This is a genomic window from Salmonella sp. 741265116_PST, assembly GCF_046567715.1.
In the GTDB taxonomy this organism is placed as follows: Bacteria; Pseudomonadota; Gammaproteobacteria; order Enterobacterales; family Enterobacteriaceae; genus Salmonella; species Salmonella enterica.
The window spans coordinates 1-56,362 of the sequence record NZ_JBKFPH010000006.1; the positions used below are offsets into that span (position 1 = coordinate 1).

Here is a 56,362-nt window from a genome sequence, read left to right on the forward strand (position 1 = left end):
CGCTGCGTGGCGTACTGCAACAGGCCGGACGTAAGCAGGTGGCAGAGCATGAGCGGCTGACCAATAAATCATTAGGGCTAGCTGGCGCATCCCGTAACGGCACCAACCGGGCCATCACGCCGGAGCATTATCAGCAGGTACTGGAAACCGCCCGCGACAAAGACGCAGGGCTGGCGGCGACGCTGGAACTGGCGCGACTGATGGGGCTACGCTCACAGGAAGCGGTACAGTGCTGTCAGTCACTGAAAACGTGGAGGCAGGCGATGGAGCGCGGCGAAACCCGGTTGACCGTGATATTTGGCACCAAAGGCAAGCGTCCCCGAGAGACAGTGATACAGGACGCTGGCGCAGTCAAAAAAGCGCTGGATAATGCCTTATCTGTCGCAGAGCAACGTGACGGCAGGCTGATTGATCGGCCCAGCCTCCAGAAAGCGATGAATTACTGGCGCAAAGAAATTGCGCAGGCCGGGTTGACGGGGATTTATACCCCGCATTCACTTCGCTATGCGTGGGCGCAGGATGCGCTTCGCAACTATCTGGAGCAGGGGTTCAGTCACAGGGAAGCGCTGGCGCTGACCTCAATGGATTTGGGCCACGGCGACGGACGTGGACGGTATGTGGCGCAGGTCTACGGGCGACGGGAAGAGGGATAATTTCCTGCTCTGGTGCAATCATGAAAAGCAAAAGGCCAAAGGTAAAGGAGCGCTAAGGGTAACAGCGCCAGACCGGAAAGGGCCAAAGGGCTGAAAGGGCAGGAGCTGGCGCAGATCAATGGATTTGGGGCTGGTGCAAATAAAAAAGCAGATCCGCGAGATCTGCTTTCCGGCGTGGCGCGTTAACGGGCTCAGGCTACCTGAACCTGCCTGTCATACCGATATGGCGCAACAAACTTCAGTCGACAGGCGTCGAGATAGTCCGACCACCACTGCATCATCTGTGTGCGTTCGTCGAGGTGTTCCGCCTTGTGGATATACGCGGCGCGAACGTTGTTACGCTCCTGATGGCTCATTTGCCGCTCTACGGCGTCCTTCGACCAGCGCCCGGACTCGATCAGCGCGCTACAGGCCATTGTGCGGAAGCCGTGACCGCAGACGTCCACCTTTGTGTCATAACCCATTACCCGCAGCGCCTTGTTGATGGTGTTTTCGCTCATCGGCTTACGCGGATCGTGGTCGCCGGGAAACAGCAGTTCACTATTGCCGGATAGCAGCTTTAGCTGTTTCAGCACCGTCACCGCCTGTTTTGACAGCGGCACCAGATGCGGCGTTTTCATCTTCGCGCCGCGCTCTGAATAGCGCACACCCGGGATCGGCTCACGCTCGGCGGGGATAGTCCACATTGCGCCATCCAGATCGATCTCCGTCCAGCGGGCAAAGCGTAGCTCGCTGGAGCGAATAAAGATCAGCAGGTTAAGCTGCACCGCCAGACGGGTTAACAGCCTGCCGGAATAGCTCTCGAAGCGCTCCAGCAACTCCGGCATTTTCTCCAGCGGCAGGGCAGGGTAGTGATTCTTCGGCGGCGGTGCGATGGCACCGGTAAGATCGTTGGCCGGATTACTGGCGATCAGGCTCTCCTGCACCGCATAGCGCATAATGGCCGTGGTGCGTTGTTGGATCCGCGCGGCGGTCTCCAGATTGCCCTTTCTCTCTGCCACCCGCAGCGGAATCAGCAGATCGGCGGTTTTTAGGTCGGCAACGGGGATCCTGCCAATCAGCGGGAAAACGTGCAGCTCCAACGAGCGCAGGGCTTTGGCGGCGTGTGCCTCAGTCCAGCGGATATTGCCTGCCACCCATTTACGGGCGACCTCCTCAAAGGTATTACCGCTTTTCTTTGCCTGCTTCTCCTGCTGCTTTTTTACCCCCGGATCGTCACCTGCGCTGAGCACGGCGCGAGCCTCTTCACGTAGCTTACGGGCATTCGCCAGCGAAACGACAGGGTAAGCACCAAATGCCAGCTTTTTCTCTTTACCGCCGAAACGGTACTTGAGTTGCCAGAGTTTAGAGCCGTTGGGTTTAATCAACAGGTACAGGCCTTGAGCATCGGTAAGCTTGTAAGGTTTATCGAGAGGTTTTGCGTTGCGGATAGCGGTATCGGAGAGAGGCATGGTGGGGCTCCATAGTTTATCGAACCGACAGACCCCTAATTAAGCCCCCAAAAACTATGGATGTCAAAAGACCCGCTGGCATTCAATGATACCATCGGGTCTCTTTAACTTACTGATTTTTATATGTCCTCGGACTTACTGAGACATCCCAGGACAAAAATATGGTGCCCGGACTCGGAATCGAACCAAGGACACGGGGATTTTCAATCCCCTGCTCTACCGACTGAGCTATCCGGGCAACGGGGCGCATTAAACCGTAATCGCCTCGTTTCGTCAACGAAATTTCTTCAAATCAACGTAGACTGCACAATCTATCACCACTTTGTTGTTATTGCACGCAGAATCAGGCAAAAAACATCGCCCATGCGGCGGAAATCGGCATCGCCAGCAACAGCGCCGGGAGCATATTCACTACCGGAAACATTTTGATTCCACATACACGCAAGCCGGTCGCCACCAGCAGCAGTCCGCCTACAGCGCTAAAGTCGCCCATCATTGCCGGCGTGGTCAGCGGAAGAATGAGAGTGGCGCAGGCGGCAAGCGTTAACTGGATAATCAACATCGGCGCGCAAATCACCGAAACGGCGATGCCAAGCGAACAGGCGAAAATAATGGCAGTGAAAAAATCCAGAAAAGATTTAGCGATCAAAATGTTTGGATCGCCGGTCATCCCTTCATGCATCGCGCCGAAAATACCGGTACCGCTGGCGCAAAAAAGTACAATGATAGCGACGTAACTTTGAATAAATGACTCGTGTGTCGGCTTCTTACCCGATGCCATAAATAATTGTTGGATTTTCGCGACTGCGCCATTAATGCCTTTTTCCAGCAAACAAAACTCGCCGATAAGCGCGCCGACCAGCGTCGCCAGCACCATCACCGGAAGATTAGCGCATTTCATCACCAGCAGAATGCCAATTCCCAGAGAGCACAGACCAAAAATAGACGTCATTGAGACGCGAATCCGTTCTGGCAGACGCTGACTTAACAGCGCGCCAATAACGCCGCCGAATAAAATTGCGCCAGCGTTAATAAAAGGTCCAATTACCACAATGACTCCTGTTATTTGTCTTTCAAATTGCCTTATTATCACGCGATTAAGCTGTTAATAGCTTGATTATCTGTGACGTATAGAGCGCTGATTTTACCTTGCGCCGCCTGGTGAAAGGTGCCATGATTGCGCGAAATTTCTCCTGCCAGCATGGGGCTCGCTGGGATGAACATAGCGCCTTTATATTGTCTTCACTGTCGCCTGGCTGCGCGAGGTTTGCCCCTTTCTTTCCTTTTTTTTGTCGTCCCCGCTATGCGGTGAAGGCAGCGCACGCTCACTGCAGGACAACAGTAAAATCAGAAACAGTCTGTTTTTACTGATGTCTGGCGGTCGGAGCTGGTATCCAGTTTGACCCGGCATCTCGTTGGGCAAGGCATCGGCCTTGTCCGGGGTTACTCTACTCCCGAAACGGGTATTTGCGCTTATGAAATCAATGAATATTGCCGCCAGCGGTGAACTCATCCCCCGTCTCTCCACCCACCGAAACGTAGTGGCGCTGGACAGTACCGACTTTACCGATGTGGCCGCAGTCGTCATTACCACTGCCGACAGCCGTAGCGGTATTCTGGCGTTGCTTAAACGCACCGGTTTTCACTTGCCGGTGTTTATGCTTACGGATGAACCCGTCAGCGCGCCTGTCGGCGTTACGGCGGTAATAGGTGGGAGCGCGCAGGAATGGCTGGAGCTGGAAAACGCTGCCTGTCGCTACGAAGCGGAACTTCTGCCGCCCTTTTATGACACCCTGACCCAGTATGTCGACATGGGGAATAGTACCTTTGCTTGCCCGGGGCACCAGCATGGCGAGTTTTTTAGAAAACATCCCGCAGGCCGCCATTTTTATGACTTTTTTGGTGAAAACCTGTTTCGTGCGGATATGTGTAACGCCGATGTGAAACTTGGCGATCTGCTAATACATGAAGGTTCTGCCAAACACGCGCAGAAATTTGCGGCAAAAGTGTTTAATGCGGATAAAACCTACTTTGTGCTGAATGGAACTTCGGCGGCGAATAAAGTGGTCACCAACGCCCTGCTGACGCGCGGCGATCTGGTGCTGTTTGATCGTAATAATCACAAATCCAACCACCACGGCGCCCTGATTCAGGCCGGGGCGACGCCGGTCTATCTTGAAGCGGCGCGCAACCCGTTTGGTTTTATCGGTGGTATTGATGCGCACTGTTTTGATGAAACGTACCTGCGCGACCAGATTCGTGACGTGATGCCGGAAAGCGCCGAAGCATCGCGTCCGTTCCGCCTGGCGATCATTCAGCTTGGTACCTATGACGGCACTATTTACAACGCCCGTCAGGTGGTGGATAAAATCGGGCATCTTTGCGATTACATTCTGTTTGACTCCGCGTGGGTAGGCTATGAGCAGTTTATCAATATGATGGCGGATACCTCGCCGTTGCGGCTGGAGCTTAATGAAAACGCCCCAGGGATCTTTGTGACCCAATCGGTACATAAGCAACAGGCGGGGTTCTCACAAACCTCGCAGATCCACAAAAAAGATAACCATATTCGCGGCCAGGCGCGTTTTTGCCCGCACAAACGCCTTCATGTTGCACGCCTCGACCAGTCCGTTCTACCCGCTGTTTGCGGCGCTGGATATCAATGCCAAAATCCACGAAGGGGAGAGCGGTCGCCGCCTGTGGGCGGAGTGCGTTGCGCTGGGCATTGACGCGCGTAAAGCCATTCTCGCCCGTTGCAAACTGCTTCAGCCCTTTATTCCACTGGAGGTTGACGGCAAGCCGTGGCAGGCATATCCGACGGAGACCATTGCCAGCAATCGTCGTTTCTTCAGTTTTGAACCTGGGGCGAAATGGCATGGCTTTGAGGGTTATGCGGATGACCAGTATTTTGTCGACCCCTGTAAACTGTTACTGACCACGCCAGGTATTGATGCCGATAGTGGGCAGTACACCGAATTCGGCATCCCGGCGACCATTCTCGCCCACTATCTGCGTGAGAACGGTATTGTGCCTGAGAAGTGCGATCTCAACTCGATTCTATTCTTGCTGACACCCGCCGAGAGCGAAGAGAAACTGGCGCGGCTGGTCGCGATACTGGCGCAATTTGAACGACACATTGAAGACGATACGCCGCTTGCGGATGTATTGCCGACGGTTTTTCAGAAATACCCGGTGCGCTACCGCGATTACACCCTGCGTGAGCTATGTCAGGAGATGCACAACCTGTACGTTAGCTTTGACGTTAAGGATCTGCAAAAAGCGATGTTCCGCAAAGAAAGCCTGCCGCATGTGGCGATGAACCCACAGGACGCCAACAGCGCCTTTATTCGCGGCGATGTAGAGCTGGTGCGTATCAGCGAGGCGGGCGGGCGTATTGCTGCCGAGGGGGCATTGCCATACCCGCCGGGCGTACTGTGCGTGGTGCCGGGGGAGATTTGGGGCGGCGCGGCGCAGCGTTATTTTTTGGCGCTGGAAGAGGGCATCAATCTGTTGCCCGGTTTTTCGCCGGAATTGCAGGGGGTATATAGCGAGACCGATGCCGATGGAATTCAACGCTTGTACGGATATGTTTTAAAGTAACGTTGTCTGCAGGCCGGATAAGGCATTTACGCCTTATCCGGCCTGCGAAACAGGGCAAGAATTAATGTGCAACGGGTTGCGAACCTGCCGGAACGCGAACGTGTTTGTATTTGAACAAGGCTACGAACGCAAAGGCCAGCACCAGCGAGTAGCCTGCGAAGATGAGCCACACGGTCTGCCAGTCGGTAATGCCGTTTTGAGTGTAATACTCCACCACTTTACCGCTCACAATGCCGCCCAGGATACAGCCGAAGCCATTGGTCATCATCAGGAACATCCCCTGCGCGCTGGCGCGGATTTCCGGGCGTACTTCTTTTTCGACAAACACCGAGCCAGAAATGTTGAAGAAGTCGAAGGCGCAGCCGTACACAATCATCGACAGTACCAGCAGAACGGTACCGAACGGCGTCGGGTCGCCATAAGCGAACAGGCCGAAACGCAGCATCCACGCCACAATACTGATAAGCATAACGTTCTTAATACCATAACGGCTCAGGAAGAACGGAATGGTCAGGATGAATAACGTTTCAGAAATCTGCGAAATCGACATCATCACCGAGGCGTGCTGCACGATAAAGCTACTGGCGAATAGCGGATCTTTATCAAAGCTATGCAGGAAGGTGTTGCCAAACATGTTGGTGATCTGCAGTTCCGCGCCCAGCATCATGGAGAAGATGAAGAAAATCGCCATCCGCTTATTTTTAAACAGCGCAAAAGCGTCAAGGCCCAGCATTGATGTCCAGCTCTGGTTTTTCTGTTGGTTCGCCACTGGAATGTGCGGCAGGGTAAAGGTAAACAGTACCAGCAGAACGGAAAGCGTCGCGCCGATATAAAGCTGCATATGGCTCAGCTCGAAACCGGAGAAACTCACGCCCCACATCGCCAGAATAAAGCCAATGGTGCCCCAGATACGGATAGGCGGGAAGTCAGTCACAATATCCATGCCGGCAGACTGCAGGCGGTAATACGATATGGTATTGATCAAGCCCAACGTCGGCATATAGGCCAACGAGTTAAGTAGGATCACAAAGAACATCGCCCCAGGCGTAGTGACTTCCGCGGCCATGAATAGCGTGATGGCGCCGACGACATGACACAGGGCATAGACCCATTTCGCGCTCAGCCATTTGTCAGCCACAATGCCTAACAAGGTCGGCATAAAGACGGCGGCAATCCCCAGTGAACTATAAACTGCGCCAATAGATGCGCCGTCAAATTTTAAGGTGACGAACATATACGAGCCCAGGGTAGTGAGCCAGCTTCCCCACAGACAGAACTGCAGAAAAGAGAGTATTTTAAGCTGCAGCTTAAGATTCATGTTAATTTCCTCACACCTGAGAGCGGATGAATGTTTTAAAAGGCACATTTGCCGTTGTGATTTGGTGTGATTCTATCAATGAGAGGCGGGCTTTTTTTGTTACCTGTGACAAATATTTGCAAACAATTTCTGATTGCAAAGCAAAAGGGTGACGGAGTTAACACTTTTGTCTTTCCCGCCTCTGTCATTTGCCGGCCAGAGACGGGATGCGATGGTTTATCGGCGGCGATACGATCGCTGGGCGGAATTCACCTTATACAGATAGCGGCGCGACTCCGCAGATGGATGCCGGGTGGTTAATATCTGGTACACATCCCCCGGCGACATGCGGTTAATCATATTCGCGGCCTGAATCTTATCGTTCGAGAATACGCGTAATACGCTGCCTGCGCCGCCATTGTAGGCGGTAATGACCGCATAGCGCCGCGACGTCGGATTCTCAATACCGCTCAGATAGACATTATTTAACATCGCCAGATACGCTGTGCCGGTATCGATATTGCTGGCGGGGTCGAACAGGAAGTTACGACCTGGCGTGCCGGACTTACCCTGAGAACGGAAAACATCTTTCCCGGCGCTGTGTTGCACCACCTGCATCAGGCCCAGCGCATCCGCATGGCTGACCGCATACGGGTTAAACGAGGACTCCGTTTGCATAATCGCCAGAATCAGCGACTCGTCAACGCCGTATTTACGGGAGGCCTGGCGTACCATGCCAATGTATTTATGCGCGCGTTTATCAAGGTGGTTCGGCACCAGGTTAATGGTGACGCTGTAAATAATACGCAGGCCGTTACTGCGGCTTTTGAGCCGCGTTTTCAGCAAGTAATCCGCGAATGTCGTGGCGCGGCCTTCCCAGCGAATAGGCTGGCCGGTATTGTCGAGGACCTGACCATACAGGAAGGGTTCTTTAGAAATTTTTATGTCATCGACATCGGAGTAAAGATCGACGGAGGTTGGGTCGTCACCCATGAGCAACGTTTTAATAATGGCCCGGCGCAGATGTGCGGTAGGTTCCGTCCCGGCGATGGTTTCAACGGTAATGGTCCCATCATCAAAGTTGATGTGGCTGCGGGTCTGGAACTGATCGGTATATTTGACGTAGTCTTTCGGCCCGGCGATCAGGACTTCCTTATATCCCCACAGATTTTCAATATTGTTGGCAAATTGCCCCATCAAAATATCAAAGCCGTTGGTATCCTTGACCCAGGCTTCATTATACGTCTCGCCTTTTTTGGTCGAACTGGAGCAGGAGATGAGCAACGGCGCAATAACAGCAAGCGCGAGTAATTTTTTCATCATTCCGGGAGTGCATGTTGTGTTGTCGTTATGCCATGTTGCCGGGCAGCGGCGCTAAGAGCTTATCCGGCATAACTCACAGGCCGAATAAGCGCAGCCTCATTCAGCAACGGGCCTATTTTTTATCTTCCGGCGTATAACCTTCGATATGAACGTCTTTGCCTTCGAACAGGAAGCTCACCATCTCCTGTTCCAGCAGTTTACGGTGCTCGGCGTTCATCATGTTGAGCTTTTTCTCGTTAATCAACATGGTCTGCTTATGCTGCCACTGCGCCCACGCGTCCTTAGAGATCTCGTTATAGATACGTTTTCCCAGTTCGCCAGGGTAGAGCTGAAAATCTTGCCCTTCAGCGTCGCGTTGCAGGTAAGTACAAAAAATCGTTCTGCTCATAAGTCATCCTCTTCATCGACCGGGGTGTTAAACTGGCGCTCCGGTACGTAACTGCTGTAACAAGCGCTCCACGGGGGCCGCCAGTCCGACTGACGGCGGTTGCGCTAAGTTATACCAGAGCGCGCTGCCTTCATCCATGCAGGCGTCCAGTGACGACACGGGAAGCCACATAGGCACAATATCCAGGTGGAAATGGCTAAATGTGTGGCGAAACGCGTTAAGCTGGGTCAAATTATCAGCGTTAACATGCCGTTGCGCCAGCCATTCACGTAATTCATCTTCGCTGGCGAACTGCGGGAAGCAGTAGAGTCCGCCCCATAAACCGCTGGGAGGGCGCTGCGCCAGGAAAATCTCCTGATTATGCTGTAACAATAAAAAGTAACCCGTCCGCTCCGGCAACGTCTGTTTCGGTTTCTTACCCGGATAGCATGACCAGCTTTCATGCGCAGCGGCGATACAACCGTTTTGCAGCGGACACAGGGTGCACTTTGGCTTTGAACGCGTACAAACCATCGCGCCCAGATCCATCATCGCCTGATTAAAACGCTCCACGCCGTGTGCGGGCGTCACTTGCTCGCTCAGCGTCCACAGCGTATTCTCCACCTCTTTTTTTCCAGGCCAGCCGCTAACAGCATAACAGCGAGCCAGCACACGTTTAACGTTTCCATCAAGAATCGGATAATGTTTACCTAACGCGAGGGAGAGAATTGCGCCGGCGGTTGAACGCCCGACGCCGGGTAGCGCGGCGATTTCGGCAAAAGTTTGCGGGAATTCTCCACCGTGAAGCGTCGCCACCTGTTGCGCCGCTTTATGCAAATTACGTGCGCGGGCGTAATAGCCGAGCCCGGTCCATAAATGGAGTACTTCATCCAGCGGCGCATTCGCTAAATCCGTCACCGTGGGAAAGCGCGTCATAAATCGCTCAAAGTAAGGAATCACCGTCGTCACCTGCGTTTGTTGCAACATGACTTCCGAGAGCCATACTTTGTAAGGCGTCTTGTTAATTTGCCAGGGCAGCGTTTTCCGCCCGTATTTGTCGTACCAGTCCAGAACCTGGGCTGAAAATTGAGACGCTTGCATGGAAACTCATTCATTATTGCCGGGGGCAAGATTGCAGCACAGAGGCCGCAGGGTGTAAACCGGAACTTTCCGCAGTGCGCTTCATGCTTGCATCCGGCAACTAACTTTGGATAATGCCCGTTTTCAGAACTCAAACACAGCAGACTACACTTTTATGAAAAACGACGTCATTTCACCGGAATTTGATGAAAACGGTCGCCCGCTGCGCCGTATTCGTAGTTTTGTTCGTCGCCAGGGGCGACTGACAAAGGGGCAAGAGCACGCGCTGGAAAACTACTGGCCGGTGATGGGCGTCGAGTTCAGCGAAGCGCCGGTAGATTTCGCCACGTTGTTTGGTCGCGAAGCGCCGGTGACGCTGGAGATTGGTTTTGGCATGGGGGCGTCTCTCGTGGCGATGGCGAAAGCGCGCCCGGAGCAGAATTTCCTCGGCATTGAAGTGCATTCACCCGGTGTCGGCGCGTGTCTGGCGTCCGCTCATGAAGAGGGCGTTAAAAACCTGCGCGTCATGTGCCACGACGCGGTAGAAGTGTTGCATAAAATGATTCCTGACAATTCTTTATCGATGGTTCAGCTCTTTTTCCCTGACCCGTGGCATAAAGCGCGTCATAATAAACGCCGTATCGTTCAGGTGCCGTTTGCTGAACTGGTATTGAGCAAGCTGAAATTGGGCGGCGTTTTCCATATGGCGACCGACTGGGAAGCGTATGCGGAACACATGCTTGAAGTCATGTCTTCTATCGACGGGTACAAAAATCTGTCAGAGAGCAATGATTATGTACCGCGCCCGGAATCGCGCCCGGTAACGAAATTTGAACAACGTGGCCATCGTCTTGGTCATGGCGTATGGGACTTAATGTTCGAGAGGGTGAAATAATGGCAAAGAACCGTAGTCGTCGTCTGCGTAAAAAAATGCACATTGACGAATTCCAGGAATTAGGATTTTCGGTGGCATGGCGTTTTCCGGAAGGTACATCTGAAGAGCAGATCGATAAGACTGTCGATGACTTTATTAATGACGTTATTGAGCCTAATAAACTGGCGTTTGACGGCAGCGGCTACCTGGCCTGGGAAGGGCTGATTTGTATGCAGGAAATCGGTAAATGTACCGAAGAACATCAGGCGATTGTGCGTAAGTGGCTGGAAGCGCGCAACCTTGAAGAAGTCCGAACCAGCGAACTTTTCGACGTTTGGTGGGACTAATAAGTACAGGGTCGGCAAATGCCGGCCCGCTTTGTCTTGAGGGAAAGTTATGATGCGCAAAACGCTGCTGGCGGCAGTGCTAACGTTGACGGCGATGGCCGCTCATGCAGATTACAAATGCAGTGTCACGCCGCGTGACGATGTGATCCTGAGTCCACAAACGGTGCAGGTGAAAGGTGAAAACGGCAACCTGGTGATCACGCCGGACGGCAATGTGATGTACAACGGTAAGCAGTACACCCTTAGCGCCGCGCAGCGCGAGCAGGCGAAAGATTACCAGGCGGAGCTGCGAAGCGCGCTGCCGTGGATTGATGAGGGCGCCCGATCGCGCGTCGAAAAAGGCCGCGTGGCGCTGGATAAAATCATCGCTAAAGAGGTAGGCGAAAGCAGCAACATGCGTAGCCGTCTGACGAAGCTTGATGCGCAATTAAAAGCGCAAATGAACCGCATTATCGAACATCGTACGGACGGCCTGACGTTCCACTATAAGGCTATCGACCAGGTGCGTGCCGACGGTCAGCAGTTGGTGAATCAGGCGATGGGCGGTATTTTGCAGGACAGCATTAACGAAATGGGCGCCAAAGCGGTGCTTAAAGGCGGCGGCAATCCTTTACAGGGTGTGATGGGCAGCCTCGGTGGTTTGCAAACCGCTATCCAGAACGAATGGAAAAACCAGGAGAAAGATTTCCAGCAGTTTGGCAAAGATGTCTGTAGCCGCGTAGTGACCTTAGAAGATAGCCGCAAAGCGCTGGTTGGCAGCCTGAAGTAATCTTTCCTTTTTAAACAATGGCGTAGATCGTATCTGCGCCTTTTTATTCTGTTTTTTCCTGTATTTTGTTATCCATCTCTAAAAAATACTCTCTGTCGGATGTATATCTTTGGTTAATCGTATGGCGTCACATTATTCGTCTGCAATATAGGGATAATGCGACCAGTTGACATAACTGGAGATATAACATGGAGTTTTTCAGGAAAACGGCATTAGCTGCTCTGGTAATGGGTTTCAGCGGCGCAGCGTTCGCTTTACCGAATATCACCATCTTAGCGACCGGCGGAACGATCGCTGGCGGCGGTGATTCAGCAACAAAATCAAATTATACGGCAGGTAAAGTCGGCGTCGAAAATCTGGTGGATGCCGTTCCTCAATTGAAGGACATTGCGGTAGTGAAAGGCGAGCAGGTCGTTAACATTGGCTCGCAGGATATGAACGATGAAGTCTGGCTCACGCTGGCGAAAAAAATCAATACCGAGTGCGACAGCACCGACGGTTTCGTGATCACCCACGGTACTGATACGATGGAAGAGACCGCTTATTTCCTCGATCTGACTGTGAAATGCAATAAACCGGTGGTACTGGTCGGCGCGATGCGTCCTTCCACGTCAATGAGCGCAGATGGCCCGTTCAACCTCTATAATGCGGTAGTAACAGCGGCTGATAAACAGTCTGCCAATCGCGGCGTGCTGGTGGTAATGAATGATACCGTCATGGACGGACGCGACGTCACTAAGACCAATACGACTGACGTGGCGACGTTTAAAGCGGTTAACTACGGCCCGCTGGGTTATATCCACAACGGTAAAATTGACTACCAGCGTACGCCAGAGCGTAAACATACCACCTCCACCCCGTTCGACGTGTCGAAGCTGACCGCATTGCCGAAAGTCGGTATCGTTTATAACTATGCGAATGCGTCCGATCTGCCGGCAAAAGCGCTGGTAGACGCGGGTTATGACGGGATCGTGAGCGCAGGCGTGGGTAACGGCAACCTGTATAAAACGGTCTTTGATACCCTGGCGACCGCCGCGCACAACGGTACGGTAGTGGTGCGTTCTTCACGTGTGCCGACTGGCGCAACCACGCAGGATGCGGAAGTTGACGATGCAAAATACGGCTTTGTCGCCTCCGGCACGCTGAACCCGCAAAAAGCGCGTGTCTTACTGCAACTGGCGTTAACCCAGACTAAAGATCCAAAACAGATCCAGACGATGTTTAATCAGTATTAAAGATAATGCCCCGGTCGGAAGGCCGGGGCTATCTTTGGAAGACCTCTCGCACAACCAACACTATTACCTTGCTAATTATCATCCTGGTTATGATAATCGTGGGCGTCATGTTTCTGGACGGGAGGTCCACAAGTGGTTCGACAATGGATTGCTGGCGCAGCGCTGTTTGTCCTGATTTCAGGCTATAGTTGGGCAGAGGTTGCTCAACCCTCCGATAACATCTTAAAAGAACAGTTTAGTAAGCAGTACCACGGCATACTTAAACTGGATTCCATTACCTTAAAAAATCTTGATTCGACGGGCAATCAGGCCACCTGGTCTGCCGAAGGGGATATTTCTTCCCGTGAAGATATGTATACCGGCGTTGGTATGGCGGCGGATTATTATTTTGTTGAAAAAACCTGGACCAAAGATCGTCCCGTTAAATTTTCTGCCATGTTAACCAGCAAAGGGACGCCAGCCTCTGGCTGGACGGTGAGCTATTACTCATTACAAATGGCAGCCAGCGATCAGGGCCGGGCTATTGACGACATTAAAACGAATGATAAATACCTGATCGTCAACAGTGATGACTTTAACTATCGGTTTGGCAACATTGAAGCCTCCTGGCGTGCGCAGAAAGCGTCGATCCCCGGTCTTGAAGAACAACTCTCTGCCCTGGATAAGAAAATAGCGGCAGCTAAAAAAGAAGCGGACGCGTATTGGGGAAAAGGCGCTGATGGGAAACCGTTGACCCGCGCCGAGGCGTTTAAAAAGACGTTAAAAGAGCGCGATGATTATGTAAAAGCCAACGATAGCAGCGTATATGCCGAGAAATACGAAAAAGAGGTCTATCAACCGGCATTAGACGCGTGCCGTAAGCAGAGTGAGCCGTGCAATGAAGCGGCTATTCAGCAGAAAAGAGATTTAGACATACACGAGCAACGGCGGCAGGTATTTTTGAAATCAGAAGAGCTGCGTCGAAAAGCGCAGAATGACTGGATAACGTTAGAGAAAGGACAATATCCGCTGAATATAGCGGTACAGAAACTTCAGATGCAACAGAGTGATATCCGCATGAAAATCATGGATATTAATGACGGTTACGAGCGCTGGAAAAAAGATACGGACGATTTACGTCGTAAAGGGGTTATTAAATAATGTGCTTGCCGGCGGCGCATTAACCGCCACAGGTTGGTAAGCGTCGCGCCATCAGGTATTTTACCCGCTGGCGCGACAGGCTTATCCTTGTTATTCCGCGAGAAATAACTCAAGAAGAGAGTTTAAAAACAGTTTACCGTGCCGGGTAATCTGCCAGTATTGCTCGCATTCGGTCAGATAGCCCTGGGCAATAGCCTCGTCGATTGGCTGACGAATAACCGCTTCCGTAAGCCCGGTATAGGCGACAAATTCGGCGCGAGGCGCGCGCTCCAGCAACCGAAAACGATTCATAAAGAACTCAAAGGGTTTATCGTCATCACTCACGTCACGCTGGCTTTCCAGGTAACGTCCCTGCATATAACCGCGTGGGTGACGGGTTTTGGTGGTGCGCAGGATCCTGCCGCCCGGGAAGGTGACTTTACCGTGGGCGCCGCAGCCAATACCCAGATAGTCGCCAAAGCGCCAGTAGTTCAGATTATGCTGGCACTGATAACCGGGTTTGGCATAGGCCGACGTTTCGTATTGCTGATAGCCCGCGGCGGTTAATAACTGGTGGCCCTGCTCAAAGATATCCCACAGAGCGTCATCGTCCGGTAAAACCGGCGGACGCGAACCGAACAGAGTGTTGGGTTCAATCGTCAATTGATACCATGAGAGATGCGGCGGATTAAGCGCAATCGCCTGTCGCAAATCGTTCAGCGCCTCTTCCAGCGTTTGGTCCGGCAATCCATGCATCAAGTCGAGGTTAAAGCTGCGTAGCCCAAGCCCATTTGCCAGTCTTGCTGCCCGCATCGCCTCTTGTGGACCGTGAATACGGCCAAGACGTTTCAGCTTAGGCTCACTAAAGCTTTGCACGCCAATGGAGATCCGGTTTACGCCAGCGCGCTGATAGTCGATGAAGCGGTCGGCTTCGACCGTGCCGGGGTTCGCTTCCATGGTAATTTCCGCATCCGCCGCCAGATTCAGGCGCGTACGCACGCCGTCCAGCAGCGTTTGCATCGCCGGTCCGGAAAGCAGGCTTGGCGTACCGCCGCCAATAAAAATGGTCTTTACTTCACGCCCTTGCGCCCAGGCGACGTCGGCATCCAGATCGCTTAACAGATGCTGGACGTAGTCGTCATGCGGTACCTCGCCCTTCAACGCATGGGAATTGAAGTCGCAATATGGACATTTTTGTACACACCAGGGAATATGAATATAAAGACTGAGCGGCGGTAGTTTAGCCATTGCGTAACGCATCCAGCAGCAGCTTGAGCGCTTGTCCACGGTGGGAAATCGCGCTTTTTTCTTCACGGGTCAGTTCTGCGGCGGTTTTGCCTTCAGACGGTACGAAGAAAATGGGATCATAGCCAAATCCGCCATTTCCGGCCGCCTGCCGAGTAATGACGCCTGGCCAGCTACCGTGACAGACTATCGGTGTGGGATCTTCGGCATGACGCAAATAAACCAGCACACAATGGAATCGCGCCTGGCGTTTGTCGTCCGGAACATCTCGTAGAGTATGCAGCAGTTTTTCCAGATTTTGCTGATCTGTCGCGTTTTCGCCAGAATAGCGCGCGGAATAGATACCCGGCGCGCCGCCTAAAACGTCAACGGCCAGACCGGAGTCATCGGCAATGGCGGGCAGACCGGTCATTTTAGCGGCATGGCGGGCTTTGAGAATCGCGTTTTCAATAAACGTCAGGCCGGTTTCTTCCGCGGAATCGACGCCCAGTTCCGTTTGCGCTACCACATCAAGCCCAAAATCGCTTAACAGCGACGCGAGCTCGCGCACTTTACCGGCGTTGCCGGTTGCGAGAACAATTTTTTGCATGGAATACCTACTCAGTTAACGCCGCAATTTCCGGCGGGATCTGTTGCGGGTGAATAATTTTTACCTGTTTGTGACGGCCCAGCTCGCCTTTTTCGATGACGATCTGACTTTTCGCCACGCGAAACTGCTTACCGAGAAACTTGATCAGATGGCTGTTTGCCTGACCGTCAACCGGCGGGGCGGTAATGGCGACTTTCACCTCGTCGCCATGTAAGCCCACAATACTGTCGCGGCTGGCTTTCGGCTGAATATAAAGCCGTAACACCAGACCGTCTTCGCAGCGAGTCACAGCACTCATAGCGCCATCCACAGCCCCGGCAGCAACATGTTGCCTGTCGCTTGTAAGACTTCAGCGATCCCCATATTAACGACATACAGCAGCAGCACCAGAACCATCGGCGAGAAGTCGATGCCGCCCATCGCAGGCAGTATACGGCGAATCGGGCTGAGCAGCGGCTCGGCAAGCTGAATCAATACATATTCAATCGGGCTACGACCCTGGCTCACCCAGCTCATGATAGCCATGACCAGCAGCACCCAGAAGATCAGCAGGCCGATTGTTTTAAGTAAGATAAGCACCGCGGCAATCCAGATAATCGCCTGAAACGTAATGACCTTAAACAGCACTATCGCCTTAATAACGCTAAGAATAAACGCCACCAGTAGGGAAGCGCTGTCGATCGGCCCCATTGGCGGGATAATACGACGCAGCGGTCCGATGATGGGCTGCGTAATTTTCACCACGAACTGGGAGAAAGGGTTGTAAAAGTCACAGCGGGCCCACTGCATCCACACGCGCAATAATAGCACCATGGTATACAGCTCAATTACCGTTGAGAGCAGGAAGGTCAACGTATTCATGGCGTTCCTCAGTTTTCCTTAATTTTTTGTGTAATCACGAGCACCAAAGATAGCGGTGCCGATGCGCACCATTGTGCTACCTGCCGCAATCGCGGCTTCCATATCGTCGCTCATACCCAGAGATAAGGTATCAACGTCAGGGTAGCGCGCTTTCAGCCCGGCAAATGCTACAGCCATTTGACGTGCGACTTCAAACTGCCTTACATAATCTGACTCTGGCGCTGGGATCGCCATCAGTCCGCGAAGCCGCAGACGCGGCAGTGTAGCCACCGACGCGGCCAGCTCATCCAGTTCCGCCAGCGGAATGCCTGATTTGCTGTTTTCATCGCTGATATTAATTTGGATCAGAACATTTAGCGCTGGCAGATTATCCGGACGCTGTTCGCTCAGGCGCGAGGCGATACGCAGGCGATCGATGGTATGACACCAGTCAAAATGCTCGGCCACCAGCCGACTTTTGTTGGACTGTAAAGGGCCTATAAAGTGCCAGTGCAGGCCTTCCACTTTCGCTTCCTGAAAGTGGCGGATTTTTTCCACCCCCTCTTGTACATAATTTTCACCAAATGCCCGTTGTCCGGCGGCAATGGCTTCTGCGATGTCGCTCGCAGGTTTGGTTTTACTCACTGCAAGCAACGTAACTTCTTCTGAAGAGCGGCCGCAACGCGTTGCCGCGGCGGAGATTTTGTCCCGGATGTGTGCCAGGTTATGCGCGATATCGTTCATTTTCCGAGGATGTTTATATGAATATGGAAGAAATTGTGACGCTTAGTGTAAAGCATAACGTCTCGGATCTACACCTGTGTAACGCCTGGCCTGCGCGATGGCGCAAACAAGGACGCATGGAGATCGCGCCTTTTACCGCGCCAGATGTCGACAGGCTTCTGCTTGATTGGCTTAATGACGCGCAACAATATCAGTGGCGAACGCACGGCCAGCTTGATTTCGCCGTCTCGCTGGCCGGCACGCGGCGCCTGCGCGCCAGTGCGTTCACACATCAACAGGGAACGTCGCTGGCGCTACGGCTATTGCCCGAGCGTTGTCCTGATCTGGCGGAAATCCAGACGCCGCCGATAGTACCCGCACTGCTTGCCAGCGAGAACGGACTGATTCTGGTCACTGGCGCTACTGGCTGCGGGAAGTCCACCACGCTGGCGGCGATGGTGGGATATCTTAATCAACATGCCGATAAACACATCCTGACGCTGGAAGATCCTATTGAGTACCGTTACACCAGCAAGCGTTGCCTGATACAGCAGCGGGAAATCGGCCAGCATTGCGCCACTTTTGCCGCCGGGCTGCGCGCGGCGTTGCGTGAAGATCCCGATGTCATTTTGCTGGGAGAGCTGCGTGACAGCGAGACCATTCGCCTGGCGCTGACGGCGGCGGAAACGGGGCATCTGGTACTGGCAACCCTGCATACTCGCGGTGCGGCGCAGGCGGTGGAAAGATTAGTGGATAGTTTTCCGGCGCAGGAAAAAGAACCGATACGCAGTCAACTGGCGGGTAGTCTGCGCGCCGTACTATCGCAAAAACTGGAGGTCGACAGGCAGGATGGGCGCGTGGCGTTGTTTGAATTACTGATTAATACGCCAGCCACAGGGAATTTGATCCGTGAAGGCAAACTCCATCAGTTGGCCCACGTGATACAAACCGGGCAGCAGCAGGGGATGATGACATTCGCCCAGAGCGCGCAATGGCGTCAGGCGCAGGGACGGCTGTAGCGAACATGGCGGCGTAGGGGGGGTAAAGTGTTGACTGGCGCGGTGGATTGAACGGCATACAGGCTTGTATCCTGGCGAACCGGCGTTAAAATCGCAGCTTTGTTAAAACCACAGCGAAGCCATTTAACGATGTCATCACAACCGAATCAAAGCCTGATAGATGGCATTCGCTGTCTGCAATATCTGGTCTCCAGCGACCGTGCTATCGGATGTCGCGAGCTTGCCCGGCTGATGGATGTTAATACCACGCGCGTTAATCGCCTGTTAATGACGATGGCCTCTATTGGACTCACGATGCAGGATGAGCACCGACGCTATTTACCCGGGCCAGGCATTCATGCTTTGGCGGCGCAGGCGATTCGCGGTTCAGCGCTGTTCTCCCATGCGTTGCCTATCCTTGAGCGCCATGCGCCCAGAGACATCGTGGTGGCATTAGGCGTGCTATGGGAGGACCAGATTATCTATATTTATCACTCTACGCCGGGGTCGCAGGGAAGTCAGGCGCTGGCGGGGTTTCGCATGTGCCCGGTCTGGCAGTCGGTAACAGGAGTGGCGTTACTGGCGGCAGAAAGCGATGAGGCGCTAATGCAGCGTTTTACTCCGGAGCAGTGGCGTAATCTGGCACCGCATGTGGCGCAGCAGCGCCAGCGGGGATACGTGCTGTGGCATCACGCTGATGGTGAAGTTTCTATGGCGCAACCGCTAGGCAAGCACGCCGCAGCGCTGGCCTTTGCGGGAATGTGGCGGATTGATGAGGCGGAGGCGGCTGCGCGTTTACAGGCGTTGAAGGCATTAAACCAGCTTATTGCCCACTAAGCCTGGCAACCGTGACCGCGTTATCCGCCTGCTGACAAAAACGGCTTTAATACCCCTGTTCAAAATAGCTTTCGAGGATAATCACGGCGGAGGCCGAGTCCACTTTGCCTTTGTTCAGCGCGCGATATCCACCTCGTTCAAACAGACCGGAGCGTGCTTCAACGGTGCTGAGTCGTTCATCGTGCAGCGTGACAGTTACCCCGAAACGCCCATGAATACGGTTGGCGAATTTACGTGCGCGCGCCGTCAGCGGTTGTTCAGTGCCATCCATATTAAGCGGTAGCCCGACAATAATTTCGTCTGGCTGCCACTCTTTCAGCAAACGTTCAATGAGCGTCCAGTCGGGCGTGCCGTCCTGTGCTTTGATTGCCGGAAGCGGACGGGCGGTGCCGGTAATGCGTTGTCCTATTGCAACGCCGATGCTTTTTGTGCCGAAGTCAAAGGCCAGTAAGGTGCCGCTCATCAGGCGTGCCCCGCAACGCCAGGCATGGTCAGAATATCAATGCCAATAAGTTTTGCCGCTTCGCGCCAGCGCTCGGCAATGGGCGTTTTGAACAAAATATTGAGATCGGCGGGCGCGGTAAGCCAGGCGTTATCAAGCAACTCTTGTTCAAGCTGGCCTTTATCCCAGGAGGCGTAGCCCAGCGCGACCAGCACATCGGAAGGCTGTTTTTGGGTTCCTAACGTTTCCAGCACATCGCGGGAGGTGGTAATCACGGTATTGTCTGAGATACGAATGCTGGAGGCGAAACGTGACGGCGGAGTATGGAGAATAAATCCGCGATCTTCCGCCAGCGGGCCGCCGAGCATTACGGCTTTATCAAGACGAATTGCCGAATCGCGCGGTTCCGGCGTAATTTTTAGTTTTTCCAGAATCCCTTCAATTTGCAGATTTTCCAAAGGCTTATTAACAATAATCCCCATAGCGCCGTCCTGGTTGTGCTCGCAAATATACACCACGGAACGGCGGAAAATCGGGTCCTGGAGCGCAGGCATGGCAATAAGAAAGTGATGCTGTAAATTCATTGTCAGAGGTTCTGTTTCCTGGTTCAAAAAAACGACAGCGTTCAGTATGTGGGGAAAGCGGACGGTTGTCACTCATATAAGCCGTCTTTTGCCAAAGGACGGCGGCCTTATCGGGCAATAGATTGCCGGATGGCGATGCTGATGCGCCGCCTTATCCGAGCGGGGCGGCGTGATTGCTCAGGCCCGGTAAGCGCACGCCACCGGGCAATAAACCTTTACTTCGCCAGACGCGCTTCGATGGCGTCCATCAACATCCCGGTGATAGAGATCGGGTATTCCGCTTCAATTTCACGCACGCAGGTTGGGCTGGTCACGTTAATTTCCGTTAAGCGGTCGCCGATAATATCCAGACCGACGAAAATAAGCCCTTTGGCTTTAAGCGTCGGCCCAACGCGGCGGGCGATTTCCCAGTCGCTTTCGCTCAGCGGACGGGGTTCGCCGCGACCACCAGCCGCCAGGTTGCCGCGGGTTTCGCCGCCCTGCGGAATACGCGCCAGGCAGTAAGGCACCGGCTCGCCGTCGACGACCAGTACGCGCTTATCGCCATCTTTGATCGCGGGCAAATAGTTCTGCGCCATGCAGTAGCGGTTGCCCAGCTCGGTCAGCGTTTCGGCAATAACGCCTATGTTAGGATCGCCTTCCTTAACGCGGAAAATGGACGCGCCGCCCATACCGTCCAGCGGTTTCATAATGATATCGCCGTGCTTTTCCCAAAACGCTTTGAGCTGCGCTTTATTGCGCGTTACCAGCGTTTCCGGCGTCAGATCGGCAAACCAGGCAGTATACAGTTTTTCATTACAGTCGCGCAGGCTTTGCGGTTTGTTGACGATAAGCGTCCCTTCCTCTTCAGCGCGTTCCAGAATATAGGTCGCATAAATAAACTCGGTATCAAACGGCGGATCTTTACGCATCAGGATAACGTCGAGGTCGGCGAGTTTAATCTCCTGCTCGCTGCCGAACTCGTACCATTTATCGTAATTTTGCTCCACGCTCAACGTTCGCGTGCGGGCGCGGGCTTCGCCGTTAATCAGATAAAGGTCGGCCATCTCCATATAATGAAGTTCATAACCACGACGTTGGGCTTCCAGCAGCATAGCGAAACTGGTGTCTTTCTTGATGTTGATGTGTGCGATGGGGTCCATCACGATGCCGAGCTTGATCATTATTTTCTCCGTTAACGCTTCATCCTAAGTCGCCAAAACGCACCTGTAGCGCGGTAATGGCGGTGAGCGCGGTTGTCTCAGTACGCAGAACGCGAGGTCCTAACAGAATATCAGTAAACTGATAGCGCGCGGTCATCGCGATTTCGTCCGCCGACAGCCCGCCTTCCGGGCCGATCAGCAGTCGGACGCGTTCAACCGGCAGCGGCAGAGTGTTGATGCTGGCATGGGCGCGCGGATGAAGATTGAGCTTCAGCCCGGAATCTTGCTCGGCGCACCAGGCTTCCAGCGCCATCGGCGGGCGAATTTCCGGCACCCGGTTACGCCCGCATTGTTCGCAGGCGGCGATGGCGATCTTTTGCCACTGCTGGCGCTTTTTGTTCAGACGTTCATTATCCAGTTTAACGCCGCAGCGCTCAGAGAACAGTGGCGTAATGAGGCTTACACCTAGTTCGATCGATTTCTGGATAGTAAATTCCATTTTTTCACCGCGCGACATCACCTGGCCCAGATGGATATGTAGCGGCGATTCACGATCGTCGATTTCGCCTTTCATCACTTGCACTTCAACGCTTTTCTTAGTGGCGCTAATGATTTCAGCATCGAATACCTGATTGCTGCCGTCAAACAGCTGTAACGCTTGTCCCGCTCCCATGCGCAGTACACGACCAATATGGTTGGCCGCATCTTCGCATAACGAAATCTGCGTACCGGACGTCAACAATTCAGGGTGATAAATGCGGGGAATACGCATAATAAAAAAATCCGCGTCATGGCCCCGGCGTTTGGCTATCCAGGGCATGGGTTAACAAGAATCCCGCTAGTGTAGGTTAGCTCTTTCGCGCCTGGCAAGCGCGTTGCACATAGGGATTATGATTACCCTGGACCTTCGCGATACGCGCATCGCGCTCGCACTCCCAGGCGGTAACGGGGTACTGCTTATCCCAGACGTTAAAAAGCTGCGTTTGTTGGCGGGAAAGTTTCAGTTGGTATTGGTCGCGCATATAAAAATAAGTGCGGGCGATTGCGCCACGGGCGCGGGCGGGCGGCTCGGCGATTTTCGCTTTAAAATCCACTTTCATGGCGCATTGCCCGTACTGACCTTCGCCGCCGTTCCACTGGCTATACATAAAGTTGCCGCGATCGCCATTCACTTCGCCAATCGCGGGTTGCAGGTTATGCATATCGCTTTCCATTTTGCGGTAGACAGGGTCTTTAGCGCAGTTTTTTCGCCCGCCGTCCTGCCAGCACTGGCGCTGATGACCGAATTGCCAGGCGGGGACAACGTGCTCCCACTCAATGCGTCTGGCGCGATTCTCGTTTTTACGCACCTTATAGCCGCAGGACTCCAGGTCTACGACGCCTTTTTTACCCTGCCAGCGGATTTGGCACCCGCAGTAAAAGCTGCCGGGCGCGTCAGCATTGACTTTGACGCTCGCCGCTTTGGCCTGAGAAAAATTGTTAATGCCATCGGCCAGGGCCTGGTCTGAAAACGCTGCGGCCAGCAACGCAGCGGCAAAAGAAAAATTACGGTACATTGCACACTCCATAGCAAAACGAGCCCGCAACGTAACGAAAGTTGTGTCTGTATGCAATCAGTCCGCTCAAGAAAGTTCCCGGACGTTTCGGGAAACTACCCGGCGACCAGTGGTTCGCCGCAGTGAACGCAACGATAAACCGCTTCGCCGCGTACTACCCGATTATGACGGCGGACGGTGAGTTGATGTTGCTGGCATTGGCAATGGTAGGGAAAGGTATTGCGCCGTACGGATTGCAGCGCAAATTGATGAGTACGTCTGGCCGGAACGCCCAGCACGCTTTCCATCATCCACTTCCATTCCTTGCCATGCGGAGCCTTGCGTCCGAAGTGCTTCCACACCAACAGATGCGCCAGTTCATGCGGCACGACCTCTGCAATAAATGTGTCGATGTTTTCCAGCAGTAACACCGGGTTGAGGCGGATTTCGTAGCTCTCCAGCCAGGCGGTGCCCGCCGAGGTGCCGCGTTGCGTATACACCAGTTTCGGCTCCGGATAATGTCTATCGAGCTTGAGGTTCGCTTGGGCGAGATTTTCCCGCAGACGGCGCATCACGGCCTGCTGGATAGCGATAGGGAGACGAGGGGTTTTCATAGCGGCAGAGAATAGTGCGACGGAAGAGGGACTGCAAGAAAAACGCTTCCTCCTGTGGCAGGAGGAAGCGTGGAGGGGTTAGTCGTGGGCGCCGATTTCGCGCAGTTTACGACCTTTCATCAGGTTACGTTCAATGTGTTCCAGCGAAACGTGTTTGGTTTCCGGCACCAGCCACAGGGTCAGCAGGATAAACAGTACGTTCAGGCCCGCGTAGACCCAGAAGGTGTTGGCGTTACCCAGATTGTTCAGCATGGTCAGGAACGTTGCGCCGACGATCATATTGGCGATCCAGTTGGTCGCGGTGGAGCAGGTGATGCCGAAATCACGGCCTTTCAGCGGCTGGATTTCGGAGCACAGTACCCAAATCAGCGGACCAGCGCTCATCGCAAATCCAATGATGAACATCAGCAGCATAGCGATAGCGAAGTATTGCGCAGACGGCGAATGGATGCCGATGTGCATCATCGTACCCAGAATCCCCATACCAATCGCCATGACCAGGAAGCCCAGCGTCAGAGTCGGCTTGCGGCCCCAGCGGTCAACCAGGCCGATAGCGATGAAGGTTGCCAGTACGTTAGTCAGACCAACAATAACGGTGCCCCACATCTGCTCCGTGGTATTCGTGTACCCCGCCAGTTCGAAGATTTTCGGCGCGTAATACATGATGACGTTCATCCCGGTAAATTGCTGCATGACCTGCAACAAAATGCCAAGAAACACGGCGCGGCGGAAGTTGCTGTTCTCTTTGAACAGCGCCCAACCGCTCTGTTTAACCTGCAAACTTTCGCGAATTTCATCGAGCTCACGTTTTGCTTCCGCACTGGTGTCACGCAGGCGCAACAGGACGCGTTCAGCATCATGGAAACGGCGTTTCGCCGCAAACCAGCGCGGGCTGTCCGGCAGGAAGAAGACGCCGATCAGCAGCAGAATGGCCGGGATGATGATCACGCCGAGCATCCAGCGCCATGCGCCGCTGTAGCTGAACGCGGTATCGGACAGATAAGCGCCCAGAATCCCGATGGTGATCATGAGTTGGTACATTGAGATCATACTGCCGCGAATTTTTTCCGGCGCGATCTCGGACAGGTACAACGGTGCAGTGTAGGAAGCGACGCCGACGGCCAGACCCAGCAGCACGCGAGAAAGAATCAGGACTTCAACGTTAGGCGCCGCAGCGGAGAACAGCGAACCGGCGACGAACAGGATAGCGCCGATCATCAGGCTTTTTTTACGACCCAGCTTAAAGGAGAGCCAGCCGCTGCCGACAGCGCCGACGGCCGCGCCAAACATCATGGAGCTGACCACCCATTCCTGAGTGTGTGCGGTAATTTGAAACTCGTCGGTAATGAAGGGTAAAGCACCGGCGATAACGCCGATATCCAGGCCAAAAAGTAATCCTGCCAGGGCTGCAAGAAAGCAGACAAAAAATGTCATGGCCTTGTTGGAACGCCCTTGTTTTTTATTGTCAGGCATTATGCCCTCCGGTTGGGTTAGCAATTTTATCGATGTTAAGAGTAGGTGAGTACGCCGTAAAAAGATGTGAGGCTAATCACAATGGTGTAATCGTTTACACTACTATTTATCGCAGTGATTATTTAATCATATGAAAAATAATAGTTTTAATAATCTTATAACCATATCAATCGCCTAGTATTCAGACAAAGTTGAAAAACTATGTAATATTTTCATCGCAGAATTAGCATACCGATAGTGATGTGGTCAGTTCTTAATGAAAATGAATGTAACCGCTTTCATGGTGACTGAAACTGAATGATAAAAAGTGTAGTCGAAGAAACGAAAGGGGAGAGTGGATTGTGCTGCGCATCACAAAAAGGTCAGTATAAATACACGCTGGAATATCTGATAACGTTGCGTGTATCAGTAATGATAAAGGCCAGCAGGGCGCTGACCTTTATAAGTACGGTATGGTTTACCTGACTGAAAAACAGCGTCAGGCGCGGGCGATTATTTCAGACCGGCAGCGTCGCGCAGCAGTTGCGCTTTGTCGGTTTTTTCCCATGGGAAGTTTTCGCGACCGAAGTGGCCGTAAGCCGCGGTTTCTTTGTAGATCGGGTGCAGCAGATCCAGCATCTGAATCAAACCGTACGGGCGCAGGTCGAAGAATTCGCGCACCAGCAGAATCAACTGTTCAGCAGGCACTTTTTCAGTACCGAACGTTTCCACCATGATGGACGTTGGCTCCGCTACGCCGATAGCGTAGGAGACCTGGATTTCACAGCGATCCGCCAGACCTGCCGCCACGATGTTTTTCGCGACATAACGCGCAGCGTAAGCTGCAGAACGGTCAACTTTAGACGGATCTTTACCGGAGAAGGCACCGCCGCCGTGACGCGCCATACCGCCGTAGGTATCAACGATGATCTTACGACCGGTCAGACCACAATCGCCCATCGGGCCGCCGATAACAAAACGACCGGTTGGGTTGATAAAAAACTTAGTGGACGTATTTAACCATTCAGACGGCAGAATGGGTTTAATGATCTCTTCCATCACCGCTTCTTGCAGCGATTTTTGGTCGATATCTTCTGCGTGCTGCGTAGAGAGAACCACGGCGTCGATACCGACGATTTTGCCGTCGTCATACTGGAAAGTGACCTGGCTTTTTGCATCCGGACGCAACCATGGCAGGGTGCCATTTTTACGCACTTCAGCCTGACGCTGTACCAGACGGTGCGCGTAGGTGATTGGCGCAGGCATCAGTACGTCGGTTTCATTTGTCGCGTAGCCAAACATCAGGCCCTGGTCGCCCGCGCCTTGTTCCAGCGGGTCTGCGCGGTCAACGCCCTGGTTGATATCCGGAGACTGTTTGCCAATTGCGCTCAGTACCGCGCAAGAGTTGGCGTCAAAGCCCATGTCGGAATGCACATAGCCAATTTCGCGCACCGTATTACGGGTAATCTCTTCGATATCGACCCAGGCGCTGGTGGTGATCTCACCGCCAACTAAAACCATGCCGGTTTTAACGTAGGTTTCACAGGCGACGCGTGCTTTCGGATCCTGTTGCAGGATAGCGTCCAACACGGCATCAGAGATTTGGTCGGCGATTTTGTCAGGATGCCCTTCTGATACGGACTCAGACGTAAAAAGGTGTTTTGCCATATTTAATTTCACCTAAGGAGAATTTAGTTAGCTCAAACTGTTGTGCGGAATAGTCAAGGTAGAAGATTCTACCATGAGTCTGAAGGTCACTGACACTGGCAGTCTGAGTGTTAATCAGTATGGATGGATTAACATCTGGACGGCTATTTTAGGTCACTTCTTCGCTCAATTTCCAGCTTTTTTTGAAGGCCGTCGCATTGTCGGTCAAAATCAGGCGGTAAACCTTTCTGACGATGCTGACATTATGCGCATTTATGCTTTGCTTTTTTTCTGTGTTCTGGGTATAAAACGCGGCGCGCGGCTCATACAAAAGCACACGACGTTTTCTTCGTGTCGCCACTTCCAGCCGGGTTAAAACGTTGCTTTGGCTTGTGGGTTCGTCTTACGAGGCGGCCGTGGAGGTGATACGAGATAATGAACCGTTGTATTCTGCTGAATCTGTCGCATCGTTCTGGTGCGCGCATGTCTCCCGCAATCTGCATCTCTGCTTTGCATACCTGCCGATGTTATACCCATCTCGGCGCTTCTCAGGATTCCAGAGCCGGCAATGGCGCTGAAGACTGAACAAGGGCGCTCTTGTTAACGCAAGAGTTTTCTCGTGGTTTCGCCGAACCGTTATCTGTGAGTTCGGTTACGTGTTTACAATGATATGAAAAAGAAACCGGTCGCGCAGGCGGAGCATCAGCGCTATCTGCTGGAAAATCCGCTTGTCTATGGGTTGTTATCGCGTCTTCGGATTGCGATAGTAGTCAACTGTTTTACACTTGCTAATAAAAATTGAGGTTCGCTATGTCTGACGACATATCTATGGGTTCGCCTTCGTCAGCAGGCGAACAGGGTGTACTACGCTCCATGCAGGAGGTTGCAATGAGCTCCCAGGAAGCCAGCAAGATGCTGCGCACTTACAATATTGCCTGGTGGGGCAATAACTACTACGACGTCAACGAGCTGGGCCATATTAGCGTATGCCCCGATCCCGACGTACCGGAAGCGCGTGTCGATCTTGCCAAACTGGTGAAAGCGCGCGAAGCGCAAGGCCAGCGTCTGCCGGCGCTGTTCTGCTTCCCGCAGATCCTGCAACACCGTTTGCGTTCAATTAACGCGGCGTTTAAGCGTGCGCGTGAATCTTACGGTTATAACGGCGACTACTTCCTCGTTTACCCGATTAAGGTCAATCAGCATCGCCGCGTGATCGAGTCCCTTATCCATTCCGGTGAACCGTTGGGGCTGGAAGCGGGGTCGAAAGCGGAACTGATGGCGGTGCTGGCGCATGCCGGCATGACCCGTAGCGTGATCGTCTGTAATGGTTATAAAGACCGTGAATACATTCGGCTGGCGCTGATTGGCGAGAAGATGGGCCATAAGGTTTATCTGGTCATCGAAAAGATGTCTGAAATCGCGATTGTGCTGGAAGAAGCCGAACGCCTGAACGTGGTTCCTCGTCTGGGCGTGCGTGCGCGTCTGGCCTCTCAGGGGTCCGGTAAGTGGCAATCCTCCGGCGGCGAAAAATCAAAATTCGGCCTGGCGGCGACCCAGGTGCTGCAACTGGTGGAGACCCTGCGTGACGCCGGGCGTCTGGACAGTCTGCAATTGTTGCACTTCCACCTGGGATCGCAGATGGCGAACATTCGCGATATCGCGACCGGCGTGCGCGAGTCCGCGCGTTTCTATGTTGAGCTGCATAAGCTGGGCGTGAATATCCAGTGCTTCGACGTGGGCGGCGGTCTGGGCGTGGATTATGAAGGTACCCGCTCGCAGTCCGACTGTTCCGTGAACTATGGCCTGAACGAATATGCCAATAACATCATCTGGGCGATTGGCGATGCCTGCGAAGAGCATGGTTTACCGCATCCGACGGTGATTACCGAGTCTGGCCGCGCCGTCACTGCGCACCATACGGTACTGGTCTCTAACATTATCGGCGTGGAGCGTAACGAATACACGGATCCGACTGCCCCTGCTGAAGATGCGCCGCGCGCGCTGCAAAATCTGTGGGAAACCTGGCAGGAGATGCATAAGCCAGGCACCCGCCGCTCGCTGCGTGAATGGCTGCATGATAGCCAAATGGATCTGCACGATATTCATATCGGCTACTCTTCCGGCGCGTTTAGTTTGCAGGAGCGCGCCTGGGCGGAGCAACTTTATCTCAGCATGTGCCATGAAGTGCAGAAGCAACTGGACCCGCAAAACCGTGCGCATCGTCCGATTATCGACGAACTGCAAGAGCGGATGGCGGACAAAATGTACGTCAACTTCTCGCTGTTCCAGTCAATGCCGGACGCGTGGGGAATCGATCAGCTCTTCCCGGTGCTGCCGCTGGAAGGGTTAGATCAGGTACCGGAACGTCGTGCCGTGCTGCTGGATATTACCTGTGATTCCGATGGCGCTATCGACCACTATATCGATGGCGACGGTATCGCCACGACGATGCCGATGCCGGAATACGATCCAGAGAATCCGCCAATGCTCGGCTTCTTTATGGTCGGCGCCTATCAGGAGATCCTCGGTAACATGCACAACCTGTTTGGCGATACTGAAGCGGTTGACGTGTTTGTCTTCCCGGATGGTAGCGTCGAGGTTGAGCTGTCGGACGAAGGCGATACCGTTGCGGATATGCTGCAATATGTGCAACTGGATCCGAAAACGCTGTTAACGCATTTCCGTGACCAGGTAAAACAGACGGATCTGGACGATGCGTTGCAGCAGCAGTTCCTTGAGGAATTTGAAGCGGGACTGTACGGTTATACTTATCTTGAAGACGAGTAGTCGTTGATGCCCGGTGGCGCTGCGCTTACCGGGCCTACGAATGCAGGCTGGATAAGGTAAAGCCGCCACCCGGCAGAATGCTATACTCACTTGAACCCGTATGAATTAACGGCGATAATTCGCCGCAATAGCGATTTACAAATCAATCCCTTCCTCGTCGGGTTTAACGACGCGGAGGGGATTTTTTTTCATCTGTTTTAATGCAACGACTCTAAAAGAGGTCAGGACATGAGCACCTTAGGTCATCAGTACGATAACTCACTGGTTTCTAATGCGTTTGGTTTTTTACGTCTGCCAATGAACTTCCAGCCGTATGACAGCGATGCCGACTGGGTGATCACTGGCGTACCGTTTGATATGGCAACGTCCGGTCGCGCTGGCGGTCGTCATGGCCCGGCGGCGATCCGTCAGGTGTCGACCAACCTCGCCTGGGAACATCACCGTTTCCCGTGGAATTTTGACATGCGCGAGCGCCTGAACGTCGTGGACTGCGGCGATTTAGTGTATGCGTTTGGCGATGCCCGTGAAATGAGCGAAAAATTACAGGCGCACGCTGAAAAACTGCTGTCTGCAGGCAAGCGTATGCTCTCTTTCGGCGGCGACCACTTCGTCACACTGCCGCTGCTGCGCGCCCACGCGAAACATTTTGGCAAAATGGCGCTGGTACATTTTGACGCGCATACCGATACCTACGCTAACGGCTGCGAATTCGATCACGGCACGATGTTCTACACCGCGCCGAAAGAAGGCCTGATCGATCCGCATCATTCGGTACAGATCGGTATTCGCACTGAGTTTGACAAAGACAATGGCTTTACCGTGCTGGATGCCTGCCAGGTCAACGATCGCGGCGTGGATGATATTCTCGCTCAGGTGAAACAGATCGTCGGCGATATGCCGGTCTATCTGACCTTTGATATCGACTGTCTGGACCCGGCGTTTGCGCCTGGCACCGGTACGCCGGTGATCGGCGGTTTGACCTCCGATCGCGCCATTAAGCTGGTACGTGGTCTGAAAGATCTGAACATTGTCGGTATGGATGTGGTGGAAGTCGCGCCGGCTTACGATCAGTCGGAGATCACCGCTCTGGCGGCTGCGACGCTGGCATTAGAAATGCTCTATATCCAGGCGGCGAAGAAGGGCGAGTAAGTTGTTTTGCCGGATGGCGCTTCGCTTATCCGGCCTACAGCTGATTGATGCTTGTAGGCCGGATAAGGCGTTCACGCCGCCATCCGGCACTGTTCGGGGGTTATTTGATCCCGTCTGCGCTCATACGATCGCGCACATGCTGTGCGCGTGCGGCGGACGCCGGGTGATCGTCGAACATTGAGCTTTGACGACCCGCTTCCAGTTTTGCCAGTTTCTCAAAGCTGGTGGCGAGTCCTGCCGGACTGATACCGCGTTTGCGCAACAGATCGTAAGAATAATCATCCGCTTCGGACTCCTGACGCTGGGAGAACTGCGAGTTCACCAGTTTTTCGCCAAGATCGCCAAGCTGCGATTGCGACAGGCTGCCGACTACTCCTCCTGCCGATGCCGCCGCGACGCGCACGGCGTTAGTGCCCAGCGCGACCTGCATCCCTTTCTTTACATGACCCAGCGCGACATGGCCCATTTCATGGCCGATCACGGCTTCAACTTCGTTGTCGGTCATCATATCCATCAGTCCACTGTAGACGCGGATACAACCGTTCGCCATGGCAAACGCGTTGACGTCTTTCGTCTCGTAAACCTTATAGTTCACCGGCTGGCCGTTAATGTTATCCCCCAGCGCGGCGGCAATTTTTGCCAGTCGTTTAGTGTATTCGCTGCTCGCCGGCGCGATTTTCGCTTTGCTGTCGAGCTCTTGACAGGATTGATCGCTCAGCGCTTTTACCTGCGCATCGCTTAACGTATAAGCCTGAAAAGCTTCAGCGCCCGAAGAAAGCAGTCCATTAGAGTCCATATTCTGGCAACCGGTCAGCACCGTTGCCATGCCCAAAGCAAGCAGTAAAGCGCGAATTTTCATTTTTCTCTTCCATACGAATCAATATTATTTTGAAATGCGCCCGTTGCAGATGAATTAGCGCCTGGGTTAAGTATAAAGAAAAGCGTGGCAGGCAAGTTAGCTAATTGCGCAACATGCGAGCACGATCCGGAGATTTCTGAAGCGGTAAAAGGATGTTCCATGTACATGACGCACGGCTTGGGGTAAATTGTTGGCAAATTTTCCGGCGTAGCCCAAAACGCGCTGTCGTCAAGTCGTTACGGGCATGGCCTTTCAACATCCGATCTGGAGTCAAAATGTCCTCACGTAAAGAGCTTGCCAATGCTATTCGTGCGCTGAGCATGGACGCAGTACAGAAAGCCAAATCCGGTCACCCGGGTGCCCCGATGGGTATGGCTGACATTGCCGAAGTCCTGTGGCGTGATTTCCTGAACCACAACCCGACCAACCCGTCCTGGGCCGACCGCGACCGCTTCGTGCTGTCCAATGGCCACGGCTCAATGCTGATTTACAGCCTGCTGCACCTCACCGGCTATGACCTGCCGATGTCCGAACTGCAGAATTTCCGTCAGCTACATTCAAAAACCCCTGGTCACCCGGAAGTGGGCTACACCGCTGGCGTTGAAACCACTACTGGCCCGCTGGGTCAGGGTATTGCCAACGCCGTCGGGATGGCGATTGCCGAGAAAACTCTGGCGGCGCAGTTTAACCGTCCTGGCCACGACATCGTTGACCACTTCACCTACGTCTTTATGGGCGACGGCTGCATGATGGAAGGCATTTCTCACGAAGTGTGCTCTCTGGCTGGTACTCTGAAACTGGGCAAACTGATCGCGTTCTATGATGACAACGGTATCTCTATCGATGGTCACGTTGAAGGCTGGTTCACCGATGACACCGCGAAACGTTTTGAAGCCTACGGCTGGCACGTTATCCGTGGCATTGACGGTCACGATGCCGACGCCATTAAACGCGCCACGGAAGAAGCCCGCGCCGTGACTGACAAACCGTCCCTGCTGATGTGCAAAACCATCATCGGTTTCGGTTCGCCGAACAAACAGGGTACCCACGATTCCCACGGCGCGCCGCTGGGCGACGCGGAAATCGCGCTGACCCGCGAACAGTTGGGCTGGAAATACGCGCCGTTCGAAATCCCGTCTGAAATCTACGCCCAGTGGGATGCGAAAGAAGCCGGCCAGGCGAAAGAATCCGCATGGAACGAGAAATTCGCGGCTTATGAGAAAGCCTTCCCGCAGGAAGCTGCTGAATTCACCCGTCGTATGAAAGGCGACATGCCGGCTGACTTCAATGCGAAAGCGAATGAATTCATCGCTAAACTGCAGGCGAATCCATCCAAAATCGCCAGCCGCAAGGCCTCCCAGAATGCCATCGAAGCCTTCGGTCCGCTGTTGCCGGAATTCCTCGGCGGCTCTGCAGACCTGGCACCGTCTAACCTGACCCTGTGGTCCGGTTCTAAGGCTATCAACGAAGACGCGGCGGGTAACTACATTCACTACGGTGTGCGCGAATTCGGTATGACCGCTATCGCCAACGGTATCGCCCTGCACGGCGGTTTCCTGCCGTACACCTCCACCTTCCTGATGTTCGTCGAATATGCCCGTAACGCAGTGCGTATGGCAGCGCTGATGAAACAGCGTCAGGTGATGGTCTATACCCACGACTCCATCGGTCTGGGCGAAGATGGCCCGACGCACCAGCCGGTCGAGCAGGTGGCAAGCCTGCGCGTAACGCCGAACATGTCCACATGGCGTCCGTGCGACCAGGTTGAATCCGCGGTGGCGTGGAAATATGGCGTAGAGCGTCAGGATGGCCCAACCGCGCTGATCCTCTCCCGTCAGAACCTGGCGCAGCAGGAACGTACTGAAGAGCAACTGGCGAATATCGCCCGCGGTGGTTACGTACTGAAAGATTGTGCAGGCCAGCCGCAGATTATCTTCATTGCGACCGGTTCTGAGGTTGAGCTGGCGGTTGCCGCTTACGAAAAACTGACTGCCGAAGGCGTGAAGGCGCGCGTCGTGTCTATGCCGTCCACCGACGCATTCGACAAGCAGGATGCGGCTTACCGTGAATCCGTGCTGCCGAAGGCGGTCTCTGCGCGTGTGGCGATTGAAGCGGGTATCGCTGACTACTGGTTCAAATACGTCGGCCTGAACGGCGCTATTGTCGGGATGACCACCTTCGGTGAATCCGCCCCGGCAGAGCTGCTGTTTGAAGAGTTTGGCTTCACGGTGGACAACGTGATCGCCAAAGCGAAAGCGCTGCTGTAATCCTTAATACGGCATAAAACGGGTCGCTTCGGCGACCCGTTTTTTATTCCCCCTTTGACAACCTGCCGTTTTCCAGCCGTACCACCCGTGAAAAATGACGCTGGGTAAACGCAGCGTCATGGCTAATCGCCACGACGCTGGTTCCCCGTGCCCGGCATGTCGCCAGCCAGTGTTCAAATACGGTTAGCCAGTGGGCGTCAAAATCCCGGCTGGGTTCATCCAGCAATAACACAGGCGGTGCCATCGCCTCCAGACTGGCGACCGCCACCATCCGGCGCTGCGCGGCGTGCAGATCAAGCGGGTGTGCCTCGGCGACGTCCGTTAGCTGGCATAACCGCAGCGCGGCCTGCGTGCGCCGTGAAATTTCCTCCGCCGATAAGCGCTGTAGTTCCAGCCCAAAAGCGACCTCTTGCGCGACATTGCTGTGGAAAATCTGGTTTTCCGCTTCCTGAAAGAGTACGCCGATAGCGGCGGCGCGTTGACGATTTTTAAGCTGCGCAATCGGCTCTCCATTAAGCGTTACCGAGCCGGAAGTGGGGGAAAGCAGGCCGGCCATAATCCGTAACAGCGTTGATTTTCCCGCGCCGTTATCGCCGGTCAACGCCAGCCATTCGCCGTCCTGAAGTTCAAGCGAGATAGCGTGCAGACAGTCGGCTGCGGCATCCGGCCAGCGATAAGCGACCTGATTTAACGTCAACATAATGGGGTTAGCGCTCCGTCACGCAATTGCCATACCCGCTGGCATCGCGTCAGAAAAGGAAAATGATTACGCTCAAAAAGCACAATGAGAGAATGACGTTCCAGCGCCCACTGTTGTAACCGTTCCAGCAGTGTCCCGGTGGCCGCTGACGTCAGCCGACTGAAGGCTTCATCAAGAACTAACAGTCTGGGCTGCATGGCAAGCGCGCTGGCAATTACTACCCGCTGCGTTTCGCCGCCGGAGAGCGTGCCGGGATGGCGATGGCGTAACGACTGGCAGTTTGTCAGAGTCAGCGCCTCGTCAATGCGCCGTAGAATTTCCGCTTCATGGAGGCCGAGATTCTCCGGGCCAAACGCCACCTCTTCCTCTACGCTAAAGGTACAGCCGGAAAGCTGTAAATAAGGCGATTGCTGCACCAACTGGATGGTGGGCGACTGTTCTACCAGCGGGAGCCGCCCGATAGGGACGCCAAGCAGTAAGCCTGTGCCGTCAATATCACCGGGGAGATAATCCGGATACCAGCCAGCCATCAGTTGTGCCAGCGTACTTTTTCCGCTGCCGTTATCGCCGACTATCGCCACTATTCCGGGTGTTGAATAGTGGAAATCAAAACATGCCGGCGGGCGTGTCGCATCGGACGGAAGATAACGAAACTGCTCTAACGTAACCATATCCATACTCCCGCTTCCGCCAGTATTAGCAGTACCATGCCATACCGCGCAACCCGTTGTAACACGCTATCTTTCGGCGCCCACAGCGTGGTTCGGGCGCGATGCAGCCGAAACCCCCGCATATCCAACGCCGCGCCGCGTATTGTCAGATCGTTAAGCGCATTTTGCGTAAGCGGCACGATCAGCGCAGGCATTGCCCGTAGCCGCTGATACCAGCCTTCATCCAGCGGTACGCCGCGCGCGCGCTGGGCTTCATGAACGATCGTCAGTTGTCGTTTGAGCTGTTCGACGACCAGCAACGGGCCAGCGAACAGGTAAGCGATGCCGGGGGGCAGACGTGAAGCGAACAGGGCGCGAATAAACCGCTGAACCGGCACATACTGCATCCATAGCTGCGACGTCGACACGATCGCCAGCAGACGTAGCCATAGCGTAACGGCATATACCCAGCGCTGCGGATCGCGAGGCTGTCCGCTTATCCATTCCGTTAGCCAACCGCCATGTACCAGCCATAGCCCAAACCCTAAAGACAGCATCAGCCAGGCGACATACTTCGCCCGCCGCCGCGTTGATTTCAGCGCCAGCAGACAGAGGAAGGCCGCTGCGCTATAAACCGGGAGCACGGTCTGCGCAGGGAGTAGCAGCGTGGTGCAGGCCGCCAGCGCCCATAAGGTTAACGAGGTAAACGGATGCATTTAGCGTACGGCTGACATCGCAGGAAAATGCCGTGTCGTACGTAACGGTAGCTGACGCAGCAGCACCCAAACGATGATCGCCGTCAGAATTTTATCGACCAGATTAGCGCCTATGACGGTAATCGCGACTGACTCCACCAGGTTTTGGCCCATTGAATGCATCCAGGCGACGAACAAATCAGCGCCGCTGCCGGTAACGCCGCCAAAAAGCGCGGTACGAAGCGGTACGGCGACCAGCGTCACCGCTAACGTAATGACGACGCCGCTGACGATCACTTTGGGCAGGGTACGAAACCAGCCTGCGCGCGCCAGCCACCCGGCGACCAGACCGATAACCATCGCTACCGGGGCAAACGCGGCAGCGATAGGATCGGTAAGCAGCCCCCACAGCAAGTTGGTCAGAAGCCCAGTCAACATGCCGATGAACGGCCCTAACAGTACCGCACTAATTAAGGTGCCGATCGAGTCGAGAAAAATAGGCAGCTTCAACATGCTAATAAGCTGTCCGCCAATCATATTGATGGCAATAGCGATGACAATCAGCACCAGAGACTGGCTGGAAAACGGGCGACGCGCCATAAAGTACCTCTTAAAGAGTCGTCAATTAACGGGAAGAAATATGCAGTTCGTCATAACCGGAAATGGCGCACGGTTGACGGCTGAACGTCAGCGCTGGCAGCTCGCCGATAACCAGCTCCAGCGTGGTACGGACGGTACACCCTGGCATCATATGGCCGCCGAGCATGGCCCCGTAGGGATCCGATACCGCGAGATGCAGATGCTCGCCGGTCAATTCAAGCGTGCCGTTTAGCGAGATAACTTCAAACGTGCCGGTGAGCGATGTGGTCGCCTCTTGCCCGGCATAACGCAGCGCAACATCGGCCAGACTGCCGGTACACCCTGCTATCCAGGCTGCACGTAATTGGTTCTGTTGCACAAAGGCGTGTAATTGGGAAAACACTTCCTGGCCGGGAAGCAGACGAAGCGCGTAAAAGCGCGCTGTAGAGGCATTGTGGTGAGATACAATCATCGTTACAGGACTCCGAGACTCGGACGTGGCGCTGATAATATAGACGCTGGCGACAGCGCTTTCTGATATAAATCAGTATTTGTGACGCGACGATGAAAAGATCTGACGGATGTACTGGTGATTCTTAAATATGGAATAAATTGCAGCGTAAGCGGCCATGAAATGTGATGCAGGTCAGATAACTGTCTTCTTCGACTGGACAAACATTCCTTTTATTCCCCGTTTCGCTTATTCTAGCTGAAGCGTTTCAGTTAATTAAATGTTCGACAATTAACCAATCAGTCGCAGTTTGCGACAGGTGAGGTTTTACTCGACGATGAGCTGCATTACTCTGTCAGCCTCATCTGAATCGGGATAGCCTTGCAGGAGACCTATGACCGTACGCATAGCGATTAATGGCTTTGGTCGCATCGGGCGTAACGTGGTTCGTGCTTTGTATGAATCCGGACGTCGGGCGGAAATTACCGTGGTGGCCATCAACGAGCTGGCGGATGCCGCAGGCATGGCGCATTTGTTGAAATACGATACCAGCCACGGGCGTTTTGCATGGGAGGTTCGCCACGAGCGCGAGCAGCTTTTTGTCGGCGACGACGTCATTCGTATTCTGCATGAACGAACGTTAGCGGATCTGCCGTGGCGCGAACTGGGCGTGGATGTCGTGTTGGATTGTACGGGCGTATATGGCAACCGGGAGCATGGCGAGGCGCATATTGCCGCTGGCGCGAAGAAAGTGCTCTTTTCTCATCCGGGCAGCAACGATCTTGACGCCACCGTCGTTTTTGGCGTGAACCAGAGCCAACTGCGTGCGGAACATCGTATTGTCTCAAACGCGTCCTGTACCACGAATTGCATAATCCCCGTCATTAAATTGTTGGATGATGCTTACGGCATCGAGTCTGGTACCGTCACGACGATCCACTCCGCGATGAACGATCAGCAGGTGATCGACGCGTATCACTCCGATCTACGGCGCACGCGCGCGGCCAGCCAGTCGATTATCCCGGTAGATACAAAACTGGCGGCAGGCATTACGCGTATATTCCCGCAGTTTAACGATCGTTTTGAGGCGATTGCCGTGCGCGTTCCAACCATTAATGTGACGGCGATCGATTTAAGCGTAACGGTGAAAAAACCAGTAAAAGCCAGTGAAGTCAACCAGTTGCTGCAAAAAGCAGCACAAGGTGCATTTCATGGTATAGTTGACTATACGGAATCACCGTTGGTCTCGATAGATTTTAACCACGACCCGCACAGCGCCATTGTTGATGGCACGCAAACCCGGGTCAGTGGTGCCCACCTGATCAAGACGCTGGTCTGGTGCGATAATGAATGGGGCTTTGCTAACCGGATGCTCGACACCACGTTAGCGATGGCCGCAGTTGGTTTCAGACTCGACGCGTCAGCGTCGACAAAACTTTAAGCATCATTGAGAGGATTCACCATGTCTGTAATTAAGATGACCGATCTGGATCTGGCCGGGAAACGCGTTTTTATCCGTGCGGATCTGAACGTACCTGTTAAAGAAGGGAAAGTGACCAGCGACGCGCGTATCCGCGCCTCTCTGCCGACCATCGAACTGGCTCTGAAACAGGGCGCGAAAGTGATGGTAACTTCCCACCTGGGTCGTCCTACCGAAGGCGAGTACAACGAAGAATTCTCTCTGCTGCCGGTTGTTAACTACCTGAAAGACAAACTGTCTAACCCGGTTCGCCTGGTCAAAGATTACCTGGACGGCGTTGACGTGGCCGAAGGTGAGCTGGTGGTTCTGGAAAACGTTCGCTTTAACAAAGGCGAAAAGAAAGACGACGAAGCGCTGTCTAAAAAATATGCCGCCCTGTGTGACGTATTCGTGATGGACGCCTTTGGTACTGCGCACCGCGCGCAGGCTTCTACCCACGGTATCGGCAAATTTGCTGACGTCGCGTGCGCAGGCCCGCTGCTGGCCGCTGAACTGGATGCGCTGGGTAAAGCGCTGAAAGAACCGGCTCGTCCGATGGTGGCTATCGTTGGTGGTTCTAAAGTGTCTACCAAACTGACCGTTCTGGATTCCCTGTCTAAAATCGCTGACCAGCTGATTGTCGGCGGCGGTATTGCCAACACCTTCGTTGCCGCTCAGGGCCACAGCGTCGGTAAATCCCTGTACGAAGCTGACCTGGTTGACGAAGCAAAACGTCTGCTGACTACCTGCGATATCCCGGTTCCGACCGATGTTCGCGTTGCCACCGAGTTCTCCGAAACCGCACCGGCGACTCTGAAATCCGTTAACGACGTGAAAGAAGACGAGCAGATCCTGGATATCGGCGATGCTTCCGCTCAGCAGTTGGCTGACATCCTGAAAAATGCGAAAACCATTCTGTGGAACGGCCCGGTTGGCGTGTTCGAATTCCCGAACTTCCGCAAAGGTACTGAAATCGTTGCTAACGCTATCGCAGACAGCGAAGCGTTCTCTATCGCAGGCGGCGGTGACACCCTGGCGGCAATCGACCTGTTCGGCATTGCTGACAAAATTTCCTACATTTCTACTGGCGGCGGCGCATTCCTCGAATTCGTGGAAGGTAAAGTTCTGCCAGCCGTAGCGATGCTCGAAGAGCGCGCTAAGAAGTAATCGTTACGGGCAGGGATTCCTGCCCGTTGATTTATTGCCGATCTGACATTCAGGGCGGCCCGTGTTTTTTCCCAAAGCCCGACGATACAGGACAACGAAACATGTCTAAAATTTTTGATTTCGTAAAACCAGGCGTGATCACTGGTGATGACGTACAGAAAGTGTTCCAGGTAGCAAAAGAAAACAATTTTGCTCTGCCGGCAGTTAACTGCGTGGGCACTGATTCCATCAACGCTGTTCTGGAAACCGCTGCAAAAGTTAAAGCGCCGGTCATCGTTCAGTTCTCCAACGGCGGCGCTTCCTTCATCGCGGGTAAAGGCGTGAAAACTGACGTACCTCAGGGCGCGGCAATCCTGGGCGCTATCTCTGGCGCGCATCACGTTCACCAGATGGCTGAACATTATGGCGTGCCGGTTATCCTGCACACTGACCACTGCGCGAAGAAACTGCTGCCGTGGATCGACGGTCTGCTGGACGCGGGTGAAAAACACTTTGCGGCTACCGGTAAACCGCTGTTCTCTTCTCACATGATTGACCTGTCTGAAGAGTCTCTGCACGAAAACATCGAAATCTGCTCCAAATACCTGGCGCGCATGTCCAAAATTGGCATGACTCTGGAAATCGAACTGGGTTGCACCGGTGGTGAAGAAGACGGCGTGGACAACAGCCACATGGACGCTTCTGCCCTGTACACCCAGCCGGAAGACGTTGATTACGCGTACACTGAGCTGAGCAAAATCAGCCCGCGTTTCACCATTGCCGCTTCCTTCGGTAACGTACACGGCGTTTACAAGCCGGGTAACGTGGTTCTGACCCCGACCATTCTGCGTGATTCTCAGGACTATGTTTCTAAGAAACACAACCTGCCGCACAACAGCCTGAACTTCGTTTTCCATGGCGGTTCCGGTTCTACTGCTCAGGAAATCAAAGACTCCGTAAGCTACGGCGTAGTGAAAATGAACATCGATACCGATACCCAATGGGCAACCTGGGAAGGTGTTCTGAACTACTACAAAGAAAACGAAGCGTATCTGCAAGGTCAGCTGGGCAACCCGAAAGGCGAAGATCAGCCGAACAAGAAATACTATGACCCGCGCGTATGGCTGCGTGCTGGCCAGACTTCGATGATCGCTCGTCTGGAAAAAGCATTTAAAGAACTGAATGCGATTGACGTTCTGTAATATAGTCTGCTGATTGAAATGGCTTCCCTCGGGAAGCCATTTTTTTATCGTCATTCCCGGAGAGCGGCGTTAGTGCTTTCATCCGGCCAACTCACAATGTACCTGCCTTTTCTGGTTTTGAGATGATGCCGAAAAATGGCATATTCCTCTGTTTTTGTTTACCTTTAAAAAGTTCTTTTCGTGAGAATGATCTCATTTGCTTGTTTTGCTATGACCAAGGAATATTGAATGGAAGATTTGAATGTTGTCGACAGCATAAATGGTGCGGGCACCTGGCTGGTACGCAACCAGGTGTTATTGCTCAGCTATGCTGTGAATATTGTTGCGGCTATCGCTATTATCATCATCGGCTTGATTGTAGCGCGCGTGATCTCCAATACGGTAAATCGTCTAATGCGTGCGCGTCATATTGATGCGACTGTGGCCGACTTTCTTTCTGCGCTGGTGCGCTATGGGGTTATCGCTTTTACGCTGATTGCGGCGTTGGGTCGCGTGGGAGTTCAAACCGCCTCGGTTATTGCCGTACTGGGCGCCGCCGGTTTAGCCGTTGGCCTGGCATTACAGGGATCACTCTCTAACCTTGCGGCTGGGGTATTGCTGGTTATGTTCCGTCCGTTCCGCGCCGGTGAGTATGTCGATTTGGGCGGCGTTGCCGGTACGGTACTGAACGTGCAAATCTTTTCCACGACAATGCGCGCGGTAGACGGCAAAATTATTGTGATTCCGAATGGCAAAATTATCGCGGGAAATATCATCAACTATTCTCGTGAGCCGGTTCGTCGTAACGAATTCATTATTGGGGTGGCCTACGATTCGGATATCGATCAGGTAAAACAGCTGCTAACGACGATTATCGAGTCCGACGATCGTATTTTAAAAGATCGCGAAATGACGGTGCGTTTGAATGAGCTGGGCGCCTCATCGATTAATTTTGTGGTGCGTGTCTGGAGTAAAAGCAGCGACCTGCAAAATGTCTACTGGGACGTGCTGGAACGTATTAAACGTGAATTCGACGCCGCTGGTATTAGCTTCCCGTACCCGCAGATGGACGTCAATTTTAAACGCGTGAAAGATAACGCCGCGGAGTAATTTTTCTCCCGCGCTGCCTGCCGGCGCTGCGCTTATCCGCCTTCAGTATTCTCTGGTTATTGAGCGGATAAGCGTAGCCGCCATCCGTTATTCAGTCTCTTCATTAGCTTTTCTTATTAGTGATTAAAATTATCAATTTCCGCTAATAATATTCCCGCGCTATAGTCTGCCTTTAAGAAAAACAGCTCAGGGTAGTTAACGTGATATCTTATTATTTTCAAGGGTTTGCCCTTGGCGCCGCCATGATCCTTCCGCTTGGCCCGCAAAATGCGTTTGTGATGAATCAGGGAATTCGTCGCCAGTACCACCTCATGATAGCGCTGCTTTGCGCGTTAAGTGATTTAGTCCTGATTAGCGCCGGTATTTTTGGCGGTAGCGCGTTGCTGATGCAGTCGCCGTGGCTGCTGGCGCTGGTCACATGGGGCGGGGTCGCGTTCTTGTTATGGTACGGTTTTGGCGCGCTGAAAACGGCAATGAGCAGTAATCTGGAGCTGGCCAGCGCCGAGGTTATGAAGCAGGGGCGCTGGAAAATTATTGCTACGATGCTGGCGGTAACGTGGCTGAATCCGCACGTTTATCTGGATACGTTTGTCGTGTTGGGCAGTCTCGGCGGGCAACTGGCTATGGAGCCAAAGCGCTGGTTTGCTCTCGGCACGATTAGCGCGTCGTTCTTATGGTTTTTTGGGTTAGCGCTACTGGCGGCCTGGCTTGCGCCTCGACTGCGTACGGCGAAAGCTCAACGCATTATCAACATTCTGGTTGGGGTGGTGATGTGGCTTATCGCCTTCCAACTGGCGCGGGAAGGCGTCGCGCATATGCACGCGTTTTTCAACTAAGCGTTGTCTGATGGACAACAGGCCGATATCCGCTAAGCTTGCCTGCATGCGCCCTGTATATCAGGACAATGACTGCAATATGGAGGAGAGACTGTGAAGTTCAAAGTGATGGCCCTGGCGGCATTAGTGGGTTTAAGTGCAATGTCGGCGCAGGCAAGCGAATTGCCGGAAGGCCCGCACATCGTGACTTCCGGTACGGCAAGCGTCGATGCTGTGCCTGATATCGCCACCTTAGCGATTGAAGTGAACGTCGCGGCGAAGGATGCGGCGACGGCGAAGAAGCAGGCCGATGAGCGCGTGGCGCAATATCTTTCCTTCCTTGAGCAAAATCAGATTGCGAAAAAAGACATTAGCGCGGCGAATCTGCGCACGCAGCCGGATTATGATTACCAAAACGGTAAAAGCATTCTGAAAGGGTATCGTGCGGTGCGAACCGTTGAGGTGACGCTGCGTCAGTTAGATAAACTTAATTCTCTGCTGGACGGCGCGCTGAAGGCGGGTCTGAACGAGATTCGTTCGGTATCGCTGGGCGTGGCGCAACCGGACGCCTATAAAGACAAGGCCCGCAAAGCCGCCATTGATGACGCGATTCATCAGGCGCAAGCGCTGGCAGCCGGTTTTAACAGCAAATTGGGGTCGGTTTACAGCGTTCGTTACCATGTCTCTAATTATCAGCCGAGTCCGGTGGTGCGAATGATGAAAGCCGCAGATGCTGCGCCGGTATCCGCGCAGGAAACTTACGAGCAGCCGACCATTCAGTTCGACGATCAGGTCGATGTGGTATTCCAGCTTGAACCTGGAACAGGGCAGACGTCGACCACGGCCGCCAGCACGCAGTAATCTCGCCCGGCCTGGGCGCTTCCAGGCCGCGTTTTCTCCCGGTGTTCTCGTTTTTTGCTCCGTATTACGCAATGAAATGAAGATTTGCTAATACGGTGAGCGTTTTGAATCGCCTTGTCGCCAGCAAAAAATAGCCAATGGCGCGTCGTTTTTTGCCGCCTGAACGCAATGATTTTGTGATGAACTTCAAAGAAGTGACGAGGGAATAAGGGGTCATGCAGGCCGGATAAGACGTTCACGCCGCCATCCGGCATTCATAGAGAGGCTAATCCTGACGCAGCACCTTGTGCCCGTACTCCAGCAACGCGTCGGTCACTTTGCGCATCATCCGGCTTTCCGGGGCAAAGCGGTGCCAGTAAAGCATCCGGCGTTGTAACAAACCAGGCGTTAAGTTGATCAACTCGCCGCTTTCCAGCTCTTTCTCAATCTGCAGGTGAGGGATCATGCAGCAGGTCGTGCCCTGACGCGCAAGCTGTACAAACGCTTCGGATGAATTAACGATATGGCACGGCACGCTGCCGGGCGGTAGATCGAAATTCTGTTGCAAAAAGGCCTGATGCATATCATCCAGATGGTCGAACGCGACGGCGGGCGCTTTCAGCAGCGACGACCGGGTAACGCCATTGGGGAAATAGCGCTCGGCAAAAGGCTTTGACGCGACAAACAGATAGTCGAGCGCGCCCAGTTTGTCCACCAGGCAACTGGGCAGCGCCTGATGCTGAATACTCACCGCGCCCACCACCTCGCCGCGACGCAGACGTTCTTGCGTGCGCGTTTCATCTTCCACCTGTAAATTGAGACGGATAGGGGAGTCCGCCAGCACCGGTGCCAGCGCCGGAAGCAGCCAGGTCGCCAGACTGTCGGCGTTAACCGCCAGCGACAGCAGCAGCGGCGTAGAGCCGGTTTGTTCATCGCCCAGCCACTCTTCTTCCAGCAGTTCAACCTGACGCAGCAGAGCCAGTAATTTTTGCCCTTGCTCCGTGGGGCGAGGAGGAACGGTACGCACCAACAAAGGTTGTCCGAACATATTCTCAAGCTGTTTTATGCGCTGTGAGACGGCGGATTGTGTGATGCACAGCTTCTGGGCGGCGCGCTCGAATCCTCGTTCACGTATAACGGCATCCAGCGCCTGTAGTGTTCTGTAGTCCGGACGTTTCATTGTTGTGTCATGCTCCTGTTATTTTTTTCCGCACTATGACATAAATTTGCCGTCGGTACAGATGAAATCCGTAGCCTGTGTACGGACACGGAGATTTTTCCCGACAATGTTCTATAATGCGGCTGTATTTTCACACCACAGGCGAAACGATCTATGACGCAGGATGAACTGAAAAAAGCGGTAGGATGGGCGGCACTTCAGTATGTACAGCCCGGCACCATTGTGGGCGTTGGTACAGGCTCAACGGCCGCACACTTTATTGATGCGCTGGGCACAATGAAAGGCCAGATTGAAGGCGCGGTCTCCAGCTCGGACGCCTCGACTGAAAAACTCAAAGGCCTCGGTATTCATGTGTTTGATCTCAACGAAGTGGATAGTCTGGGCATCTATGTCGACGGCGCGGATGAAATCAACGGTCATATGCAGATGATCAAAGGCGGCGGCGCGGCATTAACCCGTGAGAAAATTATTGCTTCCGTGGCGGAGAAATTTATCTGTATTGCGGATGCCTCTAAACAGGTGGATATTCTTGGCAAATTCCCGTTGCCGGTCGAAGTGATTCCGATGGCGCGCAGCGCGGTCGCTCGTCAACTGGTGAAGCTGGGCGGGCGTCCGGAGTACCGTCAGAACGTGGTCACGGATAACGGCAACGTGATTCTGGATGTTTATGGGATGGAAATCCTTGATCCCATCGCGCTGGAAAACGCCATTAACGCGATTCCGGGCGTCGTGACCGTAGGGTTGTTCGCCAACCGTGGCGCCGATGTCGCACTGATCGGCACGCCGGACGGGGTGAAAACCATCGTAAAATGATCCCGCCAGGCGTATTTCCTGCCGCGTAAAAAATTCGGTCAGGGCAAATTTGGTGACATGTATCACGTTTAATCGTTTGCCCTGCCGATCCCTCCAAAGAAAAAGTTATTCCCGGTATTTTCATCTGCTATTTCCCGTTGTATGCGATTCCTTCACGACGCTGGCGTAAACGTTCATATTGCCGTGAAAATTTTTTTTGATATGTTGAAGGACGGATGCAAATCCACACACAACATCAGATGGCAAAAAAAGACAGGATCGGGGAAATGGCAAAGGTATCGCTGGAGAAAGATAAAATTAAATTTCTGCTGGTTGAAGGAGTGCATCAAAAGGCGCTGGAAAGCCTTCGTGCGGCAGGTTACACCAACATTGAATATCACAAGGGCGCGCTGGACGCTGAACAGTTGAAAGCGTCCATCCGCGATGCCCACTTCATCGGTCTGCGATCCCGTACTCATCTGACAGAAGAAGTGATTAACGTCGCAGAAAAGCTGGTGGCGATTGGCTGTTTTTGCATCGGCACCAACCAGGTGAATTTAAATGCGGCGGCAAAACGCGGTATTCCGGTCTTTAACGCGCCATTCTCGAATACCCGTTCTGTGGCGGAGCTGGTGATTGGCGAGCTGTTGCTGCTGCTGCGCGGCGTGCCGGAAGCGAACGCCAAAGCGCACCGCGGCGTATGGAATAAACTGGCGGCGGGATCGTTCGAAGCGCGCGGTAAAAAGCTTGGCATTATCGGTTACGGCCATATCGGAACGCAGTTGGGCATTCTGGCGGAATCGCTGGGGATGCATGTCTATTTCTATGATATTGAAAATAAACTGCCGCTCGGTAATGCAACTCAGGTGCAGCACCTGTCTGAATTGCTGAATATGAGCGATGTGGTCAGTCTGCACGTACCTGAAAACGCCTCCACCAAAAACATGATGGGCGCAAAAGAGATTGCCCTGATGAAGCCGGGTTCGCTGCTGATTAACGCCGCGCGCGGTACGGTGGTGGATATCCCGGCTTTGTGCGACGCGCTGGCGACGAAACATCTGGCGGGGGCGGCTATCGACGTCTTCCCGACGGAACCGGCCACTAATAGCGATCCGTTTACCTCTCCGCTGTGCGAATTCGATAACGTGATCCTGACGCCGCATATCGGCGGCTCGACGCAGGAGGCGCAAGAAAACATCGGTCTGGAAGTCGCAGGAAAACTGATTAAGTATTCGGATAACGGCTCGACGCTGTCCGCCGTGAACTTCCCGGAAGTGTCGCTGCCGCTGCACGGCGGTCGTCGCCTGATGCACATCCACGAAAACCGCCCGGGCGTATTGACCGCGCTTAACCAGATCTTTGCCGAGCAGGGCGTTAACATTGCCGCGCAGTATCTGCAAACCTCCGCCCGAATGGGGTATGTGGTGATTGATATAGAAGCCGATGGCGATGTGGCGGAGAAAGCGCTGCTGGCGATGAAGGCGATTCCGGGCACCATTCGCGCCCGTCTGCTGTACTAATTTCCTCTAAATGGGCAGGAGATGACCTGCCCATCCTTTCTTTCCCTGCCTCAACATCTCTTCGTGTAACGCATACATTCTGTTTTCGAGCCTTGCCGCAATTGGTAATTAAAGGCAGCGTTGCGTGTTGTACAGCAATAAAAGGAATTTACGATAAGGGCTCAGCATAGCGCTGAAACGGGAAAGCCCCTGGCGAAGCAGGGGCTCTAAAAAGGAAAGGGACGATGATGAGATACGTCATCATGCTGCTGATCCTGTTAATCATCGCTACGCCAGCATATTAACAGAGAGTACGCAGGAGGGAGGTTCGCCTCCCTCACCCTTCACCGAGAAATTTAGGTCAAAAAAACGACGCTGTCAATCGACAAAACACGGCTACCACTCCCAAATTTTGGACGGCGTTACCACCGCAGGCAGCGGGATATCCCACTCTTCAACCGGCAGCTTTTCTACTAACTGGCAATCATGCGCGTAGCCCACAGGTAGGATCTTATGCTGCTGCCAGTTTTGCAACGTACGGTCATAAAATCCGCCGCCCATGCCTAAACGCTGCCCGTCTTCGTCAAACGCGACTAACGGCGTTACCAGCACATCCAGCTTTGCCAGCGGCAATACGTCGCGGACATCAAGCCGTGGCTCCCGGATCTTTAAGCGGTTGGTCACCAGCGCACTCTGCGGATGATAGTGCAGGAACAGGAGGTTGCCAGGGCTGAAGGGATGAAGAACCGGAAGGTAGACGCGCTTGCCCGCTTGCCATAGCTGTTCTATCAGCGGCTGGGTGTCGAGTTCGCCATCAAAGGAGAGAAACACGGCGACAGTGTGCGCCATCACGACGGGAGGAAAGCTGAGCATTCGGGCGGCGGCCTGTTGACCAAAGCGGCGTTGCTGCTCTGGCGTTAGCGCACGGCGACGTTGCCGAATCATTCGGCGGATTTCTTGTCGTGATAAAGAGAGTTCGGGAAGTTGCGTCATGGCTGTTGCCAGTCAGAAGGGGAATCTCCGAGATGCCGCCGCAGGCTGTAACCCTTGAACCCTTGGTTCAAGGTGAATGTGTCGTCACAGTTTTAAGGCTTCTCGGACGAACCGAGCATGCTCACCAACCGCGGAGCGCCACATTCTTGTGGTATGAAATATCGGCTCAGGGGACTGGCCCGCTTGCAAACATCTCAGAGAAATTCTGTTTTCATAATCACTTTACCATAGTAAAGCGAAAAGTGTTATTCAAAGTTTTGGCCCGTTTTTTCGGTTATGCGACCTTGATCAAGCAACGCCTGTTCGATGGTCTGTTGTAGCATCCGAATACGTTGTTCCATGCTCGCCGCGTAATCGCGGGTCTTCGCTTTTTCCTGAGTTAACTCATAGCTGATATTCAATGCGGCAATGAAAACCAACTGCTCAGTATTTGTGACTCTAGTGCGAACTTTCAGATCTTGCAACCGCTGATTCAGATCGTCCGCAGCCTGATTCAACGCATCCCTTTGGTCAGGCGGGCAATTCACTCGCAGTGAACGGCCAAATATTTGGATATCGACGGGTTGTGCAGACATGCCACCTTCCTGCTGATTGACTGCGCTGCCTTCGTCTCCAGACCCAGGGTCCGCGAAGGGGCGACACTATAGCTACCCTGGTGTGAAGATACAAGCCCTTTTCTGGTTCACCAGGGTCCAAAGTGGTAGCATATCATGAATATCCTCCCTTTGATGACGAATGCTTATGTCTATACAGAACGAAATGCCTGGTTACAACGAAATGAACCGGTTTTTGAATCAACAAGGGGCCGGTCTGACCCCGGCTGAAATGCATGGTTTAATCAGCGGGATGATTTGCGGCGGCAACAACGACAGCTCATGGCAGCCGCTGCTTCACGACCTGACGAACGAAGGTCTGGCCTTCGGGCATGAGCTTGCTCAGGCGCTGCGCAAAATGCACGCGGCGACCAGCGACGCGCTGGAAGACGACGGCTTTCTTTTTCAGCTTTATCTGCCTGAAGGCGACGATGTCAGCGTATTCGATCGCGCAGATGCATTAGCCGGGTGGGTTAACCACTTTTTGCTTGGCCTCGGCGTAACGCAGCCTAAACTTGATAAAGTCACCGGCGAAACGGGTGAAGCGATTGACGACCTGCGTAATATTGCGCAGCTTGGTTATGATGAGAGCGAAGATCAGGAAGAGCTGGAGATGTCGCTCGAAGAGATCATCGAATATGTCCGTGTTGCGGCGCTGTTATGTCATGACACTTTCACGCGCCAACAGCCGACCGCGCCGGAAGTGCGTAAACCGACGCTACACTAAGAAAAAACGAAATGGAGGCCATGTCATGACTCAGCAGGAATACCAACGCCGTCGCCAGGCATTACTGGCGCAAATGCAGCCCGGCAGCGCCGCGCTGATCTTTGCCGCGCCGGAGGCGACGCGCAGCGCAGACAGTGAATATCCGTATCGCCAGAGTAGCGACTTCTGGTATTTCACCGGTTTTAACGAACCGGAAGCCGTGCTGGTACTGATTAAGAGTGATGACACCCACAACCACAGCGTTTTGTTCAACCGCGTTCGCGACCTGACGGCGGAAATCTGGTTTGGTCGCCGTTTAGGACAGGATGCCGCGCCGGAAAAACTGGGCGTTGACCGGGCGCTGGCGTTTAGCGAAATCAACCAGCAACTCTTTCAGTTGCTTAATGGTCTGGATGTGGTGTACCACGCGCAGGGCGAATATGCGTATGCCGACGAGATTGTTCTGGCTGCGCTGGAGAAGCTGCGTAAAGGCTCCCGCCAGAATCTGACTGCGCCGGCCACCATGACTGACTGGCGACCGATCGTCCATGAGATGCGCCTGTTCAAATCGCCGGAAGAGATTGCTGTCCTGCGCCGCGCCGGGGAAATTAGCGCGCTGGCGCATATCCGCGCGATGGAAAAATGCCGTCCGGGGATGTTTGAGTATCAGCTGGAGGGGGAAATTCACCACGAATTTAATCGCCACGGCGCGCGCTATCCCTCCTATAACACCATTGTCGGCAGCGGCGAAAATGGCTGTATCCTGCATTACACTGAAAACGAAAGTGAAATGCGCGACGGCGATTTAGTGCTTATCGACGCGGGCTGTGAATATAAAGGTTACGCGGGCGACATCACGCGTACTTTCCCGGTGAACGGGAAATTCACGCCAGCCCAGCGTGAAATTTATGACATCGTTCTGGAATCGCTGGAGACCAGCCTGCGACTGTTCCGTCCTGGCACCTCTATTCAGGAGGTGACCGGCGAAGTAGTGCGCATCATGATAACCGGGCTGGTGAAGCTGGGGATTTTGCAAGGAGAGGTTGATCAACTGATTGCCGAAAATGCGCATCGTCCTTTCTTTATGCATGGCTTGAGCCACTGGCTGGGGCTGGATGTTCATGATGTCGGCGTTTATGGGCCGGATCGCTCCCGCATCCTGGAGCCGGGCATGGTGCTGACCGTAGAGCCAGGCCTCTATATCGCGCCGGATGCCGACGTGCCGGAAGCGTATCGCGGCATTGGCGTTCGAATTGAAGATGACATTGTCATTACCGAAACCGGTAATGACAACCTGACCGCTGGCGTTGTGAAGAAGGCGGATGACATTGAGGCATTAATGGCGGCGGCGCGGCAGCAATGAGCGTCATTATCGTTGGCGGCGGCATGGCAGGCGCGACGCTGGCGCTGGCCATCTCTCAGTTCAGTCATGGGACGTTGCCGGTACACCTGATTGAAGCGAAAGCGCCTGAAGCCGACGGTCATCCCGGCTTTGACGCCAGAGCGATTGCGCTGGCGGCGGGCACTTGCCAGCAACTGGCGCGAATTGGCGTTTGGCAGGCGATTTCCGATTGCGCAACGGCAATCAACACCGTACACGTCAGCGATCGCGGTCATGCCGGATTTGTGACTCTCGACGCGCAGGATTACAGCCTGGCAGCGTTGGGTCACGTTGCGGAGCTGCATGATATCGGGCTGCGTCTGTTTGCGCTCTTGCGTAAAGCGCCGGGCGTTACGCTGCACTGCCCGGAGCGCGTAGCCAGCGTGTCGCGTACCCAGCAGCAGGTTAACGTCACTCTGGAAAACGGCAATGTGATAGCTGGCAGCGTTCTGGTGGCGGCTAACGGTACCCACTCCGCGCTGGCGTCAGCCTGCGGCGTTGACTGGCGTCAGGAGCCTTACGAACAGTTAGCGGTGATAGCGAATGTCGCGACCGCTATCCCGCATCAGGGACGCGCCTTTGAACGTTTTACCCCCAATGGCCCGCTGGCGATGTTGCCGATGTCGCATGGCCGATGTTCGCTGGTTTGGTGTCACCCGCTCGACCAGCGCGATGAGGTGCTGAGCTGGTCCGACGCGCAGTTTTGTCATGCGTTGCAGGCCGCGTTCGGCTGGCGGCTGGGGCGAATTACTCAGGCGGGGAAGCGCAGCGCGTATCCGCTTGCCCTGACTACGGCGGCAAAAGTGTTTACTCACCGGACTGTCGTGGTCGGCAATGCGGCGCAGACGTTGCATCCTATCGCCGGACAAGGGTTTAATCTCGGTCTGCGCGATGTCATGAGCCTGGCGGAAACGCTGGTCGCGGCACAGGACGCGGGCGAGGATATTGGTGCCTGGCACGTGTTATCGCGCTATCAGCAGCGTCGTCAGGTTGACCGGGATACGACGATTGGCGTAACGAACGGTCTGGTCCATCTGTTTGCAAATCGTTGGGCGCCGCTGGTTATTGGGCGCAATATCGGTTTAATGGCGATGGAATTATTACCACCTGCGCGCGATGCGCTGGCACAGCGGACCTTAGGTTGGGTTGCGCGTTAAGCCGATCTGTAGGCCGGATAAGGCGTTTACGCCGCCATCCGGCATCGTGTTCGTAAAAATACCGGATGGCAGCTTCGCCTTATCCGGCCTACGGTTTTGATTGTTCCGGTTTCCAGGAGTAAATAGTGCAAAGTGTTGATGTAGCAATAGTTGGCGGAGGCATGGTGGGACTGGCTGTCGCCTGCGGCTTGCAGGGGAGCGGCTTGCGCGTTGCGGTACTGGATCACGTTGTCCCCCAGCCGTTGGCGAACGATGCGCCGCCTCAGCTTCGGGTGTCGGCGATTAATGCCGCCAGCGAAAAACTGCTTACCCGTCTTGGCGTATGGTCAAACATTGTGGCGCGACGGGCAAGTTGCTACCACGGTATGGAAGTCTGGGATAAAGACAGCTTTGGCCGTATTACGTTTGATGACGCAAGCATGGGATATAGCCATCTGGGGCATATTGTTGAAAACAGCGTCATTCACTATGCACTGTGGCAAAAAGCGCAGCAAGGGGCGGATATCACCTTAATGGCGCCAGCGGAGTTACAGCAGGTCGCCTGGGGAGAGAACGACGCCTTCCTGACGTTAAAAGACGGCGCGATGTTAACCGCGCGTCTGGTGATTGCCGCGGATGGCGCCAACTCCTGGCTGCGTAACAAAGCGGATATTCCCTTAACTTTCTGGGACTACCGTCACCATGCGCTGGTAGCGACTATCCGCACCGAAGAGCCGCACGGCGCGGTTGCTCGCCAGGTGTTTCATGGTGAAGGTATTCTGGCGTTTTTGCCGTTAAGCGATCCGCATCTGTGTTCCATTGTCTGGTCGCTTTCTCCGCAGGATGCGGAGCGTATGCAACAGAGCGGCGACGAGGCGTTTAACCAGGCGTTGACTATCGCCTTCGATAATCGGCTGGGCTTATGCCGCCTGGAAAGCGAACGGCAGGTTTTTCCGCTGACGGGCCGCTATGCTCGCCAGTTTGCTGCGCATCGTCTGGCGTTGGTCGGCGATGCCGCGCACACCATCCACCCGCTGGCAGGGCAAGGCGTCAACCTCGGCTTTATGGACGCGGCCGAACTGGTGGACGATCTGCGCCGGCTTCAGCGCCAGGGCAAAGACATTGGTCAACATCTTTATCTTCGTCGTTATGAGCGTAGCCGTAAACATAGCGCGGCGATGATGCTTGCCGGGATGCAAGGTTTTCGTGACCTGTTTGCCGGCGAAAACCCGGCAAAAAAATTGCTGCGCGACATCGGGCTGAAACTGGCGGATACGCTCCCCGGCGTCAAACCCCAACTGCTTCGCCAGGCAATGGGGCTAAACGACCTTCCGCAATGGCTTCGTTAAGCGTCTGACTGCACGCCAGCAAGAGTTTGAAACCCGTCACACTTTGCTTTCCCGGCTATCGCGCCGGGGGGCTTTCCTCGTTTGAAATAATCTAATTTCACCGCTTATTTCGCATTATATTTTCTAATGCTACTATTTTTGGCGAACGCGATTTTCGACATTTTTTCCACATTTAATATTAATTTATATTGTGATAAATCGTATCAGCTTCCTTTTTATGGCGGTTATTTAGCGTAATAGTGGTTTTTTGTGCTGATGGGATTTTAGCGTTTTTTAGTCATAAGCTAATGTGATGGTAAATTCATCCTTATGGTTTAGCGCCTGGTTCGGTGGTAAGTTCAGGAGCAAGAGAACGTTTGCGTCGGCGCAGGAAAAAGGGCGTCGATGCCAGGTTTCGTGGCGAAGATTTCCCATGAAAATGGTTGTTAGCCCCCGCTAATTCAACGAGGAAAAGATGGCCCAACAGACGCCTTTGTACGAACAACACACGCTATGCGGCGCCCGCATGGTCGATTTTCATGGCTGGATAATGCCCCTGCATTACGGCTCTCAGCTTGATGAACACCACGCTGTGCGCACCGATGCCGGGATGTTTGATGTATCGCATATGACCATTGTCGATCTTCATGGCAGCCGCACCCGGGAGTTCTTGCGTTATCTGCTGGCAAACGACGTCGCGAAGCTAACGAAGACGGGTAAAGCCCTCTACTCCGGTATGCTTAACGCATCGGGCGGCGTGATTGATGACCTTATCGTCTACTACTTCACTGAAGATTTCTTCCGTCTCGTTGTTAACTCCGCCACCCGCGAAAAAGACCTCTCCTGGATTACCCAACACGCTGAACCTTATGCCATCGACATCACCGTTCGTGACGACCTGTCGCTGATTGCGGTACAGGGGCCGAATGCGCAGGAAAAAGCAGCAACGCTGTTTACTGACGAACAGCGCCATGCAGTAGAAGGTATGAAGCCGTTCTTCGGCGTTCAGGCGGGTGATCTGTTTATCGCCACCACCGGTTATACCGGCGAAGCGGGCTATGAAATCGCCATGCCGAATGAAAAAGCGGCGGATTTCTGGCGTGCGCTGGTGGAGGCGGGCGTGAAGCCGTGCGGTCTTGGCGCGCGCGACACGCTGCGTCTGGAAGCAGGCATGAACCTGTACGGTCAGGAGATGGATGAAGGTATCTCTCCGCTGGCGGCCAATATGGGATGGACTATCGCCTGGGAACCTGCTGACCGCGACTTTATTGGCCGTGAGGCGCTGGAGATGCAGCGTGAAAAAGGCCATGAGCAGCTTGTCGGTCTGGTGATGACCGAGAAAGGCGTATTGCGTAATGAACTGCCGGTGCGTTTTACCGATGCGCAGGGCAATCAGCAAGAAGGCATTATCACCAGCGGGACGTTTTCCCCAACGTTGGGCTACAGCATTGCGCTGGCGCGCGTTCCGGCGGGCATCGGCGAGACGGCGATTGTACAAATTCGTAACCGTGAAATGCCGGTAAAAGTGACTAAACCTGTTTTTGTGCGTAACGGCAAAGCCGTCGCGTGATTCATCCTTTTTTGGAGATTAATTGATGAGCAACGTACCCGCAGAACTGAAATACAGCAAAGAACACGAATGGCTGCGTAAAGAAGCGGATGGCACTTACACCGTTGGCATTACTGAACACGCTCAGGAGCTGTTGGGCGATATGGTTTTTGTTGATCTGCCGGAAGTCGGCGCGACCGTAAGCGCGGGCGACGACTGCGCCGTGGCGGAGTCCGTAAAAGCGGCGTCCGACATTTATGCGCCGGTAAGCGGCGAGATCGTGGCGGTAAACGATGCGCTGAGCGACTCCCCGGAGCTGGTGAACAGCGAACCGTATGCCGGTGGCTGGATCTTTAAAATCAAAGCCAGCGATGAAAGCGAACTTGAATCGCTGCTGGATGCCACCGCGTATGAGGCATTGTTAGAAGACGAATAATGTTGTGCCGGATGGCGCTAATGCTTATCCGGCCTACTCACTGCAACGCGAATTATTTTGCGTATTCGTTTTCGCACGCGTAGGCCCGGTAAGCGTCAGCGCCACCGGGCAATTGAGTTAGAGACAATCACGATTCACTGCACGTTTCAGGAACCATCGCCCATGACACAGACGTTAAGCCAGCTTGAAAACCGCGGCGCTTTCATTGAACGCCACATCGGACCGGACGCCGCACAGCAACAAGAGATGCTGAATGCGGTTGGCGCCGAGTCGTTAAACGCGCTGACAGGTCAGATTGTGCCGAAAGACATTCAGCTCGCGACTCCGCCGCAGATTGGCGAGGCGGCAACCGAATATGCCGCACTGGCGGAATTAAAAGCCATCGCCGGGCGTAACAAGCGCTTCACGTCGTACATTGGCATGGGCTACACCGCCGTGCAGCTACCGCCGGTTATCCTGCGCAACATGCTGGAAAATCCAGGCTGGTATACCGCCTACACCCCTTATCAGCCGGAAGTCTCTCAGGGGCGTCTGGAAGCGCTGCTCAACTTCCAACAGGTGACGCTGGACCTGACGGGGCTGGACATGGCTTCCGCCTCGCTGCTGGATGAAGCGACCGCCGCCGCTGAAGCGATGGCGATGGCAAAGCGCGTCAGCAAATTGAAAAATGCCAACCGGTTCTTTGTCGCCTCGGATGTCCATCCGCAAACTCTGGACGTCGTGCGTACTCGCGCCGAAACCTTTGGCTTTGACGTCATTGTGGATGACGCGGCGAAAGCATTGGATCACCAGGATGTGTTTGGCGTGCTGTTGCAGCAGGTTGGCTCCACGGGCGAAATTCACGATTACAGCGCGCTGATTAGCGAACTCAAAGCCCGTAAAGTGATTGTCAGCGTCGCCGCCGACTTTATGGCGCTGGTGCTGCTGACGGCTCCGGGCAAACAGGGCGCGGACATTGTTTTCGGCTCTGCGCAACGCTTCGGCGTACCGATGGGGTACGGTGGCCCGCATGCGGCATTCTTTGCCGCCAAAGACGAATTTAAACGCTCCATGCCAGGCCGTATTATCGGCGTCTCAAAAGATGCGGCGGGCAATACCGCACTGCGCATGGCGATGCAGACTCGCGAGCAGCATATCCGCCGTGAGAAAGCGAACTCCAACATTTGTACCTCGCAGGTACTGCTGGCTAACATCGCCAGTCTGTATGCCGTTTATCATGGTCCGGTCGGTCTGAAGCGCATCGCTAATCGTATCCACCGCCTGACCGATATTCTGGCGGCAGGTCTGCAGCAGAAAGGCTTAAAGCTGCGTCATGCGC

The 56,362-nt window shown here is 54.0% G+C and carries 57 protein-coding genes, 1 tRNA gene, 1 other RNA gene and 1 pseudogene (1 of these 60 cut by a window edge); 30 read left to right on the forward strand and 30 right to left on the reverse strand.

The genetic code is table 11. The features are described 5' to 3' along the window. Nucleotides 1–653, forward strand: a 653-nt coding sequence (locus ACLD11_RS05915) for an integrase domain-containing protein (protein ID WP_411014668.1), incomplete at its 5' end; no start/stop codon positions are given. A gap of 191 nt (nt 654–844) precedes the next feature. Here ACLD11_RS05915 and ACLD11_RS05920 read toward each other — a convergent pair. The 3 genes from ACLD11_RS05920 to ACLD11_RS05930 all read right to left on the reverse strand — a co-directional run bounded on the left by ACLD11_RS05920 (nt 845) and on the right by ACLD11_RS05930 (nt 3,155). Next, nucleotides 845–2,104: a tyrosine-type recombinase/integrase gene (locus ACLD11_RS05920; RefSeq protein WP_411014669.1), complete on the reverse strand. Its 1,260-nt coding sequence runs from the start codon at nt 2,102–2,104 to the stop codon at nt 845–847. Between the two features lie 162 nt (nt 2,105–2,266). Further along, nucleotides 2,267–2,342: transfer RNA gene (locus ACLD11_RS05925), tRNA-Phe, on the reverse strand. Nucleotides 2,343–2,447: 105 nt separating this feature from the next. After that, a complete protein-coding gene (locus tag ACLD11_RS05930) occupies nt 2,448–3,155 on the reverse strand; it encodes a DUF554 domain-containing protein (RefSeq protein ID WP_411012072.1) in 708 nt (235 codons plus the stop codon). 424 nt (nt 3,156–3,579) lie between these two features. Here ACLD11_RS05930 and ACLD11_RS05935 point away from each other — a divergent pair. Continuing rightward, nucleotides 3,580–5,704 (forward strand): annotated as a pseudogene (locus ACLD11_RS05935) (ornithine decarboxylase). A gap of 61 nt (nt 5,705–5,765) precedes the next feature. Here ACLD11_RS05935 and ACLD11_RS05940 read toward each other — a convergent pair. The 4 genes from ACLD11_RS05940 to mutY form a co-directional block, all read right to left on the reverse strand. Next, the gene (locus ACLD11_RS05940) at nt 5,766–7,022 is read right to left on the reverse strand and encodes a nucleoside permease (RefSeq protein WP_001049803.1); all 1,257 of its coding nucleotides are present in this window, start codon (nt 7,020–7,022) and stop codon (nt 5,766–5,768) included. Between the two features lie 216 nt (nt 7,023–7,238). Beyond that, the gene (mltC, locus tag ACLD11_RS05945; RefSeq protein ID WP_183059942.1) at nt 7,239–8,324 is read right to left on the reverse strand and encodes a membrane-bound lytic murein transglycosylase MltC; all 1,086 of its coding nucleotides are present in this window, start codon (nt 8,322–8,324) and stop codon (nt 7,239–7,241) included. 112 nt (nt 8,325–8,436) lie between these two features. Beyond that, nucleotides 8,437–8,712: an oxidative damage protection protein gene (locus tag ACLD11_RS05950; RefSeq protein WP_000091706.1), complete on the reverse strand. Its 276-nt coding sequence runs from the start codon at nt 8,710–8,712 to the stop codon at nt 8,437–8,439. A 27-nt stretch (nt 8,713–8,739) separates the two neighbouring features. Beyond that, entirely contained in the window at nt 8,740–9,792 is a 1,053-nt protein-coding gene (gene mutY, locus ACLD11_RS05955) for an A/G-specific adenine glycosylase (RefSeq protein ID WP_411014670.1), read from the reverse strand. A 154-nt stretch (nt 9,793–9,946) separates the two neighbouring features. Here mutY and trmB point away from each other — a divergent pair, with 154 nt between their 5' ends. From trmB to ACLD11_RS05980, 5 genes are all read left to right on the forward strand, one after another. Then, a complete protein-coding gene (gene trmB / locus ACLD11_RS05960; protein ID WP_183059941.1) occupies nt 9,947–10,666 on the forward strand; it encodes a tRNA (guanosine(46)-N7)-methyltransferase TrmB in 720 nt (239 codons plus the stop codon). Beyond that, a complete protein-coding gene (locus ACLD11_RS05965; RefSeq protein ID WP_001107559.1) occupies nt 10,666–10,992 on the forward strand; it encodes a YggL family protein in 327 nt (108 codons plus the stop codon). The genes trmB and ACLD11_RS05965 overlap by 1 nt, the downstream gene beginning before the upstream one ends. A gap of 49 nt (nt 10,993–11,041) precedes the next feature. Then, nucleotides 11,042–11,761, forward strand: coding sequence for a DUF2884 domain-containing protein (locus tag ACLD11_RS05970; RefSeq protein ID WP_000984835.1), 720 nt, complete (start codon nt 11,042–11,044; stop codon nt 11,759–11,761). 188 nt (nt 11,762–11,949) lie between these two features. Then, nucleotides 11,950–12,996: an L-asparaginase 2 gene (gene ansB, locus ACLD11_RS05975; RefSeq protein WP_000394189.1), complete on the forward strand. Its 1,047-nt coding sequence runs from the start codon at nt 11,950–11,952 to the stop codon at nt 12,994–12,996. 132 nt (nt 12,997–13,128) lie between these two features. After that, complete coding sequence (locus tag ACLD11_RS05980; protein ID WP_411012075.1) at nt 13,129–14,136, forward strand: DUF1202 family protein; 1,008 nt, start codon at nt 13,129–13,131, stop codon at nt 14,134–14,136. 90 nt (nt 14,137–14,226) lie between these two features. Here ACLD11_RS05980 and hemW read toward each other — a convergent pair whose 3' ends face one another. The 5 genes from hemW to ACLD11_RS06005 are packed head-to-tail and all read right to left on the reverse strand — an operon-like array spanning nt 14,227 to nt 17,533. After that, entirely contained in the window at nt 14,227–15,363 is a 1,137-nt protein-coding gene (gene hemW / locus ACLD11_RS05985; protein ID WP_411014671.1) for a radical SAM family heme chaperone HemW, read from the reverse strand. Beyond that, the gene (locus ACLD11_RS05990; RefSeq protein WP_411012076.1) at nt 15,356–15,949 is read right to left on the reverse strand and encodes an XTP/dITP diphosphatase; all 594 of its coding nucleotides are present in this window, start codon (nt 15,947–15,949) and stop codon (nt 15,356–15,358) included. Before ACLD11_RS05990 ends, hemW begins: the two co-directional genes overlap by 8 nt. A gap of 7 nt (nt 15,950–15,956) precedes the next feature. Beyond that, entirely contained in the window at nt 15,957–16,247 is a 291-nt protein-coding gene (gene yggU, locus ACLD11_RS05995; protein ID WP_001277203.1) for a DUF167 family protein YggU, read from the reverse strand. Next, entirely contained in the window at nt 16,244–16,810 is a 567-nt protein-coding gene (locus tag ACLD11_RS06000) for a YggT family protein (RefSeq protein WP_001094848.1), read from the reverse strand. The genes yggU and ACLD11_RS06000 overlap by 4 nt, the downstream gene beginning before the upstream one ends. An 18-nt stretch (nt 16,811–16,828) precedes the next feature. Then, the gene (locus ACLD11_RS06005) at nt 16,829–17,533 is read right to left on the reverse strand and encodes a YggS family pyridoxal phosphate-dependent enzyme (RefSeq protein WP_411014672.1); all 705 of its coding nucleotides are present in this window, start codon (nt 17,531–17,533) and stop codon (nt 16,829–16,831) included. Nucleotides 17,534–17,550: 17 nt separating this feature from the next. On the opposite strand from ACLD11_RS06005, the gene ACLD11_RS06010 reads away from it, so the two are divergent. Both ACLD11_RS06010 and ACLD11_RS06015 read left to right on the forward strand, forming a co-directional pair. Next, entirely contained in the window at nt 17,551–18,531 is a 981-nt protein-coding gene (locus ACLD11_RS06010; protein WP_023212705.1) for a type IV pilus twitching motility protein PilT, read from the forward strand. Between the two features lie 129 nt (nt 18,532–18,660). Next, nucleotides 18,661–19,347: an IclR family transcriptional regulator gene (locus ACLD11_RS06015; protein ID WP_411014673.1), complete on the forward strand. Its 687-nt coding sequence runs from the start codon at nt 18,661–18,663 to the stop codon at nt 19,345–19,347. A gap of 46 nt (nt 19,348–19,393) precedes the next feature. Here the strand turns inward: ACLD11_RS06015 and ruvX are convergent, their stop codons facing one another. The 8 genes from ruvX to metK form a co-directional block, all read right to left on the reverse strand. Further along, complete coding sequence (ruvX, locus tag ACLD11_RS06020) at nt 19,394–19,810, reverse strand: Holliday junction resolvase RuvX (protein ID WP_000017096.1); 417 nt, start codon at nt 19,808–19,810, stop codon at nt 19,394–19,396. Then, nucleotides 19,810–20,373 (reverse strand): YqgE/AlgH family protein, encoded by a 564-nt coding sequence (locus ACLD11_RS06025; RefSeq protein ID WP_411014674.1) that lies wholly within the window; start codon nt 20,371–20,373, stop codon nt 19,810–19,812. The genes ruvX and ACLD11_RS06025 overlap by 1 nt, the downstream gene beginning before the upstream one ends. Nucleotides 20,374–20,588: 215 nt before the next feature. Then, nucleotides 20,589–21,536 (reverse strand): glutathione synthase, encoded by a 948-nt coding sequence (gene gshB / locus ACLD11_RS06030; protein ID WP_000593248.1) that lies wholly within the window; start codon nt 21,534–21,536, stop codon nt 20,589–20,591. A gap of 19 nt (nt 21,537–21,555) precedes the next feature. Beyond that, complete coding sequence (rsmE, locus tag ACLD11_RS06035) at nt 21,556–22,287, reverse strand: 16S rRNA (uracil(1498)-N(3))-methyltransferase (RefSeq protein WP_058331719.1); 732 nt, start codon at nt 22,285–22,287, stop codon at nt 21,556–21,558. A gap of 76 nt (nt 22,288–22,363) precedes the next feature. Further along, nucleotides 22,364–23,071 (reverse strand): deoxyribonuclease I, encoded by a 708-nt coding sequence (endA, locus tag ACLD11_RS06040; protein ID WP_000286114.1) that lies wholly within the window; start codon nt 23,069–23,071, stop codon nt 22,364–22,366. Between the two features lie 95 nt (nt 23,072–23,166). Beyond that, the gene (locus tag ACLD11_RS06045) at nt 23,167–23,664 is read right to left on the reverse strand and encodes a SprT family zinc-dependent metalloprotease (protein ID WP_000856775.1); all 498 of its coding nucleotides are present in this window, start codon (nt 23,662–23,664) and stop codon (nt 23,167–23,169) included. A 78-nt stretch (nt 23,665–23,742) separates the two neighbouring features. Continuing rightward, complete coding sequence (gene galP / locus ACLD11_RS06050) at nt 23,743–25,137, reverse strand: galactose/proton symporter (RefSeq protein ID WP_183059934.1); 1,395 nt, start codon at nt 25,135–25,137, stop codon at nt 23,743–23,745. Nucleotides 25,138–25,629: 492 nt separating this feature from the next. Next, a complete protein-coding gene (gene metK / locus ACLD11_RS06055; protein WP_001062140.1) occupies nt 25,630–26,784 on the reverse strand; it encodes a methionine adenosyltransferase in 1,155 nt (384 codons plus the stop codon). 73 nt (nt 26,785–26,857) lie between these two features. On the opposite strand from metK, the gene ACLD11_RS06060 reads away from it, so the two are divergent. The 5 genes from ACLD11_RS06060 (at nt 26,858) to speB (ending at nt 30,699) form a co-directional block, all read left to right on the forward strand. Continuing rightward, on the forward strand, nt 26,858–27,139 hold the full coding sequence (locus ACLD11_RS06060) for a hypothetical protein (RefSeq protein WP_183059933.1): 282 nt from the start codon (nt 26,858–26,860) through the stop codon (nt 27,137–27,139). A gap of 59 nt (nt 27,140–27,198) precedes the next feature. Continuing rightward, nucleotides 27,199–27,348, forward strand: coding sequence for a hypothetical protein (locus ACLD11_RS06065; RefSeq protein ID WP_001751809.1), 150 nt, complete (start codon nt 27,199–27,201; stop codon nt 27,346–27,348). Between the two features lie 85 nt (nt 27,349–27,433). After that, the gene (yqgB, locus tag ACLD11_RS06070) at nt 27,434–27,565 is read left to right on the forward strand and encodes an acid stress response protein YqgB (RefSeq protein ID WP_000729109.1); all 132 of its coding nucleotides are present in this window, start codon (nt 27,434–27,436) and stop codon (nt 27,563–27,565) included. A gap of 8 nt (nt 27,566–27,573) precedes the next feature. After that, entirely contained in the window at nt 27,574–29,550 is a 1,977-nt protein-coding gene (speA, locus tag ACLD11_RS06075) for a biosynthetic arginine decarboxylase (protein WP_001278462.1), read from the forward strand. Nucleotides 29,551–29,778: 228 nt separating this feature from the next. Then, entirely contained in the window at nt 29,779–30,699 is a 921-nt protein-coding gene (speB, locus tag ACLD11_RS06080) for an agmatinase (RefSeq protein WP_000105550.1), read from the forward strand. 100 nt (nt 30,700–30,799) lie between these two features. On the opposite strand, the gene ACLD11_RS06085 is transcribed toward speB, so the two are convergent. Then, complete coding sequence (locus ACLD11_RS06085) at nt 30,800–31,558, reverse strand: M48 family metallopeptidase (protein WP_000701830.1); 759 nt, start codon at nt 31,556–31,558, stop codon at nt 30,800–30,802. 275 nt (nt 31,559–31,833) lie between these two features. Between ACLD11_RS06085 and tkt the strand changes: the two genes are divergently transcribed. Continuing rightward, nucleotides 31,834–33,825, forward strand: coding sequence for a transketolase (tkt, locus tag ACLD11_RS06090; RefSeq protein ID WP_000098658.1), 1,992 nt, complete (start codon nt 31,834–31,836; stop codon nt 33,823–33,825). Nucleotides 33,826–33,868: 43 nt separating this feature from the next. Here the strand turns inward: tkt and ACLD11_RS06095 are convergent, their stop codons facing one another. From ACLD11_RS06095 to ACLD11_RS06115, 5 genes are read right to left on the reverse strand one after another with little or no spacing between them, the layout of a single operon-like run. Then, nucleotides 33,869–34,525, reverse strand: a complete 657-nt coding sequence (locus ACLD11_RS06095) for an ABC transporter ATP-binding protein (protein ID WP_411014675.1) — start codon at nt 34,523–34,525, stop codon at nt 33,869–33,871. Beyond that, nucleotides 34,519–35,196: an ABC transporter ATP-binding protein gene (locus tag ACLD11_RS06100; RefSeq protein WP_001517914.1), complete on the reverse strand. Its 678-nt coding sequence runs from the start codon at nt 35,194–35,196 to the stop codon at nt 34,519–34,521. The genes ACLD11_RS06095 and ACLD11_RS06100 overlap by 7 nt, the downstream gene beginning before the upstream one ends. Further along, the gene (locus ACLD11_RS06105) at nt 35,184–35,891 is read right to left on the reverse strand and encodes an energy-coupling factor transporter transmembrane component T (RefSeq protein WP_000553271.1); all 708 of its coding nucleotides are present in this window, start codon (nt 35,889–35,891) and stop codon (nt 35,184–35,186) included. The genes ACLD11_RS06100 and ACLD11_RS06105 overlap by 13 nt, the downstream gene beginning before the upstream one ends. Further along, nucleotides 35,892–36,470, reverse strand: coding sequence for an ECF transporter S component (locus ACLD11_RS06110; RefSeq protein ID WP_000124001.1), 579 nt, complete (start codon nt 36,468–36,470; stop codon nt 35,892–35,894). Nucleotides 36,471–36,495: 25 nt separating this feature from the next. Then, nucleotides 36,496–36,921, reverse strand: a complete 426-nt coding sequence (locus ACLD11_RS06115) for a PPC domain-containing DNA-binding protein (protein ID WP_183059929.1) — start codon at nt 36,919–36,921, stop codon at nt 36,496–36,498. A 373-nt stretch (nt 36,922–37,294) separates the two neighbouring features. Here ACLD11_RS06115 and epd point away from each other — a divergent pair, with 373 nt between their 5' ends. The 6 genes from epd (at nt 37,295) to ACLD11_RS06145 (ending at nt 43,472) form a co-directional block, all read left to right on the forward strand. Further along, entirely contained in the window at nt 37,295–38,341 is a 1,047-nt protein-coding gene (epd, locus tag ACLD11_RS06120; RefSeq protein WP_411014676.1) for an erythrose-4-phosphate dehydrogenase, read from the forward strand. A 21-nt stretch (nt 38,342–38,362) separates the two neighbouring features. Further along, nucleotides 38,363–39,526: a phosphoglycerate kinase gene (pgk, locus tag ACLD11_RS06125; RefSeq protein ID WP_411012083.1), complete on the forward strand. Its 1,164-nt coding sequence runs from the start codon at nt 38,363–38,365 to the stop codon at nt 39,524–39,526. A gap of 101 nt (nt 39,527–39,627) precedes the next feature. After that, nucleotides 39,628–40,707 carry a class II fructose-bisphosphate aldolase gene (fbaA, locus tag ACLD11_RS06130; protein WP_000034386.1) on the forward strand — a complete coding sequence of 360 codons (1,080 nt, stop codon included), beginning with the start codon at nt 39,628–39,630 and terminating at the stop codon, nt 40,705–40,707. Nucleotides 40,708–40,935: 228 nt separating this feature from the next. Next, entirely contained in the window at nt 40,936–41,796 is an 861-nt protein-coding gene (locus ACLD11_RS06135) for a small-conductance mechanosensitive channel MscS (protein ID WP_023239829.1), read from the forward strand. Nucleotides 41,797–41,996: 200 nt separating this feature from the next. After that, the gene (argO, locus tag ACLD11_RS06140) at nt 41,997–42,632 is read left to right on the forward strand and encodes an arginine exporter ArgO (RefSeq protein ID WP_411014677.1); all 636 of its coding nucleotides are present in this window, start codon (nt 41,997–41,999) and stop codon (nt 42,630–42,632) included. A gap of 93 nt (nt 42,633–42,725) precedes the next feature. Further along, entirely contained in the window at nt 42,726–43,472 is a 747-nt protein-coding gene (locus tag ACLD11_RS06145; protein ID WP_411014678.1) for an oxidative stress defense protein, read from the forward strand. A 265-nt stretch (nt 43,473–43,737) separates the two neighbouring features. Here the strand turns inward: ACLD11_RS06145 and argP are convergent, their stop codons facing one another. Beyond that, a complete protein-coding gene (gene argP, locus ACLD11_RS06150; protein ID WP_000828345.1) occupies nt 43,738–44,631 on the reverse strand; it encodes a DNA-binding transcriptional regulator ArgP in 894 nt (297 codons plus the stop codon). A gap of 153 nt (nt 44,632–44,784) precedes the next feature. Between argP and rpiA the strand changes: the two genes are divergently transcribed. Beyond that, a complete protein-coding gene (gene rpiA / locus ACLD11_RS06155) occupies nt 44,785–45,444 on the forward strand; it encodes a ribose-5-phosphate isomerase RpiA (RefSeq protein ID WP_000189741.1) in 660 nt (219 codons plus the stop codon). 266 nt (nt 45,445–45,710) lie between these two features. After that, entirely contained in the window at nt 45,711–46,943 is a 1,233-nt protein-coding gene (gene serA, locus ACLD11_RS06160; RefSeq protein WP_411014679.1) for a phosphoglycerate dehydrogenase, read from the forward strand. Between the two features lie 375 nt (nt 46,944–47,318). Here the strand turns inward: serA and ACLD11_RS06165 are convergent, their stop codons facing one another. The 3 genes from ACLD11_RS06165 to zapA form a co-directional block, all read right to left on the reverse strand. Further along, the gene (locus ACLD11_RS06165; protein WP_031603972.1) at nt 47,319–47,915 is read right to left on the reverse strand and encodes a 5-formyltetrahydrofolate cyclo-ligase; all 597 of its coding nucleotides are present in this window, start codon (nt 47,913–47,915) and stop codon (nt 47,319–47,321) included. Between the two features lie 20 nt (nt 47,916–47,935). Further along, a non-coding RNA gene (gene ssrS / locus ACLD11_RS06170) (6S RNA) lies at nt 47,936–48,119 on the reverse strand. Between the two features lie 41 nt (nt 48,120–48,160). Then, nucleotides 48,161–48,490 carry a cell division protein ZapA gene (gene zapA / locus ACLD11_RS06175; RefSeq protein ID WP_001276011.1) on the reverse strand — a complete coding sequence of 110 codons (330 nt, stop codon included), beginning with the start codon at nt 48,488–48,490 and terminating at the stop codon, nt 48,161–48,163. A 166-nt stretch (nt 48,491–48,656) separates the two neighbouring features. Between zapA and ACLD11_RS06180 the strand changes: the two genes are divergently transcribed. The 7 genes from ACLD11_RS06180 to gcvP all read left to right on the forward strand — a co-directional run. Continuing rightward, the gene (locus ACLD11_RS06180; protein ID WP_000027236.1) at nt 48,657–49,235 is read left to right on the forward strand and encodes a YecA family protein; all 579 of its coding nucleotides are present in this window, start codon (nt 48,657–48,659) and stop codon (nt 49,233–49,235) included. 25 nt (nt 49,236–49,260) lie between these two features. After that, on the forward strand, nt 49,261–50,577 hold the full coding sequence (gene pepP / locus ACLD11_RS06185; RefSeq protein WP_057515039.1) for a Xaa-Pro aminopeptidase: 1,317 nt from the start codon (nt 49,261–49,263) through the stop codon (nt 50,575–50,577). After that, nucleotides 50,574–51,752, forward strand: a complete 1,179-nt coding sequence (gene ubiH / locus ACLD11_RS06190; protein ID WP_001635505.1) for a 2-octaprenyl-6-methoxyphenyl hydroxylase — start codon at nt 50,574–50,576, stop codon at nt 51,750–51,752. Before pepP ends, ubiH begins: the two co-directional genes overlap by 4 nt. A gap of 125 nt (nt 51,753–51,877) precedes the next feature. Beyond that, nucleotides 51,878–53,080, forward strand: coding sequence for an FAD-dependent 2-octaprenylphenol hydroxylase (ubiI, locus tag ACLD11_RS06195; protein ID WP_411014680.1), 1,203 nt, complete (start codon nt 51,878–51,880; stop codon nt 53,078–53,080). 454 nt (nt 53,081–53,534) lie between these two features. Further along, the gene (gene gcvT, locus ACLD11_RS06200) at nt 53,535–54,629 is read left to right on the forward strand and encodes a glycine cleavage system aminomethyltransferase GcvT (protein WP_411014681.1); all 1,095 of its coding nucleotides are present in this window, start codon (nt 53,535–53,537) and stop codon (nt 54,627–54,629) included. A 25-nt stretch (nt 54,630–54,654) separates the two neighbouring features. Then, nucleotides 54,655–55,044, forward strand: coding sequence for a glycine cleavage system protein GcvH (gene gcvH / locus ACLD11_RS06205; protein WP_001295377.1), 390 nt, complete (start codon nt 54,655–54,657; stop codon nt 55,042–55,044). 162 nt (nt 55,045–55,206) lie between these two features. Continuing rightward, nucleotides 55,207–56,362: the 5' end (the start) of an aminomethyl-transferring glycine dehydrogenase gene (gene gcvP, locus ACLD11_RS06210; protein WP_411014682.1), read on the forward strand. It continues 1,718 nt past the right edge of the window; the window shows 1,156 of its 2,874 coding nt (coding positions 1–1,156); its start codon is at nt 55,207–55,209; its stop codon lies off the right edge, out of view.

What these genes read in the sequence shown, in the direction of transcription:
- ACLD11_RS05920 (WP_411014669.1), bottom strand. Translation starts at nt 2,104, where the DNA reads ATGCCTCTCTCCGATACCGCTATCCGCAACGCAAAACCTCTCGATAAA.
- ACLD11_RS05940 (WP_001049803.1), bottom strand. Translation starts at nt 7,022, where the DNA reads ATGAATCTTAAGCTGCAGCTTAAAATACTCTCTTTTCTGCAGTTCTGT.
- mltC (WP_183059942.1), bottom strand. Translation starts at nt 8,324, where the DNA reads ATGATGAAAAAATTACTCGCGCTTGCTGTTATTGCGCCGTTGCTCATC.
- ACLD11_RS05950 (WP_000091706.1), bottom strand. Translation starts at nt 8,712, where the DNA reads ATGAGCAGAACGATTTTTTGTACTTACCTGCAACGCGACGCTGAAGGG.
- mutY (WP_411014670.1), bottom strand. Translation starts at nt 9,792, where the DNA reads ATGCAAGCGTCTCAATTTTCAGCCCAGGTTCTGGACTGGTACGACAAA.
- trmB (WP_183059941.1), top strand. Translation starts at nt 9,947, where the DNA reads ATGAAAAACGACGTCATTTCACCGGAATTTGATGAAAACGGTCGCCCG.
- ACLD11_RS05965 (WP_001107559.1), top strand. Translation starts at nt 10,666, where the DNA reads ATGGCAAAGAACCGTAGTCGTCGTCTGCGTAAAAAAATGCACATTGAC.
- ACLD11_RS05970 (WP_000984835.1), top strand. Translation starts at nt 11,042, where the DNA reads ATGATGCGCAAAACGCTGCTGGCGGCAGTGCTAACGTTGACGGCGATG.
- ansB (WP_000394189.1), top strand. Translation starts at nt 11,950, where the DNA reads ATGGAGTTTTTCAGGAAAACGGCATTAGCTGCTCTGGTAATGGGTTTC.
- hemW (WP_411014671.1), bottom strand. Translation starts at nt 15,363, where the DNA reads ATGGCTAAACTACCGCCGCTCAGTCTTTATATTCATATTCCCTGGTGT.
- ACLD11_RS05990 (WP_411012076.1), bottom strand. Translation starts at nt 15,949, where the DNA reads ATGCAAAAAATTGTTCTCGCAACCGGCAACGCCGGTAAAGTGCGCGAG.
- yggU (WP_001277203.1), bottom strand. Translation starts at nt 16,247, where the DNA reads ATGAGTGCTGTGACTCGCTGCGAAGACGGTCTGGTGTTACGGCTTTAT.
- ACLD11_RS06000 (WP_001094848.1), bottom strand. Translation starts at nt 16,810, where the DNA reads ATGAATACGTTGACCTTCCTGCTCTCAACGGTAATTGAGCTGTATACC.
- ACLD11_RS06005 (WP_411014672.1), bottom strand. Translation starts at nt 17,533, where the DNA reads ATGAACGATATCGCGCATAACCTGGCACACATCCGGGACAAAATCTCC.
- ACLD11_RS06010 (WP_023212705.1), top strand. Translation starts at nt 17,551, where the DNA reads ATGAATATGGAAGAAATTGTGACGCTTAGTGTAAAGCATAACGTCTCG.
- ACLD11_RS06015 (WP_411014673.1), top strand. Translation starts at nt 18,661, where the DNA reads ATGTCATCACAACCGAATCAAAGCCTGATAGATGGCATTCGCTGTCTG.
- ruvX (WP_000017096.1), bottom strand. Translation starts at nt 19,810, where the DNA reads ATGAGCGGCACCTTACTGGCCTTTGACTTCGGCACAAAAAGCATCGGC.
- ACLD11_RS06025 (WP_411014674.1), bottom strand. Translation starts at nt 20,373, where the DNA reads ATGAATTTACAGCATCACTTTCTTATTGCCATGCCTGCGCTCCAGGAC.
- gshB (WP_000593248.1), bottom strand. Translation starts at nt 21,536, where the DNA reads ATGATCAAGCTCGGCATCGTGATGGACCCCATCGCACACATCAACATC.
- rsmE (WP_058331719.1), bottom strand. Translation starts at nt 22,287, where the DNA reads ATGCGTATTCCCCGCATTTATCACCCTGAATTGTTGACGTCCGGTACG.
- endA (WP_000286114.1), bottom strand. Translation starts at nt 23,071, where the DNA reads ATGTACCGTAATTTTTCTTTTGCCGCTGCGTTGCTGGCCGCAGCGTTT.
- ACLD11_RS06045 (WP_000856775.1), bottom strand. Translation starts at nt 23,664, where the DNA reads ATGAAAACCCCTCGTCTCCCTATCGCTATCCAGCAGGCCGTGATGCGC.
- galP (WP_183059934.1), bottom strand. Translation starts at nt 25,137, where the DNA reads ATGCCTGACAATAAAAAACAAGGGCGTTCCAACAAGGCCATGACATTT.
- metK (WP_001062140.1), bottom strand. Translation starts at nt 26,784, where the DNA reads ATGGCAAAACACCTTTTTACGTCTGAGTCCGTATCAGAAGGGCATCCT.
- ACLD11_RS06060 (WP_183059933.1), top strand. Translation starts at nt 26,858, where the DNA reads ATGAGTCTGAAGGTCACTGACACTGGCAGTCTGAGTGTTAATCAGTAT.
- ACLD11_RS06065 (WP_001751809.1), top strand. Translation starts at nt 27,199, where the DNA reads ATGAACCGTTGTATTCTGCTGAATCTGTCGCATCGTTCTGGTGCGCGC.
- yqgB (WP_000729109.1), top strand. Translation starts at nt 27,434, where the DNA reads ATGAAAAAGAAACCGGTCGCGCAGGCGGAGCATCAGCGCTATCTGCTG.
- speA (WP_001278462.1), top strand. Translation starts at nt 27,574, where the DNA reads ATGTCTGACGACATATCTATGGGTTCGCCTTCGTCAGCAGGCGAACAG.
- speB (WP_000105550.1), top strand. Translation starts at nt 29,779, where the DNA reads ATGAGCACCTTAGGTCATCAGTACGATAACTCACTGGTTTCTAATGCG.
- ACLD11_RS06085 (WP_000701830.1), bottom strand. Translation starts at nt 31,558, where the DNA reads ATGAAAATTCGCGCTTTACTGCTTGCTTTGGGCATGGCAACGGTGCTG.
- tkt (WP_000098658.1), top strand. Translation starts at nt 31,834, where the DNA reads ATGTCCTCACGTAAAGAGCTTGCCAATGCTATTCGTGCGCTGAGCATG.
- ACLD11_RS06095 (WP_411014675.1), bottom strand. Translation starts at nt 34,525, where the DNA reads ATGTTGACGTTAAATCAGGTCGCTTATCGCTGGCCGGATGCCGCAGCC.
- ACLD11_RS06100 (WP_001517914.1), bottom strand. Translation starts at nt 35,196, where the DNA reads ATGGTTACGTTAGAGCAGTTTCGTTATCTTCCGTCCGATGCGACACGC.
- ACLD11_RS06105 (WP_000553271.1), bottom strand. Translation starts at nt 35,891, where the DNA reads ATGCATCCGTTTACCTCGTTAACCTTATGGGCGCTGGCGGCCTGCACC.
- ACLD11_RS06110 (WP_000124001.1), bottom strand. Translation starts at nt 36,470, where the DNA reads ATGGCGCGTCGCCCGTTTTCCAGCCAGTCTCTGGTGCTGATTGTCATC.
- ACLD11_RS06115 (WP_183059929.1), bottom strand. Translation starts at nt 36,921, where the DNA reads ATGATTGTATCTCACCACAATGCCTCTACAGCGCGCTTTTACGCGCTT.
- epd (WP_411014676.1), top strand. Translation starts at nt 37,295, where the DNA reads ATGACCGTACGCATAGCGATTAATGGCTTTGGTCGCATCGGGCGTAAC.
- pgk (WP_411012083.1), top strand. Translation starts at nt 38,363, where the DNA reads ATGTCTGTAATTAAGATGACCGATCTGGATCTGGCCGGGAAACGCGTT.
- fbaA (WP_000034386.1), top strand. Translation starts at nt 39,628, where the DNA reads ATGTCTAAAATTTTTGATTTCGTAAAACCAGGCGTGATCACTGGTGAT.
- ACLD11_RS06135 (WP_023239829.1), top strand. Translation starts at nt 40,936, where the DNA reads ATGGAAGATTTGAATGTTGTCGACAGCATAAATGGTGCGGGCACCTGG.
- argP (WP_000828345.1), bottom strand. Translation starts at nt 44,631, where the DNA reads ATGAAACGTCCGGACTACAGAACACTACAGGCGCTGGATGCCGTTATA.
- rpiA (WP_000189741.1), top strand. Translation starts at nt 44,785, where the DNA reads ATGACGCAGGATGAACTGAAAAAAGCGGTAGGATGGGCGGCACTTCAG.
- serA (WP_411014679.1), top strand. Translation starts at nt 45,711, where the DNA reads ATGGCAAAGGTATCGCTGGAGAAAGATAAAATTAAATTTCTGCTGGTT.
- ACLD11_RS06165 (WP_031603972.1), bottom strand. Translation starts at nt 47,915, where the DNA reads ATGACGCAACTTCCCGAACTCTCTTTATCACGACAAGAAATCCGCCGA.
- zapA (WP_001276011.1), bottom strand. Translation starts at nt 48,490, where the DNA reads ATGTCTGCACAACCCGTCGATATCCAAATATTTGGCCGTTCACTGCGA.
- ACLD11_RS06180 (WP_000027236.1), top strand. Translation starts at nt 48,657, where the DNA reads ATGTCTATACAGAACGAAATGCCTGGTTACAACGAAATGAACCGGTTT.
- pepP (WP_057515039.1), top strand. Translation starts at nt 49,261, where the DNA reads ATGACTCAGCAGGAATACCAACGCCGTCGCCAGGCATTACTGGCGCAA.
- ubiH (WP_001635505.1), top strand. Translation starts at nt 50,574, where the DNA reads ATGAGCGTCATTATCGTTGGCGGCGGCATGGCAGGCGCGACGCTGGCG.
- gcvT (WP_411014681.1), top strand. Translation starts at nt 53,535, where the DNA reads ATGGCCCAACAGACGCCTTTGTACGAACAACACACGCTATGCGGCGCC.
- gcvH (WP_001295377.1), top strand. Translation starts at nt 54,655, where the DNA reads ATGAGCAACGTACCCGCAGAACTGAAATACAGCAAAGAACACGAATGG.